The organism is Mycolicibacterium sp. Y3, assembly GCF_051188035.1.
In the GTDB taxonomy this organism is placed as follows: Bacteria; Actinomycetota; Actinomycetes; order Mycobacteriales; family Mycobacteriaceae; genus Mycobacterium; species Mycobacterium fluoranthenivorans.
This window is the reverse complement of record NZ_JAVQLT010000001.1, coordinates 2,405,269-2,462,939: the sequence shown is the minus strand read 5'-3', so window position 1 is coordinate 2,462,939 and position 57,671 is coordinate 2,405,269. Positions and strand designations below refer to the sequence as shown.

Below are 57,671 nucleotides of genomic sequence, written 5' to 3'. Positions count from 1 at the left end.
GCGGCGAACACTTCCTGGTCGGGGACGTCGCTGGCCAGCAGCTGGTCTTTGAGCGCAAGCTTCACGTGCGCCATCAAGGTGGCCAATTCCGGTGAGGTCAAACCCAATCCGAGGTCCGCGCGACGGTGGATCTCCTTCTCCGACGGCAGCGCCTCCAGCTCACGGTTGAGGTCGTGCTCGTCGACCAGCTCCTTGATCTGGCGGGCATGAACCGACAGCAGGCTGGGCGCATTGGCCCGGCTGGTGCCCATCAGGTCGTTCTGATCCTTGTTGTCGGCCAGCACCAGCTCGCCGACCTCGTCGGTCATCGACATCAGCAACTCGGTGCGCTCGCCGGCGCTCACCTTGCCCGTGGTGACCAAGGAGTCGACCAGGATCTTGATGTTCACCTCGTGGTCGGAGCAGTCAACGCCGGCCGAGTTGTCCATGGCGTCGGTGTTGACATGCCCACCCGTGAGGGCGAATTCGATCCGGCCGCGCTGGGTCACGCCCAGGTTGCCACCCTCGCCGATCACCTTGACCCGCAACTGATTTCCGTTCACGCGGACGGGGTCGTTGGCACGATCGCCGACCGCTGCATCGGATTCGGTCTCGGCCTTGATGTAGGTACCGATACCGCCGTTCCAGAACAGGTCGACGGGCGCCAGCAGGACCGCCTTCATCAGGGCCGGCGGGGTCATCTCGGTGACGTCGTCGGCCAGGCCGAGCGCGGTGCGCACCTGGGAGCTGATCGGGATGGACTTCTGTTCCCGGCTGTAGATACCGCCGCCCTCGCTGATCAGCGATCGGTCGTAGTCATCCCAGCTGGACCGTGGCAGCGCGAACATCCGCTCCCGTTCCACCCATGAGGTGGCCGCGTCCGGGTCGGGGTCCAGGAAGATGTGCCGGTGGTCGAACGCCGCCACCAGCCGAATGTGCTTGGACAGCAACATCCCGTTGCCGAACACGTCACCGCTCATATCGCCGACACCGACCACCGTGAAATCCTGGGTCTGGGTGTCGACACCCATTTCGCGGAAGTGCCGCTTCACCGATTCCCAGGCGCCCTTGGCGGTGATGCCCATCGCCTTGTGGTCATAACCCACCGAGCCACCGGAGGCGAACGCGTCGCCGAGCCAGAACCCGTACGACTGCGCGACATCGTTGGCGATATCGGAGAATGTCGCGGTGCCTTTGTCGGCCGCGACCACCAGGTAGGCGTCATCACCGTCGCGGCGTACCACCCCCGGCGGGGTGATCACGTTTCCGCTGCCCTTCTCGACATTGTCGGTGAGATCGAGCAGCCCCGAGATGAACAGCCGGTAGCAGGCCACCCCCTCGGCGCGCTGGGCGTCGCGGTCGGTCGCGGCGTCGCCGGTGGGCAGCGGAGGTTGCTTGACGACGAACCCACCCTTGGCGCCGACCGGCACGATGACGGCGTTCTTCACCGCCTGCGCCTTGACCAGTCCCAGGATCTCGGTGCGGAAGTCCTCGCGGCGATCCGACCATCGCAGGCCACCACGGGCCACGAAACCGAAGCGCAGGTGCACGCCTTCCACTCGCGGCGAGTAGACGAAGATCTCGAATCGCGGCCGGGGCAAGGGCAGCTCGCTGATCAGACCGGGGTTGAGCTTGAACGACACCACGTTCTGGGCGCGCGCGGAATCCGGGCTGGTGACGAAGTAGTTGGTGCGTAGGGTGGCCTGCACCAGACCGGCGAAGGCCCGCAGCACCCGGTCGGTATCCAGGCTCACCAGGGCATCGATATCGGCGGCGACCGCTGCGGCGGCGGCCTGGGCGTCGCGCGGCGGTTCGGTCGCGGTCGGGTCGAAGAGCGCCTCGAACAGTTCCACCAGTGACCGCGCTGTGCCCGCGTTGTCGTTGAGCACCGTCTCGATATGGGACTGGCTGTACGGGAATCCGGCCTGGCGCAGGTATTTCGCGTAACCACGCAGGATGGTGACCTGTTGCCAGGTCAGCCCCGCACGCAGCACCAGTTCGTTGAACCGGTCGATCTCGGCCCGGCCCTGCCAGATCGCGGTGACCGCGTCGGCGAACAGGGTGGCCGTGGTGTCGGGATCCGCGTCTGCCGGGATGGACTGGTGCGGAGACACTTTGAACTGGTAGATCCACACCGGCAGGCCGTCGGCGCGGATCACCGTGAACGGCCGCTCCTCCAGCACCACCACACCCATGCACTGCAGCATGGGCAGCAGCTCCGACAGCGAGGCCGAGCGGCCGCCCAGGTACCAGGTGAGCTTGGCCACCCGGTCGTCGCCGGTGCCCTCGGCGAACACCAACTTGACCGTGTTGTCCTGCAGCTCTTCGATGATCGCGATGTCACCGATGGCTTCGGCCGGGGTGAACGCCTGCTTGTAGACCTCGGGGAACGCCGCCGCGTAATGCTCGGCCAGGGTTTGGCCGATGGCGCCGGACTTGACCGACCCGATCAGCCGGTCGGCCCAGGTGCGGGAGGCCTCGGTGAGCAGCTGCTGGATCCGGTTCCCGTTCTCCGACGAGGTGTCGATATCCGCGCGGCGCACTCCTTCGGGCATCTTGATGGTGAAATGCACGACAGCCCAGGGTGATTCACTGACCCGGGCGGCGTACTCGATGCTGACACCGCCGAGCTCGCGAACCAGGATGTCCTGGATGGCCAGCCGCACCGCGGTGGTGTAGCGGTCCCGGGGCAGATACACCAGCGCCGAGACGAAGTGGCCGAGCTGATCGGCACGCAGGAACAGCAGGGCCCGTCGCAGCGAGCCGAGGTCGACCACCGCGCGTGCGGTGTCCAAGAGCTGCACACTGCTCAGCGCGAACAACTCGGAGCGCGGGATGGTCTGGATGATGTCGAGCATCAGTTGGCTGGGATGGCTGGGATCGCCGTGCGTCCGCGCCAGCACCTCGTCGACGCGACGGGCGATCAGCGGGATCTCCAGCACGTTGGCGTTCATCGCCGCCACCGTGAACACCCCGACGAAGCGGTGCTCGACGCCCTGGGTGGATGCCGGTCCACCCGGGTTCTCCCGGATCACCACCATGTACGGGTAGGCGCCGTACCGCAGGAAGCTGGGCATGGTCGCCTGGGCCAGTATCAGCAGATCGCCGGGGGTGGTCAGTTCCGGGAAGACATCGGTGCGCGACCGCAACACACCCAGCCGGCTGGCCGGGTCCACCGTGGCCGTGCCGCCGGCCACCGCGCAGCGCTGATAGCCCAACAGCACGAAATGCCCGTCGGCCAGCCAGCGCAGCAGCGAGGCGACGTCGCGGCGGTCCGGCCCGGCGAAATGGCCGGCGTGGTCGGCGTCCAGCGCGTTCGCCAGCCCGACCAGCGTGGCGTTGAGCGCCGAGGAGTCGGTGGCGACCTGCCGGGCGTCGGCGAGCACATGGGGCAGCATGGTGGCGGCCTCGTCCACCGCGGCCGGGTCGGCCGTCGGGGCGAGCCGCACGTGGATCCAGGTCTCGTCGATACCGCGGGCCGGGGCATCGGGTCCCACCGCCGGGGCGACATCGAGCAGTTCCCCGCCCGGCCCGCGCTGCACCCGCAGGATCGGGTTCATGATCGACACGTAATTCACACCCAGCCGGTGCAGCATGACGGTGACCGAATCCATCAGCATCGGGCTGTGATCGGTGACCACCTGCAGCGCCGGACCGAAGCCGCGGGCTGTTTCCCCCGTCGCTTCGCTCGCCCCCGGGACATCCGCCGGGTACACCGCGACCAGGGTCTGTCCGGGCGCCCGGACCTCACCCAGCCGGGTGTGGGCGGCCAGGAGTTCCGGGGACATGACCTGGGCGGTGACGGCCCGGTCCACCGGCACGGTGACGGCGACGTCGGTGGAGGGGGCGTCGCCGTGCGGTCCGTGGTGGGTTGCCAGGTACGCCGTCGCGAGCCGCCCCACGGCATCCTCGCTCAGGCGCAACTTCTGGGGGGCTGCTGGATTCACCGTCATGGTGAAGGCTCCTCACTTACACCTGCGCGCCGCCGTCGTCGGCTGCACGCACGAGCGAGACTAGTCGCCCCGCCTGGCGCCGTGTCCCTGCCCCGCCGGATCAGTCGCGGGTGAGCCTGCGGTGGGTGACCCGGTGCGGCCGGGCCGCGTCGGCGCCGAGACGCGCGATCTTGTTCTCCTCGTAGGCACCGAAGTTGCCCTCGAACCAGAACCACTTCGCCTCGTTGTCCTCGTCGCCCTCCCACGCCAGGATGTGCGTGCAGGTGCGGTCCAGGAACCAGCGATCGTGGGAGATCACCACCGCGCAACCGGGGAACTGCTCCAGGGCGTTCTCCAGCGAGCTCAGCGTCTCCACGTCGAGGTCGTTGGTCGGCTCGTCGAGCAGGATCAGGTTGCCGCCCTCTTTGAGGGTCAGCGCCAGGTTCAGACGGTTGCGCTCACCACCGGAGAGCACCCCCGCGGGCTTCTGCTGATCGGGGCCCTTGAACCCGAATGCGGACACATAGGCCCGCGACGGGATCTCGTTCTGGCCGACCTCGATGTAGTCGAGGCCGTCGGAGACGACTTCCCAGACGTTCTTCTTCGGGTCGATACCCGCGCGGCTCTGGTCGACGTAACTGAGCTTGACCGTCTCGCCGACCTTGACCTCACCGCTGTCGGGCTGCTCGAGACCGACGATGGTCTTGAACAGGGTCGTCTTGCCGACGCCGTTGGGGCCGATCACGCCGACGATGCCGTTACGCGGCAAGGTGAAGGACAGGTCCTTGATGAGGACGCGGCCGTCGAAACCCTTGTCCAGATGGCTGACCTCGACCACGAGGTTGCCCAGCCGCGGCGGTGCCGGGATCTGGATCTCCTCGAAGTCGAGCTTGCGGGTCTTCTCCGCCTCGGCCGCCATCTCTTCGTAGCGTCCCAGCCGGGCCTTGCTCTTGGCTTGACGCGCCTTGGCACCCGAGCGCACCCAGGCGAGCTCTTCCTTCAGCCGCCGCTGCAGCTTCTGGTCCTTCTTGCCCTGGACCTCCAGGCGTTCGGCCTTCTTCTCCAGGTAGGTGGAGTAGTTGCCCTCGTACGGGTAGGCGCGGCCGCGGTCGAGCTCGAGGATCCACTCGGCGACGTTGTCCAGGAAGTAACGGTCGTGGGTGACGGCCAGGATCGCGCCCTTGTAGGCGGCGAGGTGCTGTTCCAGCCACAGCACGCTCTCGGCGTCGAGGTGGTTGGTGGGCTCGTCGAGCAGCAGCAGGTCCGGCTTGGACAGCAGCAGCTTGCACAGGGCGACGCGGCGCTTCTCGCCACCGGACAGGTGGGTGACCGGCTCGTCGGGCGGGGGGCAGCGCAGCGCGTCCATGGCCTGCTCGAGCTGGGAGTCGATATCCCAGGCGTCGGCGGCGTCCAGCTCCTCCTGCAGCTGGCCCATCTCGTCCATGAGCTCATCGGTGTAGTCGGTGGCCATCAGTTCGGCGACCTCGTTGTACCGGTTGAGCTTGGCCTTGACGGCGACGCCCGCCTCGACGTTCTCGCGAACGGTCTTGGTCTCGTCGAGCTGCGGCTCCTGCATGAGGATGCCGACAGACGCGCCGGGAGCCAGGAAGGCGTCGCCGTTGTTGGGCTGGTCGATACCGGCCATGATCTTCAGGACACTCGACTTACCAGCCCCGTTGGGGCCGACGACGCCGATCTTCGCACCGGGAAGGAAGTTCAGGGTGACGTCGTCAAGGATGACCTTGTCGCCGTGCGCCTTGCGGACCTTCCGCATTGTGTAGATGAATTCGGCCATTGCCGTCGTCTTGCCTTTCGTTCGCCAAAGTCTCGCGACACCATCCTAGGCAAGGACGAATACCGCGCTACGCGGAGATCGGCAGCTCCCCCGAGTTGCGGGTGTGCTCATCGGCCTCCTCCGGGCCCTCATCGGCGCCGGACTCGGGGCCAGACTCGGGGGCCGCCGCTGGTTCCGGGACCCGCCTGGACGGGTCGATCTTGATCCGGCACCGGGACAGGTCCGGTCCGACCGAGGTGGCGCGCACCTCGACGGAGGATCGGCGATTGCCTTCCTTGTCGTCGTATTCGTTGGTGTAGATGTGCCCGACGACCACCACCGGGTCCCCCTTGAACAGCGCGCCGGTGACCCCCTCGGCAACCCGGCCCCAGCAGTTCACGGTGAGGTAGAGCGAGTTGCCCGGTTCCCAGGAGCCCTCCGCGGTGCGCCTGCGCGAGTTGCTGGCCAACCGGAACCGGGTGAAGTCCTGGTCGCCGACGCGACGCGGCACGGGATCGGTGATGACGGTGCCGACCACGGAAAACGGTGTCTCGAACATGGCATTGCCTTTCGGTCATTTCATTCCGCGCCGGCAGTGATGTGCTCGCCGCCGGCCTGTGCATTCATTGACCCGCCGGGCACCGACAGACCGTCACCCGACGCCGCGATCGGGACCACCGCCTGTGGATCAATCCGGCACTGTGGATAACCGGGCCCTAGGGTTTGGCGCATGACTGTGTGGATCAGCCGACGCCCGGATGCCGATATCGACGCCGATCTGGCCGCCAGCCGCGCGGCCGGCGGTGCGCTCGCCGGGGTGCGGTTGGCCGTGAAGGACAACGTCGACGCCGCGGGCCTGCCCACCACCGCGGCCTGCCCGCAATTCGCATATGAGCCCGAGTCCGACGCACCGGCGGTGGCCGCCCTGCGCGCGGCCGGCGCGGTGGTCGTCGGCAAGACCAACCTCGATCAGTTCGCCACCGGCCTGGTCGGCACGCGCTCCCCCTACGGCGCGGTATCCGACACACGCCGGCCCGCCTACATCAGCGGCGGCTCCAGTTCGGGTTCGGCGGCGGCGGTCGCCTCCGGGCAGGCCGATATCGCGATCGGCACCGACACCGCCGGGTCGGGCCGGGTCCCGGCCGGGTTGCAGGGCATCGTCGGCATCAAGCCGACGCTGGGCGTGATCAGCACCGAGGGCGTCGTGCCCGCGTGCGAGTCCTATGACTGCGTGACGATCTTCGCCCGCGACCTGAACCAGGCCAACACGGCGATGGCGGCGATGGCGGCCGCCGGGGACCGCGCCTGGCCGGCTGACGTTCGCGTGGCGGCGCCACCGAATCCCGTCGTCGCCGTGCCCTCGACGCTGCCCGCTCTCGACGAGACCTGGCAGGCCGCCTTCGCCGCCGCGGTGCAGACCTTGGAGAAGGCAGGCGCGCAGATCGTCACCGTCGACATCGAACCGTTCCTGGCCGCCGCCCGGCTGCTCTACGACGGTGCACTGGTGTCCGAAAGATACGCCGCGGTGGGCGAATTCATCGACGGCAACCCCGACGCCGAGCTGGATCCGACGGTGGCGCGCATCGTCACCGGAGCCCGTGACATCCCGGCGCACCGGCTGATCGCCGACCGCCGCGAGGTGGCCCGGTTACGCGCCGTGGCGATGGCCTCCCTGCAGGGAGCAGACGCGTTGCTGGTGCCCACCGCGCCGCTGCACCCGACCCTGGACGAGGTGGCCGCCGACCCGGTCGGGGTGAATTCGACCATGGGCACCTACACCAACTTCTGCAATCTGTTCGATCTGTGCGGTGTCTCCGTGCCCACGGGCACCGCCGGCGACGCGCAGTTCGGTGTGACCGTGCTGGCGCGCGCCTTCGACGATGCCGTCGCCCTGGACATCGCTGCCCTCGCGGCAGATGTGGAAGCGCCGCAACAGGTGTGGCCGCTGGCGGTGGCAGACCACACCGAGCTGGTGGTGTTCGGCGCGCATCTGCGCGGCGGACCGCTGGTGTGGCAGCTGACCGATCTGGGCGCCCGCTGGGCCGGCGAGCTGACGACGGCGCCGCGGTACCGGATGACGGTGCTGCCGACCACCCCGCCCAAGCCGGCCATCACCCGGGTTCCTGAGGGCAGCGACGGTGCGGCCCTGCTGGGTCATCGGTGGCTGCTCTCCCCCGCTGCACTCGGCCGTTTCCTGGCCGCGCTGCCGGCACCCATGCAGCTGGGCAAGGTCGAATTCGGCGACGGCAGCTGGCGTACCGCCTTCGCCGCGGATGCCTCGGCCGCGACCGGGCCGGATATCAGCGAGTACGGCAGCTGGCCGGCGGCCACCGCGGCCGGAGCGGTCTAGACGAAGCCACCGCGGCCGGAGCGGTCTAGACGAAGCCACCGCGGCCGGGGCGGTCTGACAGCGCGGCTCAGAACCAGTCGGGCCGAGCGTCGACGGTGACGCGGTCCAGCGCAGCCAGCAGATCGAATTGCGGACCCACCTTGGGTAGCTCGTAGGTGAAGAAGTACTGCGCCGCAGCACGTTTCCCGTCGTAGAAGCTGCCCTGGTTGTCGCTGGCGGCAAGGAGCAGTTCCAACCACAGCCAGGCCATCACGACATGGCCCGTGGCCTCCAGGTACACCGTCGAGTTCGCCAGGGTGGTGGCAAGGTCGTCCGCCGACCAGAGGATCGCGGTGACCTCCTGCAGACGCTGCACGGCACGCCGTAGGTCAGCCGCCTGCGCGGCGGCGTAGTCGGTGCACTCGGCCTTGGCGATGGTCTCGTTGATCCGTTCGACCAACAGCGCCAGGCCGGCCCCGTCCTGCATGACGACCTTGCGGCCGAGCAGGTCCAGCCCGTGGATGCCGTGGGTGCCTTCGTGAATGGCGTTCAGGCGGTTGTCCCGGTAGTACTGCTCGACATCGAATTCGGTGGTGTAGCCGTATCCGCCATGTATCTGGATCGCCAGGCTGTTGGCCTCCAGGCACCATTGGGAAGGCCAGCTCTTGGCGATGGGAGTCAGGACTTCGAGCAGCAGGTTCGCCCGCTCGCGGTCGCCGTCGGCTCCGGTGCGCGCCTCGTCCACCAGGTTCGAGCAGTACAGGCCCAGCGCCAATCCGCCCTCGACATAGGACTTCTGCGCCAGCAACATTCGCTTGACGTCTGCGTGTTCGATGAGCGCCACGGGTCGCACCGCCGCATCCTTGTTGCCGACCGGCCGACCCTGGGTGCGCTGCTTGGCGTACTCCAGCGATGCCAGATAGCCGGCGTAGCCGGTGGCGGTCGCCTGCAGGCCCACTGCCATCCGGGCCTCGTTCATCATGTGGAACATGTACGCCAGACCCCGGTGCTCCTCGCCGACCAGATAGCCGACGGCACCCTCGCCGTCACCGACCGGGTGGGAACCGTCGCCGAAGTTGAGCAGCGCGTTCGTCGTGGCGTGGTTGCCCATCTTGTGGTTCAGGCTCACCAGCGCCACATCGTTGCGCGTACCGTCCGTCAAGAACTTCGGGACGATGAACAAGGAGATGCCTTTCACGCCCGGACCTCCCCCGGGCGCTTTGGCAAGCACCAGATGGACGATGTTCTCGGTCAACTCGTGATCGCCACCGGTGATCCACATCTTGGTGCCCGTCACCCGGTAGGTGCCGTCGGCCATGGGAAGCGCTTTGGTGGTGATGTCCGCCAACGAGGACCCGGCCTCGGGTTCCGATAGACACATCGTGCCGAAGAAGCGGCCCTCCAGCATCGGGCGTACCCACGTGTCGATCTGCTCCGGGGAGCCGTACTCGGCCAGCAGATTGGCATTACCCATGGTCAAGAAGGCGTAGGCCGTCGTACTGGGATTGGCCGCCCGCTGGAATGCCAGCGCCGCCTGAGAGACGACCGTCGGCAATTGCATCCCGCCGATCGCCTCGTCGAACGGGCCCGCCATCAACCCCGCGGCGCTGAAGGCGTCCAGGGCGGTCTTGATCTCGTCGATCAGCACGACCTTGCCGTCGGCCCCCACGACGGGCTGCGTCTGGTCGCCCTTCTTGTTATGCGGGGCAAAGCATTTCGATGCGATATCGGCCGACAGGTCCAGCACGGCGTCGAAGGTGTCCCTGGAGTGCTCGGCGAAATGGTCACGCTTGGTCAACGCGGTGACATCCAGCCATTCGTGCAGCAGGAAGTCGACGTCGCGCCGCGAGAGGAAGTCGGCCATGGGCAGCCTTTCGGATCGACCAGAAATTAGCGATCGCTCATTAAATGAGCGCTCGCTAATATTGCGTCGTCATCGCCCTCGGTGTCAATTGTGTGTAAGATCACCCACCGTCATGGCCATCGACCGACCTGCGGATTCAGCTGCGGCAGAACGCATGCGACGGGCCGCGATCGAGGCGTTCGCAGAGTCGGGATACGGCGGTAGCTCCACCCGGCAGATCGCCAAACGCCTGAACATGAGCGCCACGGCCATGTACCCCCACTACCGATCGAAAGAAGAGCTGCTCTTCGCCATCGCCCTGGAGGGCCACAGCAGCCTGCTGGCCGCCCTCAAACACGCAGATCCGTCCACGCCGAACTTCACCGAGCGGCTCCGGGCGGTCGTCGCTGCGTTCGCGCGCTGGCACGCGGAGAACCACAAGCAGGCCCGCGTGGTGCAGTACGAATTGCATGGACTCACCGCGGCCCACTACCGCAAGATCGCACCCCTGCGACATGAGGCGACCGCCGTCTTGACCGACATCATCGCCGGCGGCATCCGCGCGGGCGAATTCGATGTCGACAGTGTCGAGGAGATCGTCATGGCGATCTCCTCGCTGTGCGTCGACGTCTGCCGATGGTTCCCCTCCAGGAAGCACTCCGACGCGAACAAGCTCGGCGAGCTGTACGCGGGCATCGCAGAGCGACTCGTGCGCTGACCCGCGGCGGCGGATTGCATCATGCACGGCATTGAATTGCCTCCACAACGCTTCGATATCCAGGAAACTCACAGGCCGGGGCGAAGTTTCGGCTATCAGTTAGATAAGCTTCGTGATATAGATACGGTGTGAAGCAACAGCCGGCCGGCGATCTTGCGCGCGAAAGCGTGGGTGAGCTGGCCGATCTGGCCACCGACCTGACGGCCCGATTCCTCTCCGACCGCGTCGACCTCAGCGTGTCGGCCGCGTTCGCGATCAACCGGCTCTCCCGGGAGGGACCGCTGCGGCTGACCAGCCTCGCGGCCAAAGAGGGCGTCAGCCAGCCGTCCATGACACAGCTGATGCAACGACTGGAACGCGCCGACCTCGTCACCCGGGTTCCCGACCCTGAGGACGGCAGAGCCTGCCTGATCGGGATCACCAATCAGGGCCGGGCAATGCTCGACGATCGCAGACGGCTGCGCCGGGAGCGACTGGCCGGGCTTCTGGAGACATTGTCGACCGAGGAGTGCAGCGCACTGTTGCTGGCCGCCAACGTCGCCGTTCCGATCCTGGCCAGGCTGGTGGCAGCCGCGGATACGCCATCGGAACCGAACGACGCTGCGCGCCACTGACACAGGACTTCGCGGCAGCGGCGCCGCAATCAATTGACGGGGTGAAAGGTGTTGGGGTGAAATCAGTTCCAGTCGGCAACTGGCTGAAGAAGATCTGGATTCCGGTGGTCCTCATCGTGGTGTTGGCCATCTCCGGGCTGGTGGTCTCGCGACTGCACAAGATGTTCGGATCAGAGGACCTGAACGCCAACGCCGGAGCCGGTATCGAGATCGTCCAGTTCAACCCGAAGGTCGTGTTGTACGAGGTCTACGGGCCCCCCGGTAGCTCCGCCGAGATCAGCTATTTCGACCCGGACGCCAACGTGCACTCGGTGAGTGCTCCGCTGCCCTGGTCGGTCACCTTGTCCACCACGTTGCCGACCGTCAGCGCGAACCTGATGGCCCGCAGCGACAGTGAGAGCAGCAGCGACCACATCGGTTGCCGCGTCACCGTCAACGGCACCGTCCGTGAGGAGCAATCAGCCGATGGCGTCAACGCCCAGACCTACTGCCTGGTGAAATCCGCATGACCACTGCCACCCCCGCCGCACCCACCGGCACGCCGAAGCGGCCCGTCGTCCCGCACCTGATCCGCATCCTCGCGTGGCCGATCATCCTGTTCTGGATCGCGATCGCCGTCCTGGTGAACGTCATCGCGCCGCAGCTCGAGGTGGTCGGCGAGCTGCACGCCGCACCGATGGCGCCCGAGGACGCCCCCTCGATGCAGGCGATGAAGTTGATGGGCTCCAACTTCAAGGAGTTCAACTCCAACAGCACCGTCATGGTCGTCGTCGAGGGCCAGCAGCCGCTCGGTCCGGACGCGCACAAGTACTACGACGAGATCATCCACAAGCTGGAGCAGGACCCCGAGCACATCCAGCACATCCAAGACTTCTGGGGTGACACGCTGACCGCGGCCGGAGCGCAGAGTGCCGACGGCAAGGCCTCGTACGTGATGATCAACCTGGCCGGCGAGCAGGGCATGACGCTGGCCAACGAGGGCGTCGATGCGGTCCGCAAGGCCATCGAGGACACCCAGGCCCCGCCCGGGGTGCAGGCCTATGTCGCGGGTCCCGCCGCGCTGACCGACGACATGCACGTCATCGGCAACGCGAGCCTGGCCGAGATCACGTTGATCACCCTCGTCGCGATCGCGGGCATGCTGTTGGTGGTCTACCGCTCGATCAGGACCACGCTGATCCAGTTGTTCCTGACCTTCCTCGGTCTGCTCACCGCGCGCGGCGTGGTGTCGGTACTGGCCACCCACAATGTGTTCGGGCTGACCACGTTCGCCGGCAACATCCTGACCATGCTGGCGATCGCCGCGGCCACCGACTACGGCATCTTCATCTTCGGCCGCTACCGGGAGGATCGCGGCCTGGGCCTGGACAAGGACGACTCCTACTACGCCACCTTCAAGTCGGTCGCACCGGTGATCGTCGGTTCCGGACTGACGATCGCGGGCGCGACATACTGCCTGAGCTTCTGCCGGCTGCCCTACTTCGCCACGATGGGCGCACCGGTTGCGATCGGCATGATCGTGGTGGTCCTGATCGCGGTGACACTCGGGCCAGCAGTGCTCTACCTCGGCAGCCGCGTCGGGCTCTACGAGTCCAAGCGGCCCCCGCAGAGCAAGTTCTGGCGGAAGGTCGGCACCGCGGTCGTGCGCTGGCCCGCACCGATTTTCGTGGCCAGCTTGTTCGTCGTGCTGATCGGCATCGTGGCCATCCCCGGCTACAAGCCGGCCTACAACGACCGTTACTACCTACCCAAGGACGCCCCGGTCAATGTCGGCTTCGCCGCCGCCGACCGGCATTTCAGCCAGGCCCGGATGAACCCCGACATCCTCATGGTCGAATCCGACCATGACATGCGCAATCCCGCCGATATGCTTGTGCTGAACAAGATTTCGAGCAATGTGATGCACGCCGAGGGCATCGCGATGGTGCAGAACATCACCCGGCCGCTGGGAATCCCCATCCAGCACAGCTCGATTCCATTCCAGACCAGTATCTCGGGTCAGACCAGCAACATGAATCTGCCGTTCCAGCGCAAACAACTGGAGGATCAGTTGCGGATGATCGACGCGACCAATGTCTCGATCGACATCTTGAAGAAGCAGTACGCACTGTCGGTCGAGCAGACCCAACTCACCCAGGCTTCAGCTGCCAAGTCCCAGGAACTGCTCAAGGTCACCGAGCAGGTGCGCGACAACATCGCGAACTTCGACGACCAGTTCCGGCCGCTGCGCAACTATTTCTACTGGGAACCGCACTGCTTCGACATCCCGATGTGTGCCGCCACCCGCTCGGTGTTCGACGCCCTCGACGGGATCGACGAACTGACCGACAAGACGGGAGAGGTTCAGGTCAACACCGACAAACTGGCCGACCTCGCGCCGAAGCTGACCGCGCTGTTGCCGCAGACGATCGCGTCGATGGAGTCCAGCAGAGATCTGTCACTGGCGTCGTACAACTCGCAGAAGGCACTGATCGATCAGATGCAGGCGATGAACGACACCGCCTTGTCGATGGGCGCCGCCTTCGACACCGCCAAGAACGACGATCTGTTCTACCTGCCTCCGGAGGCCTTCCAGAACCCGGACTTCGAGCGCGGGTTGAAGATGTTCCTGTCGCCGGACGGTAAGTCCGCCCGCATGTTCATCACCCATCAGACCGACCCGGCGACCGTGGACGGCATCGCCCGGGTCGATTCGGAACGCAAGGCGGCGCAGGAAGCGCTGAAGATGTCCTCGCTGTCGGACGCCAAGATCTACCTCGGTGGTGTCGCGGCGACCTACAAGGACATGTCCGACGGCGCCCGCTACGACCTGATGATCGCGGTGGTGTCGGCGCTGACGCTGATCTTCATGATCATGCTCATCCTGACGCGCAGCGCGGTGGCCGCACTGACCATCGTCCTGACCGCGGGCAGTTCGATCGCCGCGTCCTTCGGCATCTCGGTGCTGCTGTGGCAGGACCTGTTCGGGATGCCGGTGCACTGGCTGGTGATGCTGATGTCGGTCATCATCCTGTTGGCGGTCGGGTCGGACTACAACCTGCTGCTGGTCTCCCGGTTCAAGGACGAGATCCACGCGGGCCTCAAAACCGGCATCATCCGGTCCATGGCGGGCACCGGCGGGGTGGTCACCTCGGCCGGGCTGGTGTTCGCCGCCACCATGGCCGGCATGATGGCGAGCAAGCTGATCGTGTTGGCCCAGATGGGGTCGACGATCGCCATCGGCCTGCTGATCGACACCTTCATCGTGCGGTCGCTGCTGATGCCGTCCATCGCCACGATGCTGGGCCGGTGGTTCTGGTGGCCCCAGGTGGTCTACCCGCGCGGGGACTACCAGTTCCTGCCGTACGTCCCCAAGCGGCGGTCCAGCGACGCCGATACCGAGGCGCTGCCCGCCCAGGGCTGACGAGTTCGCGCGGCGGGTCCGGTTGTCCCCTCGGCTAAGAAGGCTCGGCTAAGAAGGGGTGTCGGACCCGCCGTTTGCGTATTGAGAGAAGATCAATGGTGTGGGATCTAAGGGCACTGCCGTGAGCGGGATGACGCGATGACCGTGCCGCAGCAGTTCACCGACCGCTACGAGCTGGGCGAGATCCTGGGCTTCGGTGGCATGTCGGAGGTGCACCGGGCCCGGGATATCCGCCTGCACCGCGACGTCGCGATCAAGATCCTGCGCGCCGACCTGGTCCGCGACCCAAGCTTCTACCAGCGGTTCCGTCGGGAGGCCAAGCACACCGCGGCGCTCAACCACCCCTCGATCGTGGCGATTCTGGACACCGGTGAGGCGCAGACGCCGAACGGGACGCTGCCGTTCCTGGTGATGGAATTCGTCGAGGGGCTCACCGTCGGCAAACTGATCGCGCGCCACGGTGCGATGGCACCGCAACGCGCGATCTCGATCATCGGCGAGGTGTGCACGGCGCTGGAGTTCAGCCACCGCCGTGGCATCGTGCACCGCGACATCAAACCGGCCAACATCATGATCACCCCGACCGGCGCGGTGAAGGTGATGGACTTCGGCATCGCGCACGCCATGAACGCCACCACCGGGGACCGGCTGACCGCGACCTCGGCGGTGGTGGGCACCGCGCAGTACTTCTCCCCCGAGCAGGCCCGCGGCCACGAGGTCGACGCCCGCACCGACGTGTACTCCTTGGGCTGCGTGCTCTACGAAATGCTGACCGGACAGGCACTCTTCAGCGGTGACACCCCGCTGGCAGTGGCCTATCAGCACGTCCGGGAGCGGCCGATCCCGCCGTCCCAGCGGCACCCGGGTATCTCCGCCGAAATCGATGCCGTGGTGCTCAAGGCGCTGGCCAAGAAACCGGAGAACCGGTATCAGAGCGCGGCCGCCTTCCATGCCGACCTGATGCGGGTCAGCCGCGGCAACGCTCCGGAGGCGCCGGCGACGTTGCCGGTGGACGACACCGACCGATCCCCGGTGGATATCTACCCGCAGCCGCATACCTTGCAAATGCCCGTCCAGGAACGCCGTAGTGGGTCGCGGCGCTGGTTGATCGCCGGTGCAGTCGCGGCCGTGACCCTGCTGGTGATCGCCGGCGTCTTCGTCGTGGGCACCATGAACCGCGTCTCGGTGCCCGACGTGCACGGGCTGACCCGCCAGGATGCCCTCACCCAGCTACAGGACCGCGGCCTGACCCCGCACGTGGACACCAAGCCGGACGGGTCGGTCGAGGCGGGTCGGGTGATCGGCACCGACCCGGCGGCCGGCGGCTCCGTCTCGTCGGGCAGCGATATCACCGTGAACGTCTCGACCGGACCGGAGCAGCGCCGCATCCCGGACGTCGCCACCCTGACCTATGACGATGCGGTGCAGAAACTGCACGATGCCGGATTCGACAGCGTGCGGCGAATGACGCAGGCGTCCAAAGCCTCCGAGTTGGACAAGGTCGTCGGGACCATACCGGCCGCTCAGCAGGATTCGGCGACCAGCAACGAGATCGTCATCCTCGTCGGTTCCGGGCCGGCGAGCCAGCAGGTGCCCGATGTGGCGACACAGACCGAGGATCAGGCCAAGCAGATTCTCGGCGCCGCCGGGTTCACGACGATCCTGTCGATACCGACCGATGGCGTCCCACCCCAGGGTCAGGTCATCGGCACCGATCCACCCGCGGGTACGTCGGCCGCTTCTGACGCGCCGATCACCCTCAAGGTGTCGCGAGGCAATCAGTTCGAGATGCCCGACGTGCGCGGGTACTTCTACGGCGACCTACTCCAGTACCTTGCGAGCCTCGGCTTCACCGGACGACTGGACAAGGGACCCGATGTGGACGCCGGCAGCGATAAGCGCGGCAAGGTGGTGCAGCAGGACCCGGCCCCAAAGACCGGGGTGAACCGGGACGGCACCATCACGGTGAACTACGGGTCCTGAGCGCGGCACGCCCGCGATACGGGCGGGTCTGCACCCGCCGCGCGGCCCGGCGACCTAACCCTGGTGCTGCTCGCGTTCGGCCAGCTTGGACAGCATCGCGTTATAGGCGGCCAGATCGGCGTCGTCATCGCGGTCGGCGGCGCGGTCCAGCCGTTTGGCGGTGCGGTTGTCGCTGCGCCGCCACTGGATCAGCAGCGCGAGCATCACCAGCACCAGCGGCACCTCACCCGCCGACCAGGCGATACCGCCGCCCAGACGCTGATCGCCCAGGAGATCGGTGTGCCAGTAGAGCTGCAGTGACTTGTAGAACCCCTCGGCCATCACCGTCTGCGTGCCCATCAACACCACGCCGAAGAACGCGTGCAGCGGCAGCGACCCGAACACCATGCCGAGCTTGGCCAGCGACGGGATGGGCCGTGGTGTCGGGTCGATCCCGATAACCACCCAGTAGAAGAGATAGCCCGACAGCAGGAAGTGCAGGTTCATCGCGACGTGCGCGGCGTGGATACCGGCGACGGCATCGAAGATCCCGCCGAAGTACAGCCCGTAGAAGCCCCCGACGAACAGCGCCGTGGCGATGAACGGGTTGGTCAGCAGCTGCGACACCCGGCTGTGCAACGCGGCCAACAGCCACTCGCGCATGCCCGGCGGGGCATCGCGCCCGGCGGTCGGCAGCGCGCGCAGCGCCAAGGTCACCGGCGCCCCCAACACCAGCAGCACCGGCGAGAGCATCGACAGGAGCATGTGGGCGCCCATGTGCATGCTGAACATGGCCGGCATGTAGCGGCCCAGCCCCGACGACGTCGCGAACAGCAGCACCGCGCACCCGCACAACCAGGCGGCGGTCCGTCCCACCGGCCATGCATCGCCCCGCCGCCGCAGCCGGATGACACCCGCCACGTACACCGCGGCGAACAGGATCGCGGCGGTCCCGAAGATGAGGTCGAAGCGCCAGTCGAACAGGATCCGCGCCACCGTCGGCGGCCCAGCCAGGTCGTAACCGATCTCCACCGCGGTGACCGACGGGTTGAACACCGGCGGCGGCGGTGGCGGGGTACGGCCCAGCGCGACGGCGATACCGAAGGTGAGACCGAACACCAGCGACTCGATCAGCGCCAGCTGGATCAGCGGGCGCCGGTTCTCCGGATCGGCGGCCAGCGCACCGACCGCGCGGCGGCGCTGCAGAAATCCGAGCACCCCGAGCACGAGCAGTGCCACCACTTTGCCGACGATCAGCCAGCCGTAGCTGCTGTGCAGCAGGTCAGCCGGCCGGACCCGGACGAAGGCATTGATGACGCCCGAGAATCCCATGGCCACGAAGCACCACAGGGCGATCGCCGAGAACCTCCGTGCGGTCAGATCGGTGTGTGCCCCGCCGCGGAACGCGAGCGCCCACAGCGCCAGCAACCCGCCTGCCCACACCACGCCTGCCACCAGGTGGATGAACAGGCTGTTGGTGGCCAGGTCGTGCGAACCACCGGCCGACGAGTGCCCCGACAGCGCCAGCGGCACCAGGGTGAAGACCGACCCGGCGCACAGCAACGGGGTCCACGACCAGCGCAGTACCGGGATGCTCACGACGGTGACGATCGCGGCGAACAGGGCCGTCCAACGCCAGGTCCCCGCGGTCTCCACCAGGCTGGCCACCGACCAGACATCGGCCACGCTGAGTCTGCTGGCCAGCGGCTGACCGGTGATATCGGACACCGTCAGCGGCACCAGCAGCACGGCGGACACCGTCCAGATCCCGGAGGCCACGGTGCCGGTGCGCAGCGCGCGATATCCCGCCACGTCCAGCACGCCACTGGACTGCGGCGGCACCAGGAACGCGGCCAGCAGGAACGATCCGACGGCGACGGCCGCAGCGATCTCCCCCGCCGCGCGGACGAAGGGCAGCCCGTAGGTGGTGACCGGTCCCGGATCCGGGAGGCCGGTCGCGGTCAGCGCGTCAGCCAGCGACAGCCCGCCCAGCCCGGCGGCCACGGCGCCGGCCAGCACCGCGACGCCGAACAGAACGGGCCATACGGTGCCCGTGTGCACCCGTGGCGCCGTGGTCGTCATCGGTCAAGCGTATGGGGTCGCCTTCAGGCGTTCGCTGCCTGTCGGGCTGCTCGCTCACGCTCGACGAACTGGGCAACGGATCCGGCCTCGACGGTGTCCATATCGGTGAGGATGTCCCGCAGTTCGGCGAGGAAGGCACTGCGGCGTTGGGACAGGTCCGGCGCGCGACCGAGCAGCCTCTGGTCGGCCACCACCTGCCGGGCGGTCGCGAACAGCAGTGCCGACACCGACTCGTTGCTGCGGACCCTGCCCTGGGCCACCTGCTGCGCGCCGACTCCGAGGGCCAGTTTGGTCAGTTCTTTCTCGGAGATCTCGGCGGGTGCGTCGCGCAGCACGTCCGCGACGATCTCGTAGGCCTCGACGAACGGGCGCAACATGGCCGAGCCGAGCAGCGGTCGCTTGGCCCGCAGCAGCGCCTCGATGCCTGCACGGCCCGAGACGATCTGCTCCTCCCAGTCCTGCGTCCACGACATCTCCTTGGTCAGGTTGTCGCGGAAGGTGGCCGAGTCGGCGAAGTAGAAGTCGAACTTCAGCAGATCGCGCAGGCGCGCCGTCTGTGCCCAGAACACGTCCAAGTGGTCGGACTCGGCACGGGCCGCGTGCGCCAGCGCCAGTTCGATGATCGAGGTTTCCAGAAACGACGCGATCAGGGTGTTGCGGTAGAACGCCGCCTCATGCTCGTTCTCCGGCGCGATCCGCCACACCGGCTCCCGGCCCCCGTCGATCCGGGTGACCGGATGCCCCCCGGACAACGCGTCGACGGCGGCCCGCGCCCCGTCCACGGTGCGCAACCGAAGGGTGCTGTTGGTCATCGGAATTCCCTTGCGCTCCAGGTAATCAAGTGAGTCCTGGAACGTCCGGTGCAACTGGCCCAGCGTCAGTGCCACCCCGCGCGAGGTCAGCAGCAGCGCCGATACCAAGCCGGTGGCGTTGACCGGGGTGACCTGCTGGATACGCCAGGCCACCTCGAAGGCCATCTTCTGCATGGCCAACCGTTTGGCATTCGGGTCGGAACCGATCGGCCCGCCCGGCTCGCCGAGGTACTGGCGCATCGACACCGCCTCGGGGAAGCGGACGTAGATCTTGCCGTAATTGCGTTCGCCCTGGGCCTTGACGAAGTTGTAGAGCCAGCTCACCCCTTCGGGGGTCTTCTCGCCGCCGCGTGCGTAGGCCGCGTACTCCTGTGTCTCGTGCAACTGGTCGAAGCTGATGGACACCGGCTGCAGCAGGATGTCCTCGCTGCGGCCGTCGAGATAGGCGTCGGCGACGTAGGACAGCAGACCAAGCTTGGGCGGCAACATCTTTCCGGTGCGCGACCGGGTGCCCTCGATGGACCAGTTGAGATTGAAGCGTTTCTCGACGATGTACCCGACGAACTGGCGCAGCACGTACTTGTACAGCGGATCGTCGAGCTTGCGGCGCAGGAAGATGACACCGGAATGCCGGAAGATCGGGCCCATGAATCCGAAGGACAGGTTGATGCCCGCGAAGGTGTGCACCGGCGGTAACCGGTTCTCCTGCATGGCGACCGGCACGATCACCCCGTCCAGATAGGAGCGGTGTGAGAACAGCAGCACGGCCGGATGGATCTCCAGCGATCCCCGCATCGCCTCGATCTCTTCGCGGTCGTAGTCGATGTTGGGGTCGAACCCGCGGCTGAAGATGGCCCGACCCAAGGTCGGGATGAGATCGACGGAGAACCGACTCCACCCCGTGGACAGCTCATCCAACATGGCGCCGGCGTCTTCGATCGTGGCACCGGGAATCTTGTCCAGTCCCTCGCGAAAGCGGGCCGAGGCCAGCATCTCCGGCTTCACCAGCCGCGGCGACTTGTACTCCGGGCCCAAGAGCCGCAGCTCGACCCGCTCGATGGCCAGGATGGCCCGGCGGATGACGAAACGGGCGAATTCGCGGGGGTTCTCGGCGGTGGTGTGGTCGTTCCAATGCTGATGCAGCTCGGACACCTTCGCCGGTTCACCGGCCACCACCCGAGCGCGGGACGGGTCCTTGCGCAGGATGCGCCGCTGCAGCAGTTCGGGCGGGCGGTAGGTGTCGCGGCCGGAGATCAGCGAGACCACCTTGGACCGGGTGGGCAGGCCGCCGGGGATCCAGAACACCCGCACCGGAACCACCGACCGGTCCGGGTCGGCCGACAGCTTCTCGACCAGCTGGGCCAGCACCGTCGGGGGCGGATCGTCGGAGTCGGGCAGGTGCAGCACCTCGACGCGGGCGTCCGGGCGGTCCCGGCGCTGCTGCAGCAACCAGTCCTTGAGCAGCTCCTGCTCGGCCGGCGAGCCGACGGAGGCGAGCACCAGGGTGTCGTCGGTCGGCTTGAAACTGTCGATATCGCCCGAGAGCCTGGTCATGGGCGATCCTCCGGGGCGAGCGAAGCGACGGGAGAATCGTCCGGGGCGAGCGAAGCGACGGGAGAATCATCCTGGGCGGGCTTCGGCGTATCGGCACTTCGCTTGTACAGCGGAACCTCCGGGAGCTGGTCGCGTGGCCAGGCCGCCAGCGTGTCGAGGTAGAGCCGGCGGACCTCGGCGATCCGCTCGGACAGATTGTCGTGGGTCCAGTCGTCGGTCGAGATCGGCGGGAACACCGCGATATCGACGGTGCCGGCGTTGAAGGTGCTCGAATCGCGGGCCGCGATCACCTCGGCGTTGCGGATCACGATCGGCACGATCGGGATACCGGCGGCCATCGCGATCCGGAACGGCCCTTTCTTGAAGGGCCCCACCTCGGTGGTGTCCAGCCGGGTGCCCTCCGGCGCGATCAGGATCGAAAGACCTTTCTTGGCAAGCTCTTCCACCTTGTGCAGCCCCTCCACCGCGGCCTGGGTGTCATCACGGTCGATGAATGCCGCGTCCATCACCTTGCCCAGCGGCCCCATCAACGGGTTGCGCTCCAGCTCCTTCTTGCCGACACCGGTGAAGTCCACCCCGACCAGCCGGCCCGCGATCATCGGGTCGGCCTGGTTGCGGTGATTGAAGATGAACACCGCGGGCCGCTGCGCGGTCAGGTTCTCCTCGCCCAACACATTGAGCTCGATGCCGGTGGTGGCCATGAGCAGCTTGCTCCAGTTTGACGTGAAGAAGTTGACGCCCACCCGCTTGTTGCGGGTGAGCAATCCCAGTCCGATGGCACCCGCCGCCACCGTCGGAATGGTGGCCAGGCTGGCCAGGGTGCGCAGTTGCGCGACCGGGTTGCTACCGCTGCGGCTGCTGAACTTCAGGACGGGCCAGCCGCGCTTTCGGGCGACCGCGGCCAGCTTGCCCGCGGGGTTGGTCGGGCGCGGGTTACCGACCACGTACATCAGCGCGACATCCTCGTCGCCGTCGGCGTAGAAGTAGCTCTGCGCCAGGTCGACCCCGTTCTCCGCGGAGAACCGCTGCACCGCATGGGCTTTCCCGGAGCCCCAGATGATGGGCTGGGTCACCTCACCGGTGATCAGCCCCTCGTCGTCCACCTCGAACTTGTTGCACAGCACGTTGTCGATGCCCAGAAACCGGGCCACCGGCTCGACCTGCACGGTCAGCGCCGAGGAGCTCAGCACCACGGTGTGTCCGCGGTCCATGTGGGCCCGCACCATCGCCCGCATCTCGGGATACATCCGGTCGCGGACGTGCTGGACGAACAGCCGCTCCCCCAATTCGTCCAGATCTGACAACGAGTTCCCGTGCAGCATCCGGGCGCCCTTGCCGATCAGGTCCTCGAACTCCGAGCGCCCCAGTTGGTGGTTGAGCCCCGCCTGCACCATGCCGATGAACTCGCCGACACTCATCTGGCCGCGGCGCAGCCGGTCCTGCGTCATCAGCACACCGGTGAACCCGGCCACCAGCGTGCCGTCCAGATCGAAGAACGCGCCGACCTCGGGCCCGGGCGGGCTGGCCTGGATCTCGGCGACCGTACCCGGCAGGCGCGCGTCGTTCGCCGAACTCATTGCGCGGCACCTCCATGTGATGAGGCGGATTCTTGGGCAGTGAACGACGCCGCCACAGCGCGGCCGTCCCCGCCGAGGGCCAGAATCTCGTCGAAGCCCCGGAGCAGGCAGTCGGCCCACAAGGCGTCGTCGACGACGGCAGCCCGGTCGTAACGGGTGGTCACGGTGACGAAGCCGCCCCGCGACACCAGCACCGTCATCATCGCGACTCCCGGCAGTGGGCCGAGTCCGTAGTGCCGCAACACCTTTGCTCCGGCAATGAAGGTATCGCCGGGGTACACCGGCACATTGCTGGCCTGCACATCGGAGTTCACCACCGAGCCGGCCGCCGATTCGAGCACGGCATCGGGCAGAAAGCTCACGAACGGCGCCAAGGTGCCGACCATGTCCATGGCACGTTCCTCGCGCTTGGTGGTCATCTGTGAGCGGATCGCCGCGATCCGCTGCTCGGGATCGGTGATACCGATAGGGGCCGCGAGACTGATTCCAGCGAACCGGTTTCCGCCGGCGGGGTCGTCGTCGGCGCGCAGGTTCACCGGGACCGCCATCGGCAGACTGTCGATCGGGATGCCCTTGGCCTCGTGGTAATGCCGCAGGGCACCGCACAACCCGGCCAGGTACGCGTCGTTGATGGACCCGCCCGCAGCCTTGGCCGCCCGATGGAAGTCGGAGAAGACCATGTCGATGGCCTCGCTGCGCGTTGCCAGGCTGCGGCGTCGCAACAGCGGCGAATGATCGGCCACCGGCCGGGATACCCGGGCGGTCGACAACGCATAGTCCACGACGCCGCTGACCGTGGCGGCGGGATCGCGTACGACGTTGGTCACCGCGTGCACCGCACCGCCGAGGATACCGAGCACACTGTTGGTGATCTTGAGGGGCAACCGATTGATGCCCATCTTCATCAGTTCGTTGGCGGAGAGATCCTGTGGAATCGGCAGGGGCGCAAGCTCGCCGATCGGGGTGTCGCGTTCCAGGTTGTAGATGTTGGCGAACATCTCGACGGTGCCGACCCCGTCGGCGACGGCGTGGCTCAGGTGCAGGATGGTGGCGGCTCGGCCGTCGGCCAAGCCTTCGACAAGGGTCGCGGTCCACAACGGACGGGTGATGTCCATCGGTGTCTGCAGCGCGACCTCGGCCAGGTCGAGAACCTGCCGCAGGGTGCCGGGTTCGGGGGCGCGCACCCGGCGCACATGGAAGTCCAAGTTGAAGTCGGGATCGACCACCCAGCGCGGGGACGCCGTCGGCAGCGTCGGCATGACCACTTTTTGACGCAGCCGCAGAACCTTGCGCGACGCCTGCTCGAACACGGCGCGGAATTGCTCCCAATCAGGGGTGACGTCAAGCAGTTCGACGCCCATGATGCCCGACCGGGTACGTGGATTCGCCTCCCCGCGGTGCAGCAGTGTGTCGACGCCGTTCAATTTCTGGGGCAGCCCCGCCGCATCCAACGGCACGTTGCTCATCGCGCAAACTCCTCCTGCATGGCACTCTCCTGGGCGGGTGCCGTGCAGCGTCCACGCTAGTCCGCGGCGCGGTGGCGCGACGGGGCTTTCGTAGCTGTAGCCGGCCCGGCGTCGAAGCTCACACAGACGTCACGCCGAGGCGCGATTCTCATCGAGCAGCGGGATCCGTATGTCGGGCAGCTCGCGAAATGCCGAGGCCTCGAGGATTCGCTTCTTCTGACCGTTCTTGGCCGGGATGATCCGGAGAGCGACGGACACACTGTGATCGGACGGCCGGACGTAGTAGCACTCATCGGTCTCCGGGCAGTAGATGCAGATCACGTCTACGGCGTCTTTGTCCATCGGTGAACGGTGCACACCATGTCGATCGGACCACGTCGAGGTCAACTTGACTACGACTACGCCCGCTATCATGGACCTGTACTTCACCTGGACGCGGTGAAAGATCCCTGCCGCGTATGCGACGAGGTCGAACGGCGCATGCTCGGTGGCGGGAAACAGGACGTCGAACCCCTTCCCGACGAGGTCGGCATACGCCTTCGCAACGCCGAGATCGCCCTTGTCTTTGGTGTGATGTCGAGCCATCGACCGCCTATCCGTCGGTTTCCACGGGTCCCCGCATCGCGGGTGCCGGTTGTGAGCGAAGGCGCCGATGACGTGTAAATTACGACTGTCCGTGTATGCCCCCGTGGCGCAATGGATAGCGCATCCGGTTTCTACCCGGTCGGTTGCAGGTTCGAGTCCTGTCGGGGGTACCAATCTCGTTCAATATCTGTGCCTTCACGCGTGACTGCACGGTAGCTCAGGAGTCCGACAAACCCGTTTCGACGCTCGACGCACGCCGATATGCCACGCTGACCAGGTGACCGTCCGCGCATCGCTCGCTCGCCTGGCTGCCGTCGCCGCCCTTCCTGTCGCCATGCTCGCGGGAAGCCCGACCGCCGCCGCGGACGACTGCCCCAATGTGGAACTCGTCTTCGCGCGCGGCACCGCCGAACCACCCGGGATGGGACGGGTGGGCGATGCGCTGTTCGGTGCTCTGCAGCCCCTGCTCGGCGGGCGCAGCCTGGGTGCGTACGCGGTGAATTATCCTGCCAGCTACAACTTTCTGACCACCGGCGCCGGTGCCGACGACGCACGCGGGCACATCGCGTGGATGGCCGACCAGTGCCCGAACACCCGGATCGTGCTCGGCGGCTTCTCCCAGGGCGCGTCCGCGGTGTCGATGCTCGCCGGCGTCCAACCCGTCGGCGACCGGATCGGCAGCCTCGGGTCGGCCCCTCCGCTCGATCCCGCCCTGGCCGGCAACGTCGCGGCGGTCGCCGTGTTCGGCAATCCGGGTGCCCGCTTCGGCACCCCGCTGTCCAGCAACGGGCAGTTCGCCGGCCGCGCGATCGACCTGTGCAGCGGCGGGGACCCGATCTGCTCGACCGGGTCGTTCGACCGAGCCGCGCACAACAATTACGAGGCGCCGCCGTACCCGGGCCAAGCTGCCAGTTTCATCGCCGGCCGGGTGTAGCACCGCTGATTTGCCGGGGCTTCGCGCCACCTGGCACCCTTTCACGGTGACCGCGATCGATCCGGAGAAGCTCAGCACCTGTCTCCAGGTGCTCTCCGAGGTCGAATCGTTGCCGCCCGAGCACCCCGACGCAGTGGCCGTGCGGCGTGCCACCGCCGGCATCTGGAAGTCGGTACGCAAAGCCCGCCGGCACGCCAAACGCGACGCGGTGGCAGAAGCCGACAAGGCCGTCATCGCCGCCACGGCCACCGGAGCGCCAGGCCGCATCGACGACGAGACCGCCGGCCTGCCGTTGGTGTCGACGGCCTCCGGCGCCACCGCAGGCACCCTGCTGCGGTCCCGGGCCTGCTACATCTGCAAGAAGCACCACACCGTCGTCGACGCCTTCTACCACCAGCTTTGTCCGGAGTGTGCGGCGTTCAGCCATGCCAAGCGCGATGCCCGCACCGATCTCACCGGCCGCACCGCGCTGCTGACCGGCGGGCGCGCCAAGATCGGCATGTACATCGCGTTGCGTCTGCTGCGCGACGGCGCGCACACCACCATCACCACCCGCTTCCCCAACGACGCCGTGCGGCGCTTCGCCGCCATGGAAGACAGCGCCGACTGGCTGCACCGGCTGCGGATCATCGGTATCGACCTGCGTGACCCCGCGCAGGTGGTGGCGCTGGCCGACACGGTGGCCGCCCACGGTCCGCTGGACATCCTGATCAACAACGCGGCCCAGACGGTGCGCCGGGCCCCCGGCTCGTACGCCGCCCTCGTCGAAGCCGAGCGCACCCCGCCGCCCGAGCTCGCGCAGGTCGATGTGGTCAGCTTCGACCGGGTCAGTGACGCGCACCCGGCCGCGCTCGCGGGGAGCCTCGCCGAGCACCAGACCCCGCATGCACTCGCAGAGCTTGCCTTGACGGCCCGCAGCGCCTCACCGGAGCGGATCGCCGCCGGGACCGCCATCGACGCCGGTGGGCTGCTACCGGATACGGCCTCGATCAACAGCTGGACCCAACGGGTGCACGAGGTCGACGCCATGGAGCTGCTTGAGGTGCAGCTGTGCAACCAGACCGCACCGTTCATCCTGGTGAGCCGGCTGCGCCCGGCGATGGCCGCCTCCCCCGCGCGCCGCAAGTACGTCGTCAACGTGTCGGCCATGGAGGGCCAGTTCGGCCGCCGCTACAAGGGGCCGGGCCATCCGCACACCAATATGGCCAAGGCCGCGCTGAACATGCTGACCCGGACCAGCTCCGCGGAGATGCTGGAACAGGACGGCATCCTGATGACCGCCGTGGACACCGGCTGGATCACCGACGAGCGTCCACATCCGACCAAACTGCGCCTGGCCGAGGAAGGCTTCCACGCGCCGCTGGATCTGGTCGACGGCGCCGCCCGCGTCTACGACCCGATCGTGCGCGGGGAGGCCGGCGAAGATGTGCACGGCTGCTTCTTGAAGGACTACCGGCCCAGCGACTGGTGAATTCACCGAATTCGGTTACCCACCAACGAAATAGCGTTCAGAACTCAACTCTTGGCCGGCGCCAGTTCCTGGAGGGCGACATCCAGCGTCGGGCGGATCGTCAGGACCTCCGCCAGTCCCACCAGCTCCAGAGGACGACGCGTCGTGGGTCCGTCGGCGACCACCACCAGCGGCACCTCCGGCGGCAGTTGGGCCTGCGTGTCCACCAGCGTCGACATACCGCAGGAGGCGAAGAAGGTGGTCTCCGTCAGATCGATGATGACCGCACTGGGCTGTTTGTCCAGCGCCGTGGCGACGAGTTGGTTGAGATCGGGCACGGTGAGCATGTCCACGACACCGGAGCAGGTGATCACCACAGTCGTGTCACGCCACGTGTGAGCGCACATCAGTGTCGATGGGCTGGACTCGAAATGGTCGGGCATCGAAAACCTCGCGAAAGCGTCGATTCGGGGCGCCATGTCTCGCGGGCTGCGGTCTGAACCAGAGAAGCTAGAACGCCGACTCCTACCGAGCCTAACCCACGGAGCCATGTCGGTGTGCTCGCAGACGTACCCGCCTGGCACTCTCGAGGGGGAGCTCGACACCACGACCTGGGGGTTTCTCATTTCGCGTCCCACCGGCGATGACCACGCAGCGCACCTTCTACCCGTCGGCACACCGGTCGACCTGGACAACTGCGCACGCGAGCCGATCCACATCCCGGGCAGCGTCCAGCCGCGCGGGGTGCTCGCCGTCGTGCGCGAACCGGGTTTCGAGATCCGCCAGGTCAGCGCGAATGTCACCGATCTGCTGGGCCGCTCGGTCGACGACGTTCTGGGCCGCCACCTGGCCACCCTGATCGGCGCCGAACAGGCCGCCCAGATCGAGCAGGCGGCGGCCGTGTTCGGTGACCTGCGCCAGCGCAACCCGCTCGAGTTGGAGATCCAGGTCGCCGGCCGGTCGCAGGTGTTCGACGCCCTCCTGCACCGCGAGCCGGGCGGGGTGCTGCTGGTGGAACTCGAAATCGCTTACGGTGAGCGGCCATTCTCGTTTCCGAACACGTATCAGGCGGTGCGAAATTCGGTCGAGCAACTCAACCGCGCCGAATCGACGACCGAGTTGTACGACACCACCGCACGCGCGATTCGCGATCTCCTCGGATTCGACCGCGTCATGGTGTACCGCTACGACCAGGACTACAACGGCGAGGTCGTCGCCGAATGCAAGCGCGATGACCTCAACTCCTTCCTCGGGCTGCACTATCCGGCCAGCGACATCCCGGCGCAGGCCCGCGCGATGTACGAGAAGAACTGGCTGCGGCTGATCTCCGACGTCGACTACACGCCCGCCCCGCTGGTACCTGCCGTCGATCCGGACAGCGGCACACCGCTGGACCTGACCCATGCCACGCTGCGCAGCGTCTCGCCCATCCACATCGAATACCTGCAGAACATGGGTGTGCGCGCGTCCATGTCGATCTCGCTGCTGCGCCATGGCCGGTTGTGGGGACTGATCGCCTGCCATCACTACACCGGCCCGCACCTGCCGCCCTACGGCGCGCGGGCGGCGGCCGAATTCCTCGGCTCCACCCTCTCGCTTCGGCTCGTCGACCGCTTCGATGACGATCAGCTGCGAGAGCGGCTGGCCGCGCAATCGACATTGGCCGCGCTGACCAACGCCACCCGCAACGACAGCGAGCCGGTGGCGGCCGCGCTGCTGCAGGCACCCGGCCTGCTCGATCTGCTGCCGGCCACCGGTGTCGCCGTGCGCGTCGGCGGCAAATACCGCGTGCTGGGCAGGGTCCCACCGGCCGAGGCCGTGACCGCCGTGGCGGACTGGGCGCGCGACGCCGACGGCGAGGTCGTCGCGACGGACTGCTTGTCCGGTGCATTGCCCGCGCAGGATCTGGATCCGAGCATCGCCGCCGGTGCGCTGGCGCTGAACCTGCCCGACGGGCAGTACGTGATCTGGTTCCGGGAGGAGGCGCTGCGCTCGGTGGATTGGGGCGGCGATCCACACAACAAGGCCATCGCCGTGCAGGAAGGGGACGGGGTTCGGCTCAGCCCGCGCAAATCCTTCGAGCGCTGGCGCGAGGTGGTCGACGGCTGCAGTCAAACGTGGACTCCCATCCACGTCGAGTCCGCGGAATCGTTGCGACGACACCTGGTCGAAGAGCTGTACCGGCGCACCCGAAGTGCGTTGCAGGTGGCCGAGATGCTGCAGCGCAGCCTGCTGCCGTCGTCCATTCCGACCATCCCGGACTGGGAGCTGTCCGCCCACTACCAGCCCGCTGCGGGTGGCCGGGTGGGAGGCGATTGGTACGACGCGTTCGTGCTGCCGGACGGCCGGCTCATCATGCTCGTCGGTGACGTCGCGGGCCATGGCCTGGCCGCTGCCGGCGCCATGGCGCAGTTGCGTAATGCCTTGCGCTCCCAGCTGTTTACCGGCGCCGCGCCTGGAGAAGCACTGACCAGGCTCAATGAGTTCAGCGTGCACCTGATGCCGCGTGCCTTCGCCACCGTGGTCGCGGCCCGGATCGCACTCGACACCGGACATGTCGAGGCGGCATCGGCGGGCCATCTGATGCCGTTCCGCATCGGCGCGGACGTCGCTGCGGCGCCGATCCGGCTGGCCCCGCCGATCGGTGTCCGGGGCGCGCGCTACCCGGCCAGCAGCTTCACCGTCGCCCGCGGTGACGGGCTGGTGATGTTCTCCGATGGCTTGGTGGAACGCCGTGGCTCGACCCTCGACGAGGGCCTGGGGCTGCTGGCCGCGACATTGCGTCGCGGCGGGGAGGTGGCGGCGTCCCGGATCTCGGCCGCGTTGGCGCCCAGCGACACCGAGGACGATGTCACCGTCCTCACCCTGCGCCGCCTCTGAGGCATCGACAACGGGGGCCGACGGTATGTTGTGGTTCATGTCGGTCACCGTGATCCTCGAATTGAAGTTCAAGCCCGAGTCTGTGGCGACGGCGCGGGAGGTCTTCGGCCGCGCGCTGAAAGACACCAGGGCATTCCCCGGCAACATCCGCACCGACGTGCTGGTCGACGAGACCGACGAAGGCCATTGGCTGATCTACGAACTGTGGGAGTCCGTCGAGGCCGACGAGGCGTACCGCGCGTTCCGCGCCGGCGAGGGCAAGCTGACCGAGGTGCCGTCACTGGTGGCCGCTCCCCCGGTCAAGAGCCGGTACATCACCAGCGACGTCTGACGCGCCGGCCACCCGGGCGCAGACCGGGTGGATAGCCCGCTTCGCTCGCCCGGACGTTGAACCCGCGGCGCCCGCGCACCGTGTCCCCTACATCACCGTGCGACACACAGGGGGCCACCACCATGCAGCGAACCATCAGCCTGCGCACCGATATCGCCGCCACCGGGTTGGCGGCCCTCACCGCAGCGGCGGTGGTGATCGCACCGATCACCCCGGCCACGGCGCAGGCGTCCCTGCCGGCGGTCGTCCATGACGTGCGGCTGGCTGCCGCATCGGTGCCGCCGGGCGGCCTGATCACCAGCTTCCTGCACAACCAGACCGTGTACTGCTCGATCATCTGTTCCCTGCTCGCACAGACCGGGGTGACGGCCGTCTCCACCGCATTGCGGGCGCCGGAGACTTTCCTGGCCGCCCTGTCCGCGGGCGACGTGTTGAAGGCCATCGGTGCCGCGGCCGCGTCGGTGACCGGGCCGACCGAAGCCGCCGCGCAGAAGGCCATCGACGCGGACGCCGCGATTCCCGCCCAACGGGCGCTCAACGCCTTCGAGGTCGGCGTCGTCGGCCTGCTCAACGTGCTGCCGGCCGTGCAGGATGGGCTGCCCGGGATCGCGACAGCCCTGCAGAAAGCCCGGCAGGACACCTTCGATGCGCTCAATCTGCCGTTCGTGCCGAACCCGACCCCGACGGTGCAGCCGCACGGTGTCTTCCAGGTCGCGGTGGTGGGCGGCATCAATGTGGTTGCCGCCGTGATCTTCCCGGCCTTCAACGACGTCCTCGCCGGCATCTTCGAGGTGCCCGACGCGATGGCTCAGGAACTCGCGAAAACCGGCAATCCGGTGCGGGCACTCGCGGCCGGAATCAGGGCCGCCGCCGGCGTGGTGGCCGCGGCGGGCAAGGTCATCACCCAGGCGGTCGTCACGGCGGTCCATGACGTGCGGGACGCTGCCGGCGCGCAGTCGGCCGGCACCAGCCGGGTGACGCCGACCACCGCTGCCGCGATCACCACCCGCACGACGACACCGACGACACCGACGACCAAAGCCCTCAAGACCACGGCGGCGCCCAAGACCACCGCTGCACTGCACGAAGACAGCGGGCCGTCGGTCACCTCCGTCCCCAAGACGACCACGCACGCGCAGCCGAATCCGGTGCGCGACGCCGCGTCGAATCTGCGGCGCGCCGTGCACAATCTGGTCGAGAAGGTCACCCCCAAGCCGTCCGGCAAACCCGGCAAGACCACCGACAAGGGCACGACCCACAAGGCCGGCGCACACGGCAAGTAAGGCGGCTCAGGAGGCGGCGGCCTCTTCGGCAGTCTCGGATTCGATGACCGTCTGGGCCGGGGCATTGCGCTCCCACAGCACCGCGCCCACGCACGCGGTCAGCACCCATCCGGTGCCGATCACCCCGCACCAGGTCAGCAGCGCCATGGCGATACCGATCGGGCCGAACTCATCCCAGCCGTCGAGCAAGCGGGGGAAGAACATCCGCGCCGCGAGCGGCACCACGGTGCCGTCGATGACCACCCCGGCCAGTCCCGCCAGGACGAGGTACCGGCGCCCGCGGAATCCGTCTCGCACCAGCAATGCGGGCGTGGCGGTCCAGAAGATCCACACCGGTATCAGTGAGGCGACGAACCGCAGCGTGCGCAGACCCATGTGATGGTGGCCGCCGAACGCGATCCGTTCGCGGACGATCATGATCACCAGATACAGCGCGAACCACAGAACTCCGCGTCCCAGCTTGGCCACCCAGTCCAACTGTTCACGGCGCCAAGCCTTTGCAAAGATCCCGGCGATGGTCATCGACATCGGGATACCCCAGACCAGGAACCCCGCGACACCGAGGAACGTCCAGCTCGAACGCAGTCCCGACGCACGGCCGAACACGGCGCGGACATGCTCGGTCATCGGCGACACCAGCCCCAGCTGCCGGCTGACCGCGGTGCCCGGGCTCGCATTGTCGGCGAACCCGGTCAGGTAGCTGAACCCCAGGATCATCAGCGGGATGACGGTGGTGAACAACTGCACCGACACCACCGCACCCAAGGTGCCACCGTCGATCTCAGTGAACCGGGCGACGACCGCGGCGACGAGGCGCAGCTGGCGCATCTCGGCCAGCCTGCGGTAGCGGTCCTCGAGCCGACGGCGCACGGCCAACGGATCGCTGTGCGCACTCATCCCCAGCAGGCTAGCCGTCCTCCCCACGGCGATACCCGGTCCACAGCATCCTCACACCAGGTCCGCAGCTGCCCGGCCTGGCCGAATCAGCCTCAGGTGTAAGCGCCCGCCGACACGGGTACAGGCCCTTATATCCCCTGTGCCGACGTCCACGCCGGAGCCGGCCCGTCAGAAAGCGATGGATATGCGACTGCTTGCGGCCGTGCTCGCCGCCGTGGTCGTGTTCGCTTCCACGGCGTGTGCACCGGGCCGGCGCGTCGACCTGGGCCAGGACTCCGGCAACCTCATCGCCGCGATCTCCGGTGAACCCGACCAGCTGGACCCCCACAAGACCAGCGCGTACTTCTCGTTCGAGGTGTTGGAGAACGTCTTCGACACCCTCGTCGAACCCGGCGCCGACCTCATCATGCGTCCGGCGCTGGCGCAATCCTGGGAGACGTCGGCGGACCAGTTGGTGTGGACGTTCCATCTGCGCCCCGGAGTCACCTTTCACGACGGCAGTCCGCTGCGGGCGGCCGACGTCGTCTACTCCTATCGCCGCATCATCGACGGCAAGCTGGCCAACGCCGACAAGTTCAGTGCCGTCACCGATGTCAGTGCTCCCGATGAGCGCACGGTGCGCATCTCGGTGGCACATCCGACACCGAACCTGCTGACCAATCTCGGCGGGTTCAAAGGGATGGCGATCGTGCAGCAGCGCAATGTCGAGGACGGCCAGATCGCCACCCACCCGATCGGCACCGGGCCGTTCTCCTTCGTCAGCCAGAAGAGCGGCGACTCCATCGTCCTGCGCGCCAACCCGCGGTACTGGGGCGGGGCCCCGCGGATTCCCGGGGTGACGTTCCGTTTCATCAGCGAGGCGTCGACCGCGTTGTCCGCACTGCAGGCCGGTGAAATCGACTGGACCGACGCGGTTCCCGCGCAGCGCGTCAGCCAATTGCGCAACGACGACTCCGTTCGCCTTGCCGTGGAACCCAGCAACGACTACTGGTATCTGGCGCTGAATGCGGCCCGCCCAGGTTGGAACGACGTGCGGGTACGCCAGGCCGTCGCGTATGCCCTGGACCGGCCGTCGATCGTGCAGGCCACCAGTTACGGCACGGCACAGGCGAATCAGCTGGCAATACCGCAGGGCAATCCGTGGTTCGCGCCCTACGACCGGTACGGCCAAAACCTGGACAAGGCCCGGCAGTTGCTGCAGCAGGCCGGCGCGGCACCGGCGACGATGGACCTGCTGGTCACCAGCGAGTACCCGCAGACCGTCACCGCCGCCCAGGTGATCGCCGCCAACCTCGCACCCCTGGGTATCGGCGTGACCATCCGCACCGTCGACTTCGCCACCTGGCTCGACGAGCAGAACAACGGGCACTTCGACATGCTGATGATGGGCTGGCTGGGCAATATCGACCCCGACGACTTCTACTATGCACAGCACCACACCGGCGGCACCAGCAACGCGCAGAAGTTCTCCGACCCACGCGTGGACGCGCTGCTCGATGCGGGCCGGACCGAGACGGATCAGCAAGCGCGCAAGGACGATTACACCCGAGCCGCCACCCTGATCGCCGACGAGGTGAGCTATATCTACCTGTACAACCCGGCCGTCCTGCAGGCGTGGTCGCCGAACCTCACCGGCTATGAGGCCCGCCGCGACAAGGCGATCCGATTCCGCAGCGCCGTCCTGCACGCCGGTGGTGACCGCCCGTGACGATTCTGAAGTTCCTGGCCCGCCGGCTGGCCTATTCGCTGGTGGTGCTGGTCGGTGTGGTCATCGTGGTGTTCGCGCTGGTGCATCTGGTCCCCGGCGATCCGGTGCGCATCGCACTCGGAACCCGTTACACCCCAGAGGCTTACGATGCTCTGCGGCGGGCCAGTGGGCTGGACCAGCCGTTGGTCGGTCAATTCTTCGGCTATCTGGGGCACGCCGCCACCGGCGATCTGGGCGTGAGCTTCCGCAACGGCGACCCGGTGACGCTGGTGCTGCTGGAACGGTTACCGGCCACGGTGTCGCTCGCTGCCGTCGGGATCGTGCTGGCCCTGGTGATCGCGTTGCCCGCCGGCATCTACGCGGCCTTGCGGGAAGGCAGGATCAGTGACGCGATCGTCCGCGTGACAAGTCAATTCGGGGTGTCGGTGCCGGATTTCTGGTTGGGCATCCTGCTGATCTCGCTGTTCTCCACGGTGCTGGGCTGGCTGCCCACCTCGGGTTACCGACCGCTGTTCGACGATCCCGGCGGCTGGCTGCGGCATGTGATCCTGCCGGGGTTGACAGTCGGCCTGGTGGCCGCGGCGATCATGACCCGCTACGTCCGCTCGGCCGTACTGGAGGTGACCGCCATGGGCTATGTCCGTACGGCCCGCTCGAAAGGCCTTGCGCCACGGGTGGTGACGATGCGCCATACCGTGCGCAACGCACTGGTCCCGATCCTCACGATCACCGGTATCCAGTTGGCAACCATCCTCGGCGGGGTCATCGTCGTGGAGGTGGTGTTCGCCTGGCCGGGGCTGGGCCGGTTGGTGTACAACTCGGTGGCCGCGCGGGACTATCCGGTGATCCAGGGCGCGGTGCTGCTGATCGCGGTGCTGTTCCTGGCGGTCAACCTGCTCGTCGACCTGCTGTACGCCGTCGCCGATCCGAGGATCCGGCTGTCATGACCGACCCGATGCTCGACGATCGCGTCAAGACGTGGCGGCTGCTGGCCGGCAATCCCGTCACGGTGATCAGCGCGGGAATCATGCTCGCCGTCCTCGTGATCGCGCTGACCGCATCCTGGATCGCGCCGTACGGGGTCAACGATGTGGACGTCCCGGTGGCGCTGCGCCCACCCAGTGGCGCGCACTGGTTCGGCACCGACGAATTGGGGCGCGACGTATTGTCCCGGGTGCTGGTCGCGGTGCAGGCGTCCATGAAAGTGGCCGTGATCAGCGTGGCATTCGCGGCGGTCGTCGGTGTCGCTGTCGGGGTGCTCGCCGGGTATCGCGGTGGCTGGCTGGACACCGTGGTCATGCGTGTCGTCGATGTGATGTTCGCGTTCCCGGTGCTGTTGCTCGCCCTGGCGATCGTCGCCGTCCTCGGGCCTGGGCTCACCACAACGATATTGGCGATCGGCGTCGTCTACACGCCGATCTTCGCCCGGGTGGCGCGGGCGAGCACCCTCGCCGTGCGGGTGGAGCCGTATGTGGCGGTCTCGCGCACCATGGGCACCGGTTCGGGCTTCATCCTGGCTCGGCACATCCTGCCCAACATCACCGGTCCGCTGATCGTCCAGACATCGCTGTCCCTGGCGTTCGCCATCCTGTCCGAGGCAGCGCTGTCGTTCCTGGGCCTGGGTCTGCAGCCACCGCAGCCGTCCCTGGGCCGGATGATCTTCGACTCCCAGGGCTTCGTCACGCTGGCGTGGTGGATGGCGGTGTTCCCGGGTGCCGTCATCTTCGTCACCGTGCTGGCCTTCAACCTGCTCGGCGACGGCTTGCGCGATGTGCTGGATCCCAAGCAGCGCACCATGATCGAGGCCCGGAGACGCTCATGACCGAACCGGTGTTGTCCGTGCGCGATCTGGCCGTGCGCATCGGCCGCAAGGAGATCGTCCGCCGGGTGTCGATGACCGTCGAGCGGGAACAGACCCTCGGGATCGTCGGTGAATCCGGATCGGGTAAGTCGATGACGGTGCTGGCCGCCACGGGCCTGCTCGACGCACCGGGCGCGACCGTCTCCGGGTCCAGTGTCCTTGCCGGAGAACGTGAACTCGTCGGCGCCTCGGCACGGGCCCTGCGGCAGGTGCACGGCGCGCGGATCGGCTTCGTCTTCCAGGATCCCGGGACATCCCTTAACCCCCTGCTGACGGTCGAACGGCAGATCACCGAATCGCTGCAGACACACCGACATCAGACGCACAGACAGGCCCGCGTCCGGGCGCTGGAACTGCTGGAGGCGGTGGGCCTGCCCGAGCCGCAGAACCGGCTGCACAGCTACCCACACCAGCTCTCCGGCGGGCAGCGGCAACGGGTGATGATCGCCATCGCGCTGGCCTGCGATCCGGAACTGCTGATCGCCGACGAACCGACCACCGCCCTGGATGTCACGACGCAGGCACAGATCATCACACTGGTCCGGGATCTGCAGCGCGACTTCGGTACCGCCGTGGTGTGGATCAGCCACGATCTCGGCGTCATCGGCGAGGTGGCCGACACGGTCACCGTGCTGCGCAGCGGCGAGGTGACCGAGCAAGCGCCCGTCGATGAGGTCTTCACCGAACCTCGCGCCGCCTATACCCGCGAATTGCTCAGTGCCCGTCCGGTATTGGGCGGCGACGGACCACCAGCCGCGGCGGCCGATTCGGGCACTCTCTTGGACATCGCCGGTCTCGACGTCCGGTTCCCGGTGACCACCCCGACAGGCCGGTCGATGGTCCACGCGGTCAAGGATCTGTCGTTCCGGATCCGCCGCGGCCGCACCCTGGGCCTGGTCGGTGAATCCGGGTCGGGAAAGTCCACCGTCGCCGCAGCGCTCACCGGGCTGGTGCGCCCCGACGCGGGTTGTGCGCTGCTGGACGGTACCGATGTGTTCCAGGTGCGGGGCTCCCAGCAGAAGTCGGTCCGGCGCCGTATCAGTGTCGTGATGCAGGATCCGTTCGCCTCGCTGAACCCGCGCATGCCGGTGGAGGGTTCGATCGCCGAACCGCTTGTCGTGCACCGGCTGGTCACCGACCGCAGGAAACGCCAGGCCAGGGTCGGTGAGTTGCTCGGTGCCGTCGGCCTGGCGGCGTCGTTCGCCTCCCGCTACCCGCACGAGCTCTCCGGCGGGCAACGGCAGCGGGTGAACATCGCCCGGGCGCTGGCCGTGCAGCCCGAATTGCTGATCCTCGACGAGGCCACCGCATCGCTGGACGTGTCGGTGCAGGCCAAGGTGCTCGACCTGCTGCTCGAACTCCAGCGGGACCTGGGTCTGACCTACTTGTTCATCGGGCACGACCTGGCGGTCATCGAGCGGCTGAGCCATGATGTGCTCGTGTTGCGAGGCGGCGAGGCGGTCGAATACCGACCCGCCGCAGATCTTTTCGCCGCACCCGAACATGAGTACACCCGCGCGCTGCTGGCCGCGGTTCCACCGGATCGGTTGGCTCGTGCCTGATCACCCCTACTGGAATCACAACTCCGCGTACCACAAGTGGCTGGTCCGGATCGCCGCCGAGCACGCCGGGGGTGTGCTCGACGTCGGCTGCGGCGAGGGCCTGCTGGCCCAGCGGCTGGCGCCCGTGGCTCGTAGCGTGACCGCCATCGACCCCGACCCCGCCGCGATCGAGCGCGCCCGGGCTCGCCTTGACTCGCTGCCGAACGTGACCGTGTCCGAAACCTCGTTCGAGGCCTTCGATCCCGGCCCGCAACGGTTCGGTGTCATCACCTTCGTGGCCACCTTGCACCACATGGACCTGCGCGCGTCGCTGACCAAGGCCCGCGACCTGCTGGCACCACACGGCACCCTCGCCGTCGTCGGTCTGGCCCCCAACCACACTCTCGGTGACTGGATCGCTGCCGGGCTGCGGTTGCCCTTGGTCCGGGCGGCCGGCGTACTGCACCGCGAGACCCGTGACATCGGCGTGGCGGTCGCCGAACCTCGCGAGACACTGAGCGAGATCCGGCGTACCGCCTCGCAGATCCTGCCGGGCGTATCCCTCCGCCGCGGCCTGTACTACCGCTATCTGCTGCGCTGGTCCAACGTCTGAGCCGAGCTCACCAGCGATCGTGCCGGATGATCCCGGCCGCGTCGGGCATGAGGCTCATCCCGGTGTTGCCCGTGGTGCCCGGCATCGATGCCGACCAGCCGACACCCTCACAGACCAGATCGGTCGGCATGGAGACCTGGGTGGGCACGGGCACCCCGAGGCCGCTGAGGTGCGGCATCGTGAGCTGCGGTGTCGGCAGCATCCCGGTCAGGCCGCCGGTCCCGGTCGGCGCAGCCAGCGACGGCTGCGGGACCAGATCGGCCATGAGGCCCGCGGCACCGGCCATCGGCGCCATCAGCAGACCGGGGATCGCCCCCGCGATCGCACCGGGTACCGCGCCGGCCACCGCACCGGGCACTGCGCCCGCGATGGCGCCGGGCACCGCACCTGCGATCATGGCGCCCGGTAGGGCTGCCAATGCACCGGCTGCGGGAGCCCCGCCCACCGCAGCACCGCCGCCGCCGGCGTTGACGGCGGGAGCCGTCACCGTCTGCGCGATACCCAACGCACCCGTGCTGGCCATCAGCGGTCCCACCGCACCGGTGGTCAGACCACCCGATGCCGTCGCACCACCACCGCCCGCACCAGCAGCTCCTGCGGCTCCGCCGCCACCAGCGCCTGCGCCACCTCCGCCGCCACCGGCCGCAGCTCCGCCACCACCAGCGCCACCCGCACCGCCGGCTCCGGCACCACCAGCGCCTGCGCCACCCGCGCCGCCACCACCGGCACCACCGGCCGCACCGCCGCCACCGCCACCTGCGCCGGCACCACCGCCGCCACCGGCACCGCCCGCAGCTCCGCCGCCACCGGCGCCACCACCTGCAGCTCCCCCGCCCCCGCCGGCTCCTTCGCCACCGATCACGGCCGCGGCAGGCACCGCCGCGTCACCGCCACCGACGGCAGCCGCAGGGGCGCCCCCGACGCCCGCAGCCGGCACCACCGCAGCGGCATCCGGCACCGGTGCCGCTGCTCCGCCCGGCGGCACCACCGCAGCCGCCGGTTCGACGACACCCGCCGGCGGGCCACCGATCGCAGGTGCTCCGGCACCGGCGCCGGGCGCACCGACCGCGGCCTCGGGCACCGCCGCAGAGTTGAGTCCTGTCGTCGCCATCAGCGGGCCGAAGGAACCGGAGTCCAGCAGCACCGGGGCACCAGCATCCGCCGGAGCGGCAGCCCCGGCCGGCATCTCACCCGTGATCGGTGCACCGGCACCGGCCGGCACACCAGCCGCGGTCGCAACGGGGGCGCCACCTGCGGCTCCGCCGCCCGCTCCTTCACCACCGCCACCGGCGCCACCGGCCCCGGCACCACCACCGCCGCCGGCTCCACCACCGCCGCCCGCACCTCCTGCGCCGCCGGCTGCACCGGCACCACCCGCCCCGGCACCTCCACCAGCTCCGGCACCTTCTCCACCAGCTCCTGCGCCACCGGCACCACCACCGGCTCCGCCTGCGCCGCCAGCGGCAGCACCTTCTCCACCAGCTCCAGCGCCGGCACCACCCGCTCCGCCACCGGCCGCGCCACCGCCACCGGTGCCACCGCCACCGCCGACCGCGGCACCCTCACCGCCGACGACACCGGCCGCCGGAACCATGGCCGCAGCCTCCACCGGAGCCCCGACCGCAGCCGACTCGCCGCCCACCGCAACCGCCGGAACCCCGGCACCCGCAGCACCAGCCGCCGCGGCCGCCAGGGGCGCCGCCGCGATCGCCGCACCCGTACCCGCGCCTGCAGCGCCACCGGCCGCCGCGCCGCCGGCAGCACCGACCGCGCCACCCGCCACGCCTCCCGCAATGGCTCCGGGCACCGCCGCAGCGACCGCTGCCGGGACGGCCGCAGCCGCAGCACCGGGTGCGCCGCCGCCGACCGCAACACCCGGCGCCGACACCTCGACCGGGGGCGCCGACACCTCGACCGGAGGCACGGCGACCTCTACGGGTGGGGCCGCCACCGCGACCTCCGCCGGAACCGAGACGGCACCACCGGTGCCACCGCCTGCTCCGCCGCCACCCGCGACACCGCCGCCACCACCACCGCCGCCACCTTCGACGACAGCGGCCGCAGGCACCGCGGCGCCCTCAACAGCGCCGCCACCGGCGCCACCGCCTCCGGCTCCACCGCCCGCACCAGCGCCGCCCGCACCGGCACCACCGGCGCCACCGGCGCCACCGGCACCGCCCGCAGCTCCGCCGCCGCCCGCACCGCCACCGGCCGCACCGCCAGCGCCCGCGCCTTCGCCTCCACCGACCGCCGCCACAGGCGCAGCCGCACCGCCACCACCTGCTCCGGCTCCTTCACCGCCGACGACTGCCGCTGCCGGGGCCACTGCTTCACCGCCCACCGCCGCCGGGACCATCGCTTCGGCGACGGGCGCGCCGGCCGCACCGGCGGCAGGCGCCACCGCCGCGGCATCGGCGATCGGGGCACCGGCAGGACCGGCCGCACCGGCCGCGTCCGCGATAGGTGCACCGGCGGTGGCGGCAGCTTGCAGTACCTCACCGTTGAGGGCACCGGCAGCACCGCCACCCACACCTTCGGCGCCGCCGAAGGGGGCCGCGCCCGCCGCCGGCGCGACCGCACCCGCGGGCACGCCGCCTGCATCGGCGATCGGAGCAGCCAGCGGAGCGCCACCAGCGGGCACACCCGCAGCCGGAACGATCGGGGCACCGGCGGGCAGCGGAAGTCCTTCGGCCAACGGGGCTCCGGCAGCGACGGGAGCGCCACCGGCAGCGGGGACACCGCCGGCAAGACCGACCGGCGCGCCCGCACCACCGGCACCACCGACCGGGGCACCGCCACCAGCCGCACCGGCCACCGGCGCACCGCCACCAGCCGCACCGGCCACCGGCGCACCGCCGCCCACTGCACCAGCGGCGGGAGCGCCACCACCGCCGGCGGCCGCGACCGGCGCGGTTCCGGCAACGCCGTTGGCAGCGCCAGCAGGTGGGATCACCACAGGCGGGGTTCCGGCCCCGGTGAACGGGGCCGCCAAACCAGTCATCGCCTGACCAGCGTCAGGAGGGGTGGCCGCGGCTTGCTGCACCATGCCGACGCATGGCACACCCGGACTTGTCTTCACCATCGGCTGCGCGTCCGCGGTCGCGCTGAGCGCGAGCGAGGGCGAGCACAACGCGACCGTCGCAACAATGCTGACGGTCAACCGATTCGACTTACTACGCATGTTCTCCCCAAGTCCGTATTTGACGCCGGAGTCAAGGTTGAAGGTAAGTCCCACCTGTGTAATTTCCATGTTCGACAGATTCGACGGTTACCGATCCGATACGAAGGCGAGCTGACGCTGTGACAGTGCTGCGAACGCCCTCCTACGCCGGCGCGAAAGGCCGCTGACGGCGCCCGGTCGACACGGTCGTAGCCTGAGCCCATGTCCGATCTCGTGCTTGTCGACATTGCCGATCGCGTCGCCACCATCACCGTCAACGACCCCGACCGGCGCAACGCGGTGACCGCCGACATCTCACGCGCCCTGCGCGCCGCCGTGTCGGCGGCCGAAGCCGATGCGGATGTGCATGCCGTGATCGTGACCGGCGCGGGCAAGGCGTTCTGTGCAGGCGCGGACCTGACCGCCCTCGGAGCAGCCGCCGAAGACGGCCTGCGGGTGATCTACGACGGGTTCCTCGCCGTCGCCAACTGCACACTGCCCACGATCGCCGCGGTCAACGGCGCGGCGGTCGGCGCCGGCCTCAACCTCGCGCTGGCCGCCGATGTGCGCATCGCCGGTCCCGCAGCACTGTTCGACCCTCGCTTCCAGAAGCTGGGCATCCACCCGGGCGGCGGCGCCACCTGGATGCTGCAGCGCGGTGTCGGCCCCCAGGTGGCTCGTGCCGCACTGCTTTTCGGCAAGCGTTTCGATGCCCAGGAGGCGGTGCGCTACGGTCTGGCGCTCGAGCTGGCCGACGATCCGGTGGCCGCCGCCCGCGAGCTCGCCGCCGGCCCGGCCGGTGCACCGCGCGAGGTGGTACTCGCCACCAAGAAGTCCATGCGGGCCACCACCAACCCGGGGTTCCTCGATACCGACCAGCACGCGCTGGCGGTGGATATCGAGATCACGCCGCAGGCACGCTCGATCGAGTCACCCGAATTTCAAAGCCGGCTGGCCGCCGCCAAGAACAGGTGACTACAGGTCGGCCAGCGCCAGTTCCGGCGTCTCGACCAACTGCATGAGCTCGCGGAGGAACTCCGCCACCTGCGCCCCGTCGGCGATTCGATGGTCGAACGCCACGGTCAGCGACATCGTCGGGCGCGCCACCACAGCGCCGTCGACCACCACCGCCCGCGGCTTCAGCGAACCCATCCCCAGGATGGCCGCCTCCGGATAGTTGATCACCGGCACACCTTCGTCCAAGCCCAGCGCACCGAAGTTCGACACCGTGAACGTCGATCCCGTCAGCTCGGCCGGGCGCAGGCTCCGGCCGCGGGCTCCCTCGATCAGCCGGGTCACCTCGGCGGCCAGTGACCGCGTGGTTCGGGTCTGCGCGTCGGTGACGACGGGCACCAGCAGGCCGCGCGTCGTGGCCACCCCGACACCGAGATGGACCGACTGATGCCGATGCAGGCGCGGACCGTCCGCGGTGTCCACCCAGGTCGAGTTCATCAGCGGGTGATTCCGCAACGCCACCGTCAGCAGACGCAGCGTCAGTACGAACGGGGTGACCTGCAATCGCTCGGCCACCCGCAGCAGCGCCGTCCCGTCGACCACGACGGTGGCATGCGCATCGGGAATCTTGGTGCGCGACAAGGTCATCCGCTTGGCCATCTCGACCTGCACACCATTGGGCGCCACGATCTCGGGGTGCGTCGTCACCGCCAGCACGTCTTGGCGGGTGACGACGCCGTTGCGGCCCGTCGGCGCGACAGAACTCAGGTCGACGCCCGACTCGCGGGCCAATTTCCGGGTGGACGGTTTGGCCCGGGCCCGCCGGGACCTGTCCAGTTGGTCGTCTGCGCCCGAACCCACCAGCACCGCGCCCGACGATTCCCCGGCGCTTCGCTCGCTCGCCGGTGGTGGCGGCGGCGGCCCGTCGCTTTGCTCGCCTGCCGGTCCCGATTCCCCGTCGCTTCGCTCGCCTGCCGGCCCGTCGAACCGCACCAGCAACGCACCGACATCGAGCGTGTCACCGACGTCGCCGCCCAGTTCGGTCACCCGTCCCGCGTAGGGACTGGGGATCTCCACCTCGGCCTTGGCGGTCTCCAGCGTGCACAGCACCTGGTTCAACTCGACCACCTCGTCGACCGACACGGACCACCCGGTGATCGTGGCGTCCTCCAGGCCCTCGCCGAGATCGGGTACCCGGAACTCGAGAACCTGCGCATTCGTCACTGTGTCATCGCCCTCTCGATGCAGTCGAGCAACCGGTCCACACCCGGCAGCCACAACTTCTCCAGCCGGGCCGGTGGGTAGGGGGTGTCGAATCCGGTGGCCCGCAACACCGGTGCCTCCAGGTCATAGAACAGTTCCTCGGACAACCGGGCGGCCAGTTCGGCGCCGAAGCCCAAGGTGCGGGGACCCTCGTGCATCACCACGCAGCGCCCGGTCCTGCGCACCGATTCGGCGATGGTGTCGAAATCAAGGGGATTCAGCGTGCGCAGATCGACCACCTCCACGCTGCAGCCCTGGTCGGCGGCGATCTCGGCGGCGTTGCACGCGACATCCACCAGTCCGCCGTAGGTGACCACCGTGATGTCCTCGCCCGGCCGGCGGATGGCCGCCCGCCCGAACGGCAGGGGCGGCACCTCGGTGTCCACCGAGCCGCGCGTCCAGTACCGGCGCTTGGGCTCCAGATAGATCACCGGGTCCCGGGAGCTGATCGATTGGCGCAGCAGCCAATACGCATCCGACGGCGTGGACGGCACCGCCACCTTCAGGCCGGCGGTGTGCAGCCACCAACTCTCGGTGGATTCCGAATGATGTTCCACCGCACCGATTCCCCCGAACGACGGGATGCGCAGGGTGACGGCCATCTGCACGTCACCGTGGGTACGCATTCGGTACTTGGCCAGCTGGCTGACGATCTGATCGAAGGCGGGCGCCGAGAATCCGTCGAACTGGAGTTCGGGCACCGGCACGAACCCACGTAGCGCCATCCCGATCGAGATGCCGATGATCGCGGATTCGGCCAGCGGAGTATCGAAACACCGTTGCTGACCGAAGGTTTCGGCCAGTCCTTCGGTGACCCGGAACACCCCGCCCAAGCGCGCGACATCTTCACCGAAGACGAGCACCCGGTCATCGGCGGCCATCGCGTCATGCAGCCCGAGATTGATCGCCTGCGCCATGGACAGGGTCAGCAGGGACGGCCGGGGTTCGGGGGTGTCGTCACCGTGCGTCGGCGGTCGCTCGATGATCTGTGTCATTTCGCTCCTTCCGTGCGCGGCGTCATCTAGGACTCCTTTCCGAGCTCGACGAGTAACTCGTCGCGCTGCCGGGCCAGTTCCGGCGTGATGTCGTGGTAGACGGTGTCGAACACCTCCGCGATATCAGGGTCTGGGGTGCCGATCACCGCGTCACGCAGATCCGTACGCATCCGCGCCGCCCTGCCCGCGACCCGTTCGGAGAGCCGGTCGGTCAGCACACCGGCCGACCGCAGGTAAGTGGCATACCGGGCGATCGGGTCCCGCCCCGCCCACTCCTCGACGTCGGAGTCGGCGCGGTACCGGGTGGGATCGTCGGAGGTGGTGTGCGGCCCCATCCGGTAGGTGATCGCTTCGATGAACGTCGGGCCACCACCCTCGCGGGCCCGCTGCGCGGCCTCGGACATCACCGCAAAGCACGCCAGGACATCGTTGCCGTCCACCCGCACCGCGGGCACACCGTAGCCCGCGGCCCGGTGCGCGAGCGATGTCGCACCATGCTGGTGGCTGACCGGGGTGGAGATGGCGATCTGGTTGTTCTGGATGAAGAACACGACGGGCACCCGGTATACCGACGCGAAATTCAGCGCCTCGTGCGCGTCGCCTTCGGAGGTGGCACCGTCCCCCATGAACAACGCGGTCACCGAGTCCTCACCGAGGCGCTGGGCGGCCATCGCCGCGCCGACCGCGTGCGGGGCGTGGGCACCCATCTGGATGGAGATCGGTGCACAGTTCTTGTCGGTGAAGGAGGTGCCGCCGTGCCACGATCCGCGCCACACCGAGCCCACTTGAGCGGGCGTGATCCCTCTCGCGAGAAAAACGCCGAGCTCGCGGTATTGCGGAAACAACCAATCCGTCTTGCGCAGGCACGCTGCCGCACCCACCTGGGCGGCCTCCTGGCCGCGGCAGGACGCGTACAGCGCCAGCTCACCCTGACGTTGCAGATTGATGAGCTCGATATCGATCTCGCGGGTCAGCACCATCAGCTCGTAGAGCCAGCTCAGTGTTTCCGCTGGCAGGTCACGCCGGTACCGCTCCTCGGACGTGGCGGAGCCGTCGGCGGCAACCAACCGCACGGGCTCGAAATCATCCGCCATACCGCCTCCTTCAGGTGACTGCATGTTAGGCCGTCAGCCCACGGGGTGCTCAGTACTGTGACGGTCGGCCAGACCCACGGGATGACAGGGTACCGGCGAACTCCAGCCGGGAGGTGCTGTTGACCCGACGTTCCGTTCTGTCCATCGCAGTACTGGGCTAGCTACCAGTATGCGCCGGAATCAGCGTCGGCCCCCGGGACCGCCGGTCACGCATTCCAAGCGTGTCGGAACGTTCGGGGTTGCCCGGCCAATAGTCAGAGCGGCGGCGCCAGCGCGACGATCCGCTCGGCACGCCGCAGTACCGGCGCGTCGACCATCGTGCCGTCGAAGGCGAAGGCGCCCCGCTGGTCGGCCGCGGCGGCCAATACCTGTCGCGCCCAGCCGACCTGCTCGGCCGACGGGGCGTAACCGTCCCGGATCACCGGTACCTGGTTCGGATGCAGCGCCACCTTGATGTCGAAGCCGACGGCCACCGCGTCATCGGTCTCCCGGCGCAAGCCGTCGAGATCCTTGATGTCGATGTACACCGAATCCAGCGCCAGCTTGCCGAATGCCTTGGCCGCCAGCAGTGACTGCGACCGGACATGGTCGGCCACCCCGCGGTAGGTGCCGTCCGGGAAACGGTTGGCCGTCCCGCCCAACGACCCGAAGAGGTCCTCCGCACCCCACATCACGCCGACGGTGTTGGACACGGCAGCGGTCTCGGTGACCTTCAGCGCACCGAGCGGGGTCTCGATGATCAGCACCACGTCCAGCGGCGCCAGCGCGCTCACCTGCTCGGCGGCCTCACATTTGGGCAGCATGACGGTGGTGTAGCCGGTGCGCTTGAGCGCTTCCAGGTCCAGCCGCTGATCCTCGCTGCCGTGCGGGTTGATCCGGACGACGGTGCGCGCGGGATCCAACGGAGTGTTCACCACCGCCTCGCGGGCCGTGGGCTTGTCGCCGGCGCCGTCTTCCAGATCGAGGATGACGATATCGGCGGACGCCGCGGCCTTCGCGAAACGTTCCGGACGATCGGCCGGGCAGAAGATCCACGCCGGTCCGACGTTGTCGAGCACTAGGCCTCCTGAGGCTTCTTGCGGACCATGGTCTTACGCGAAGCGGTGGCGACGACATCGCCGTGTTGGTTGCGCCCGGTGTGAGCGAACGTGACGATACCTTCGCCCGGGCGGCTCTTGGACTCGCGCTTCTCGACGACCTCGGATTCCGCATACAGCGTGTCACCGTGGAACAGCGGTTTCGGGAAGGCGATCTCGGAGAAACCGAGGTTACCGACGATGGTGCCCTGGGTGAGCTGCGTGACCGACAACCCGACCAGGGTGGACAGGGTGAACATCGAGTTCACCAACCGCTGATGGAACGGGGGCAGCGCATCCGAGAACGCCGCATCCAGATGCAGTGCCTGGGTGTTCATGGTCAACGTGGTGAACAGGACGTTGTCGGCTTCGGTGATGGTGCGACCGGGCCGGTGCAGGTACAGCACGCCGGTCTCGAACTCCTCGTACCAGAGGCCGCGCTGCTCGACGACTTTCCTGGGGCCGGTCTCTCCCGTCACAGGCCGAGCTCCCGCCCGATCAGCATGAGCTGCACTTCGGTTGTCCCTTCGCCGATCTCGAGGATCTTGGAGTCCCGGTAGTGCCGAGCGACGGAGTATTCGTTCATGAAGCCGTAGCCGCCGAAGATCTGGGTGGCATCGCGGGAGTTGTCCATCGCGGCCTCGCTGGCGACCATCTTGGCCACCGACGCGGCCTTCTTGAACGGCTTGCCGGACAGCATCAGTGCGGCCGCGTCGTAGTAGGCGGTGCGGGCGACGTGTGCACGGGCCTCCATCCGGGCGATCTTGAAGGCGATGGCCTGGTAGGTGCCGATCTTGGCGCCGAACGCCTCCCGCTCGTGCGCGTACTTCACGCATTCGTCCACGCAACCCTGCGCCGCGCCGACCGACAGCGCGGCGATGGCGATCCGGCCCTCGTCGAGGATGCGCAGGAAATTGGCGTAGCCGCGGCCCCGCTCACCGAGCAGATTCTCGGCCGGCACCCGGACGTCGTCGAAGCTGAGCGGGTGGGTGTCCGACGCATTCCAGCCGACCTTGTTGTAGGCGGGCTCTGCGGTGAAACCCTCGGTGGGCACCGGCACCAGGATGGACGAGATCTCCTTCCTACCGCCGGCGGCTTCGCCCGTGACCGCCGTGACCGTCACCAGCTTGGTGATATCGGTCCCCGAGTTGGTGATGAACTGCTTGGAGCCGTTGATCACCCAGTCGCCGCCGTCGAGCTTCGCGGTGGTCTTGGTGGCGCCGGCGTCACTGCCGCCACCGGCTTCGGTCAACCCGAACGCGCCCAGCGCCTTACCGCTGGCCAGCAGCGGCAGCCATTCCTGCTTCTGGGCTTCGTTGCCGAAGCGGTAGACCGGCATCGCACCGAGGGACACGCCGGCCTCCAGAGTGATCGCCACGCTCTGGTCGACCTTGCCGAGTTCCTCCAACGCCAGGCACAGCGCGAAGTAGTCGCCGCCCATGCCGCCGTACTCCTCGGGGAACGGCAGCCCGAACAGGCCCATCTCCGCCATCCCGGCCACCACCTCGTACGGGAACGAGTGCTCCTCGTCGTGTTTGGCGGCCACCGGGGCGACGACACTCTGGGCGAAGTCGCGGACGGTCTTGGCCAGTTGCGCGTACTCGTCCGGCAGGCCCCCGGTGGACAGAAAATCCGTCATTGCTCGGTCTCCTTGATTGCAGCGATGATTCGGGCCAGTGGCTGGCCCACCTTGACCTGGTCGCCGACGGCGACGAGAAGTTCGACGACACCGTCCACCGGTGCGGACAACGCGTGTTCCATCTTCATGGCCTCGACGGTCACCACGACGGCGCCGGTGGCCACCGTCGCCCCGTCCTGGACACCCAACGCGACCACCGCACCTGGCATGGGGCTGAGCAGTTCGGCGTCGCCGGAGTGTTCGTCCTCGGGCCGCACCGGCGCTTCGCGCACCTCGTCCACCATCACGGTGCCGGCCGGCCCGGCCAGCCAGATCTGGGTGCCGTCGGCGGCCACGACGTATTCGGTGCGCAGCCCGTCGATAGTGACGGTCAGCTCACGTCCGGCCAAACCGGCTGTCAGCGAATAGGTTCCACCGTCCTCGACGACCGCAGTACAGCTTTTGGGAGTTCCGGTGATCCGCACGTGATCGACCCGCTCGCCCGCACGCAGCCGGAACACACTCGGCGCCCGCTCCCCCGTGCGCCAGCCCGACGGCACCGACCAGAGGTTGTCGTCGGCGGCCGCCCAATGCCGCAACCACTGGTAGGCAGCCACGGCGATCAGCTCGCCGTCGCCGGCGGGCGCAGGCGCGTAATCCGGCAGCCGGCGGTCCAACAGGCCGGTATCCAACTGTCCGGCAACCACATCCGCATCGGCCAGCAGGAAGCGCAGGAAGTCGATATTCGTGGTGACACCCAGCACGGCGGTCCGGGCCAGCGCCTGGTCCAGGCCGCGCAGCGCACCAGCCCGATCATCTGCGTGGGCGATGATCTTGGCGAGCATCGGGTCGTAGTCGCTGCCGACGACGGTGCCCGCGTAGATCCCCGAGTCGACTCGCACTGTGCTAATCCCCCGGTCGCTGCGCTCCAGCCCGCCGGTACCGGGCTCCACCACATCGAGCACCGTGCCGCCGGTGGGCAGGAAGCCGTTGGCCGGATCCTCGGAGTACACCCGGGCCTCGATGGCGTGCCCCGTCAGCGTGACCTCATCCTGGCTCAACGGCAGCTTCTCCCCCGCGGCGATCCGCACCTGCAGTTCGACCAGGTCGACACCGGTGACCAGTTCGGTGACCGGGTGTTCCACCTGCAGCCGGGTGTTCATCTCCATGAAGAAGAACTCGTCGGGCCGGTCGGCCGACACGATGAACTCGACCGTGCCTGCGCCGGTGTAGTCGACGCTGCGGGCGGTGTTGCACGCCGCCTCGCCGATCCGGGCCCGGGTGGCCGCGTCCAGCAGCGGAGAAGGCGCCTCCTCGATAACCTTCTGGTGCCGCCGTTGCAGACTGCACTCCCGTTCACCGAGATGGATGATGTTGCCGTGCCCGTCGGCGAGCACCTGGACCTCGATATGGCGGGGCCGCAACACGAATCGCTCCAGGAACAGCGTGTCGTCACCGAAGGCCGAGGCGGCTTCGCGGCGGGCACTGACCAACGCGGCAGGAAGTTCATCTGCGGAGTGCACCACCCGCATACCCTTGCCGCCGCCACCGGCGGACGGCTTGACCAGGACGGGGAATCCCACGTCGGGGGCGCCGGAGATCAGGTCGTCATCGGTGAGACCGGGCCGCGAGATGCCCGGAACCACCGGCACCCCGAACGCCGAGACCGCCGCCTTGGCCGCGATCTTGTCACCCATGGTACCGATCGCCCCGACCGGCGGCCCGATGAACACGACGCCCGCCGCGTGCAGGGCCGCGGCGAAATCGGCGTTCTCGGCGAGGAATCCGTACCCGGGGTGCACCGCCTGGGCGCCGGTGCGGACGGCGGCGCCGACGATGGCGTCGATGTCGAGGTAGCTCTGCCGGGCGGCGGCCGGGCCGATGCGCAAGGCGACATCGGCCTCGGCGACGTGGCGGGCGCCGGCGTCGGGGTCGCTGTAGACCGCGACCGAGCGGATCCCCATGGCGCGCAGCGTGCGGATGACGCGGACCGCGATCTCACCGCGGTTAGCAACGAGGACTGTGCTGAACATGTGCCTCACATCCTGAACACGCCGTAGGACACCGGCTCCAGCGGAGCCTGTGCGACAACTGACAGGGCAAGTCCGACAACGGTTCTGGTATCGGCCGGGTCGATGACCCCGTCATCCCAGAGCCGGGCGGTCGAATAGTACGGGTTGCCCTGGTGCTCGTACTGGTCACGGATCGGCGCCTTGAACGCCTCCTCCTGCTCGGGGGTCATGTCCCCACGCACGGTGGCCAGCACCGACGCGGCCTGCTCGCCGCCCATCACCGAGATCCGGGCATTGGGCCACATCCACAGGAAGCGCGGCGAATACGCCCGCCCGCACATGGAGTAGTTGCCCGCACCGTAGGAGCCGCCGATCACCACGGTCAGCTTCGGCACCCGCGCACAGGCCACGGCGGTCACCATCTTGGCGCCGTGTTTGGCGATACCGCCGGCCTCGTAGTCGCGGCCCACCATGAAGCCCGCGATGTTCTGCAGGAACAACAACGGGGTGTTGCGCTTATCGCAGAGTTCGATGAAATGCGCACCCTTGACCGCGGATTCGCCGAAGAGCACCCCGTTGTTGGCGATGATCCCGACGGGGTGGCCGTGGATGCGGGCGAAGCCGGTGACCAGCGTGGTGCCGTATTCGGCCTTGAACTCCGCGAATTCGCCGCCGTCGACGATGCGGGTGACGACCTCGTGCACGTCGTAGGGCACCTTGGAATCCACCGGGACGACGTCGTAGAGCTCGGTCTGGTCGGCCACCGCGTCGACCACCGGGCGCACCTGCCACGGCGGATCCAGCCGCGGCCCGAATGTGGATATGATCCGGCGCACGATGCGCAGCGCGTCGCGGTCGTCATGCGCCAAATGGTCGGTGACACCGGAGGTCTTGGAATGCAGGTCGCCACCGCCGAGTTCCTCTGCGGTGACGATCTCGCCGGTGGCGGCCTTCACCAGCGGCGGCCCGCCCAGGAAGATGGTGCCCTGGTTGCGCACGATGACGGCTTCGTCGCTCATCGCCGGCACATAGGCGCCGCCGGCGGTGCACGAGCCGAGCACCGCGGCGATCTGCGGGATACCCGCCGCGCTCATCGTGGCCTGGTTGAAGAAGATCCGGCCGAAATGTTCGCGATCGGGGAACACCTCGTCCTGACGCGGCAGGAAAGCGCCACCGGAATCCACCAGATAGATGCACGGCAGCCGGTTCTGGGCGGCGATCTCTTGTGCGCGAAGGTGTTTCTTGACCGTGATCGGGTAGTAGGTGCCACCCTTCACGGTGGCGTCATTGGCCACGATCATGCATTCGCGCCCCGACACCCGCCCGATGCCCGCGATCATCCCCGCCCCCGGGCAGTCGCCGTCATACATACCGTCGGCGGCCAGCGGAGCGATGTCGAGGAAGGGGCTCCCGGTGTCGAGCAGACCGTCGACCCGGTCCCGGGGAAGCAGTTTGCCGCGGCTGACATGCCGCTCACGCGCCTTCTCGGAGCCGCCCAACGCGGCCGCGGCCAGCTTTGTGCGCAACTCACCCACCAGGGCGAGGTGCGCGTCGCGATGTGCCATCGCTGAACCCATTTCAGTTGAGTTAATGACGACTAACTCGTAGTATGTTAATCACGATTAACCCAAATGTCTACCGTCGGATCGAGGTGCGCATGACCAGCGAGACCCCGCGCAGCAGAGCCAAGTCCGACCGCCGTGATCAATTGATCGCCGCCGCGGAACGACTGATCGCCGAGCACGGCTACCTCGCGGTGCGCCTGGAGGACATCGGCGCGGCGGCCGGGGTCAGCGGTCCCGCCATCTACCGGCACTTCCCGAACAAGGAGGCGTTGCTGGTGGAACTCCTGGTCGGGATCAGCACCCGGCTACTGAACGGGGCCACCGACGTCGTCACCGCCAACCCGCTGCCCCAGGACGCACTGAACGGGTTGATCGACTTCCACCTCGACTTCGCCCTCGGCGAATCCGACCTCATCCGCATCCAGGACCGCGACCTGTCGCACCTGCCGGCCCAAGCCAAACGTCAGGTCCGCAAGGCCCAGCGACAGTACGTGGAGATCTGGGTCGACGTGCTGCGCCGGCTCGACGGCTCCCTCGACGAAGCCGACGCCAGGCTGATGGCCCAGGCGGTGTTCGGGCTGCTCAACTCGACCCCGCACAGCGTCAAGACACCCAGCCTCACCCATAGCTCCCGAGCGGTGCTGCGGGCGATGACGGTAGCCGCGCTCGGGTCGTCGCGATAGTTGCTGTGACCAACGCGGTGGGACCGCGAGGCGGCGCACCGCCAGACCGCGCGGGTACCCTGCAGCCATGAGGTGGGCATGACCAATTCACCACGCGGCGATGAGCCGACCCAGAGCTTTTCTGGCCGGCTAGACGGCCGGCCTGGCGACGCTTACTCCGGCTACCCCGGACACTCCGGCTACCCCGATCCCGCTTACGCCGGGCCGACCCCCTACGGCCCGCGTCCCACCGAACCGATCCCCGCATACCCGGCGTACGACCCGGCCTACGCGACCAACCAGTACTACGGCGCACCGCCCCCACCGCCCGGCGGTCCGACGCCGCCCGAGGGACCGCGGACCCCGCGATGGCTGTGGGTCGTCGCGGCGATCGCCATCATCGTCGTCCTCGGGCTGGTCATCGCGCTGGTGATCGTCAACAGCTCCCAGCAGGACACGGTCGTGGCGCCGGTGCCCTCGCTGTCCGAGCCGGCCGCCACGCCCACCCCGTCGACCACCCGCCGGCCCAGCACCACCAGCACCACCGCGCCATCGCTGGCGCCCTTGCCGTCGACCAGTGCGCCCACCACCTCGGGGACCGAGCCCGGTGTCACCGAGACCGTCGTCTACAACGTCAGCGGCACGGGCCGGGCGATCAACATCACCTACGTCGACACCGGCGGCGTACTGCAGACCGAGTTCAACGTGATGCTGCCGTGGAGCAAGCAGGTGGATTTGGCCAAACCCGCCAAGGGTTCGGCGAGCGTCAGCATCATCAACGTCGGCCGCGAGGTGAGCTGCTCGATCAGCATCGACGGCGCCCAGGTGCAGCAGCGCAGCGGGTCAGGGCTGACGATCTGCAGCCCGATCGGCTAGATCCGTCGGGCGGTGCGCGGGGGTACGCACGCCCAGCATCAGCACCAGACCGAGAACCAGCACCACACACAGCCCGCCCATACCCGCGCGGTCGCTGTCGAACACATCGATGAACAGGGCGAACAACGCCGGCGCCAGGAAGGTCGCCGCCCGGCCGGTCATGGTGTAGAGGCCGAACGCCACACCCTCCTTGCCCTCATTCGAGATCCGCAGCATCTGGGTGCGCGCCGCCGAGAGCGTCGGCCCGACGAACAGGCACAGCAGGAGCCCGCACACCCAGAACGCCAGCGGGCCCGAGAGCGTCAAAAGCGTCACCGCGACGACGATCATGAGGCTCAGTGCCCCGACGATCACCGGTTTGGCGCCGATGCGGTCATCGAGCCAACCGCCGGCCACAGCCCCTGCGGCGGCGACCAGGCAGGCGCACACGCCGAACAACAGCACCGTCGCCGACGAGATGCCGTACACATTGACCCCGAGCACCGCACCGAAGGTGAACACCCCCGTCAGCCCGTCCCGGAACACCGCACTGGCGATCAGGTAGTAGACGACGTTGCGATCGCGGTGCCACTCCCCTTTCACCTCCGCCCACAGCGTGCGGTAGGCGGTCACCACGCCGACCGGCCGGTGTGCATCGTCCGGGGGCGGCGCGGGCGCCCTGGTCAGCAGCGGCACCGCGAACGCCGCGAACCACACGGCCGTCAGCACCATCGCCGCCCTGACGTTCTGGCCATCGTCGTGGGGCAGGCCCAGCAGGCCGCCGTCCCCGGCGATGAAACCGACGTAGACGATCAGCAGCAGCGCGACACTGCCGCCGTAACCGACCGCCAGGCCCGCACCGGAGACGCGGCCGGCGTTCTTCGGTGTGGTCAGCTGGCTGAGCATCGCGTTGTACGGCACCGTCGCCAGGTCATTGCACGCCGCCGTCATGGCCAGCAGTGCCAGACCCGCCCACAGATAGTGATAGTCCGCGCGGATCATGCTCATCGACGCCACCAGGGCCACCACGACGGCAGTGAGCAGCACGAGCGCGCGGCGGCGGCGATGCGCCGCGTCGACCCAGATACCGGTCACCGGCGCCAGCAGCGCCACGATGATGCCGGCGATGGTCAGTGCCCGGCCCAGCCAGCTGGCCGGGGTGGTGTCCCCGGGCAGGTCCTTGCCGACCGCGCTGGTCAGGTAGACCGAAAAGACGAATGTCACGACGATCGCGTTGACGCCGGTGGCGCCGCAGTCGTACAAGACCCAGGACAACACGTGCGATCGCCGCGCCCCGCGAGGCTCCGAGACGGGGCTGCTCATGGTCGTCACCCTATAAGTCCTTACGATTTCGGCATGCCCGTACCCGCACCACATCCTGACGCCCGCGCGGTCGTCACCGGCGCCTCGCAGGGCATCGGTGAAGCCCTGGCCGCCGAATTGGCCGCCCGCGGCCACCACCTGATCATCACCGCCCGCCGCGGCGAGGTGCTGGCCGAAGTCGCCGACCGGCTGACTCAGCGCTACGGCGTCACCGTCGAGGTGCGCGCCGTTGACCTCGCCGACCCGGCCGCGCGCGACGTGCTGTGCCAGGAGCTGGCCGGCCGCAACATCTCGGTACTGTGCGCCAATGCCGGCACCGCCACCTTCGGCCCGGTGGCCAAGCTGGATCCGGCCGGTGAGAAGGCCCAGGTTCAGCTCAATGCCCTTGCCGTGCACGACCTTTGCCTTGCCGTGCTGCCGGGCATGCTGGAGCGCAAGGCCGGCGGCATCCTGATCTCCGGATCGGCTGCCGGCAACTCGCCGATCCCCAACAACGCCACCTATGCGGCGACCAAGGCGTTCGCGAACACCTTCAGCGAATCGTTGCGCGGCGAGCTCAAGGGCACCGGGGTGAATGTCACGCTGCTCGCCCCGGGGCCGGTGCGCACCGACCTGCCCGACGAGACCGAACGGTCCCTCGTCGAACGGTTGATTCCCGACTTCCTGTGGATCAACACCGAGTACACCGCCAAGCTGTCCCTTGATGGCTTGGAGCACAACAAGATGCGCATCGTGCCCGGCCTGACCTCCAAGGCCATGTCGGTGGCCAGCGGCTACGCCCCGCGCGCGATCGTCACCCCGATCGTCGGCGCGGTGTACAAGAAACTCGGCGGCGACTGAGCGATTTCGGCGCGCTCACGTTCGCTCAGCGAGCGCCAGCGCGCCGAAATCACCGCCTGCGGCGGCCCGTCCCGAAGATGCTGCGGGTGATCTCGCGGCCGATGACGGTGCCGGCCGAGCGCATCGCGCTCTTGAAGGCCGGGCTGGCCATCATCTTGTCGAACATGCCCGGCTCGGCGGCGTTGCGTGCGGTCGAGGTGCCCTCGGTTTCCGCCCCGCCGGTGTAGACGGGCGGGGGCAGCTGATCGGCGGGTGCCGGCGCGGGTGCCGGTGGAGGTGCCAGCCGTGCGTTGAGCCGCTCATACGCCGACTCCCGATCGATCGTCTGCCCGTAGGTGCCCTGCAGCGGGCTGGCCAGTGCCGCGGCCTTGATCGCGTCGGGGCCGATGGTGTCCATCAGCGACCGCGGCGCCCGCATCCGGGTCCACGCCACCGGGGTCGGCGCGCCGCGTTCGGAGAGCACGGTGACGATCGCCTCGCCGATACCCAGTGAGGTCAGCGCCTCCTCCAGGTCGTACACCGTGGTCTTCGGATAGGTCCGGACCGTCTTGGTGAGCGCCTTCTGGTCATCGGGGGTGAAGGCACGCAGCGCGTGCTGCACCCGGGCACCCAGCTGGGAGAGCACGTTGTTGGGCACATCGGTGGGCAACTGCGTGCAGAAGAACACCCCGACGCCCTTGGAGCGGATCAGTTTGACGGTCTGCTCGACCTGCTCCAGGAACGCCTTGGACGCGTCGGTGAACAGCAGGTGCGCCTCGTCGAAGAAGAACACCAGTTTCGGTTTGTCGACGTCACCGACCTCGGGCAGCGTGGTGAACAGGTCGGCGAGCACCCACATCAGGAAGGTGGAGAACATCACCGGGCGGGCGGCCTGCGCGCCCAGTTCCAGCAGCGAGATGATGCCGCGGCCCTGGGCGTCCAGCCGGATCAGGTCCTTGGGCTCCAGCTCGGGCTCGCCGAAGAACGTGTCCGCGCCCTCGGCCTCCAGGTTGACCAACGCCCGCAGGATCACGCCGGCCGTGGTCGGCGACACCGCGCCCAGCGCCTTCAGCTCGGGCTTGCCCTCGTCACTGGTCAGGAATTGGATGACGGCGCGCAGGTCCTTCAGGTCCAGCAGCGACAGCCCCTTCTGGTCGGCCCAGTGGAAGATCAGACCGAGGGTGGATTCCTGGGTTGCGTTGAGCCCCAAGACTTTCGACAGCAAGATCGGCCCGAAGCTGGTGATCGTCGCACGCACCGGCACCCCGATACCCTCGGTGCCCAGGGACAGGAACTCCACCGGGAACGCCGTCGGCGCCCAGTCGTCGCCGGTGTCCTTGGCGCGCTGGGCGGTCTTGTCACTGACCTCCCCCGGTCGCGAGAGCCCCGACAGGTCGCCCTTCACGTCGGCCATCAGCACCGGCACCCCGGCCGCGGACAGCTGCTCGGCCATCACCTGCAACGACTTCGTCTTGCCGGTTCCGGTCGCACCGGCGATCAGGCCGTGCCGGTTGACCGTGGCCAGCGGGATGCGCACCAGCGCGCTCGGATCGACGACACCGTCGACGACCACGGTCCCGAGCTCGAGTGCTTGTCCCTCAACGGCGTAACCTGCGGCGATCTGCTGTGCGGGGGTTGCGGTCGAATCTGAGGTCATGGGCAGACACTACTGAACCAGGCCCCAAACGGGTGGGTGCGGGCAGCTGATGGGCGCCGGTACGCATACTGTGGATCGCTGTGCGTGAAGAACTGGTCTGGATCGACTGTGAGATGACGGGGCTGGACCTCAAGTCCGACCGCCTCATCGAGATAGCGGCACTGGTCACCGATGCCGACCTGAACATCCTCGGCGAGGGCATCGACGTGGTCATCCACGCCGACGAGGACGCCCTCTCAGGCATGGTCGACGTGGTAGCCAAGATGCACTCCTCCTCGGGACTCGACAAAGAGGTGCTGGCCTCGACGATCGACATCCCGACCGCGGAGAAGCTGGTGCTGGACTACATCCGCGACCACGTCAAGCAGGCCAAGACCGCGCCGCTGTGCGGCAACTCGATCGCCACCGACCGCGGCTTCATCGCCCGGGACATGCCCGCGCTCGACGAGTATCTGCACTACCGGATGATCGACGTGAGCTCCATCAAGGA

General features: G+C 68.2%; 46 protein-coding genes and 1 tRNA gene (2 of these 47 only partly in view). 22 read left to right on the top strand and 25 right to left on the bottom strand.

All coding sequences use genetic code 11. The annotated features are described in order from the left end of the window. The 3 genes from QN239_RS12000 to QN239_RS11990 all read right to left on the bottom strand — a co-directional run. Positions 1-3,932: the 5' portion of an NAD-glutamate dehydrogenase gene (locus tag QN239_RS12000; RefSeq protein ID WP_499010540.1), read on the bottom strand. Its footprint begins 946 nt before the window's first position; 3,932 of the gene's 4,878 nt are visible here — the first part of the coding sequence; the start codon lies at positions 3,930-3,932; the stop codon falls past the left edge of the window. A gap of 100 nt (positions 3,933-4,032) precedes the next feature. Next, the gene (gene ettA, locus QN239_RS11995) at positions 4,033-5,706 is read right to left on the bottom strand and encodes an energy-dependent translational throttle protein EttA (protein ID WP_499010538.1); all 1,674 of its coding nucleotides are present in this window, start codon (positions 5,704-5,706) and stop codon (positions 4,033-4,035) included. A gap of 67 nt (positions 5,707-5,773) precedes the next feature. Beyond that, on the bottom strand, positions 5,774-6,244 hold the full coding sequence (locus QN239_RS11990; RefSeq protein WP_499010537.1) for a single-stranded DNA-binding protein: 471 nt from the start codon (positions 6,242-6,244) through the stop codon (positions 5,774-5,776). Positions 6,245-6,415: 171 nt separating this feature from the next. Between QN239_RS11990 and atzF the strand changes: the two genes are divergently transcribed. After that, positions 6,416-8,035 (top strand): allophanate hydrolase, encoded by a 1,620-nt coding sequence (gene atzF, locus QN239_RS11985; RefSeq protein ID WP_499010536.1) that lies wholly within the window; start codon positions 6,416-6,418, stop codon positions 8,033-8,035. A 67-nt stretch (positions 8,036-8,102) separates the two neighbouring features. On the opposite strand, the gene QN239_RS11980 is transcribed toward atzF, so the two are convergent. Next, positions 8,103-9,878 (bottom strand): acyl-CoA dehydrogenase, encoded by a 1,776-nt coding sequence (locus QN239_RS11980; RefSeq protein WP_499010534.1) that lies wholly within the window; start codon positions 9,876-9,878, stop codon positions 8,103-8,105. Between the two features lie 112 nt (positions 9,879-9,990). Between QN239_RS11980 and QN239_RS11975 the strand changes: the two genes are divergently transcribed. The 5 genes from QN239_RS11975 to pknB all read left to right on the top strand — a co-directional run bounded on the left by QN239_RS11975 (position 9,991) and on the right by pknB (position 16,575). After that, on the top strand, positions 9,991-10,575 hold the full coding sequence (locus tag QN239_RS11975) for a TetR-type transcription factor C-terminal domain-containing protein (RefSeq protein WP_499010533.1): 585 nt from the start codon (positions 9,991-9,993) through the stop codon (positions 10,573-10,575). Between the two features lie 128 nt (positions 10,576-10,703). Beyond that, the gene (locus QN239_RS11970) at positions 10,704-11,189 is read left to right on the top strand and encodes a MarR family winged helix-turn-helix transcriptional regulator (RefSeq protein ID WP_499010531.1); all 486 of its coding nucleotides are present in this window, start codon (positions 10,704-10,706) and stop codon (positions 11,187-11,189) included. 56 nt (positions 11,190-11,245) lie between these two features. Continuing rightward, positions 11,246-11,698, top strand: a complete 453-nt coding sequence (locus QN239_RS11965; protein WP_499010529.1) for an MmpS family transport accessory protein — start codon at positions 11,246-11,248, stop codon at positions 11,696-11,698. Next, the gene (locus QN239_RS11960; protein WP_499010528.1) at positions 11,695-14,592 is read left to right on the top strand and encodes an MMPL/RND family transporter; all 2,898 of its coding nucleotides are present in this window, start codon (positions 11,695-11,697) and stop codon (positions 14,590-14,592) included. The genes QN239_RS11965 and QN239_RS11960 overlap by 4 nt, the downstream gene beginning before the upstream one ends. 138 nt (positions 14,593-14,730) lie before the next feature. Beyond that, entirely contained in the window at positions 14,731-16,575 is a 1,845-nt protein-coding gene (gene pknB, locus QN239_RS11955; protein WP_499010526.1) for a Stk1 family PASTA domain-containing Ser/Thr kinase, read from the top strand. A 54-nt stretch (positions 16,576-16,629) separates the two neighbouring features. Here the strand turns inward: pknB and QN239_RS11950 are convergent, their stop codons facing one another. The 5 genes from QN239_RS11950 to QN239_RS11930 form a co-directional block, all read right to left on the bottom strand. Then, the gene (locus QN239_RS11950; protein WP_499010525.1) at positions 16,630-18,636 is read right to left on the bottom strand and encodes a bifunctional copper resistance protein CopD/cytochrome c oxidase assembly protein; all 2,007 of its coding nucleotides are present in this window, start codon (positions 18,634-18,636) and stop codon (positions 16,630-16,632) included. Positions 18,637-18,659: 23 nt separating this feature from the next. Continuing rightward, complete coding sequence (locus QN239_RS11945; protein WP_499010523.1) at positions 18,660-21,002, bottom strand: glycerol-3-phosphate 1-O-acyltransferase; 2,343 nt, start codon at positions 21,000-21,002, stop codon at positions 18,660-18,662. Continuing rightward, positions 20,999-22,579, bottom strand: coding sequence for an HAD-IB family hydrolase (locus QN239_RS11940; protein WP_499010521.1), 1,581 nt, complete (start codon positions 22,577-22,579; stop codon positions 20,999-21,001). Before QN239_RS11940 ends, QN239_RS11945 begins: the two co-directional genes overlap by 4 nt. Continuing rightward, the gene (locus tag QN239_RS11935) at positions 22,576-24,045 is read right to left on the bottom strand and encodes a wax ester/triacylglycerol synthase family O-acyltransferase (RefSeq protein WP_499010520.1); all 1,470 of its coding nucleotides are present in this window, start codon (positions 24,043-24,045) and stop codon (positions 22,576-22,578) included. The genes QN239_RS11940 and QN239_RS11935 overlap by 4 nt, the downstream gene beginning before the upstream one ends. A gap of 129 nt (positions 24,046-24,174) precedes the next feature. Continuing rightward, the gene (locus tag QN239_RS11930; RefSeq protein ID WP_499010519.1) at positions 24,175-24,630 is read right to left on the bottom strand and encodes a group I intron-associated PD-(D/E)XK endonuclease; all 456 of its coding nucleotides are present in this window, start codon (positions 24,628-24,630) and stop codon (positions 24,175-24,177) included. 97 nt (positions 24,631-24,727) lie between these two features. On the opposite strand from QN239_RS11930, the gene QN239_RS11925 reads away from it, so the two are divergent. From QN239_RS11925 to QN239_RS11915, 3 genes are all read left to right on the top strand, one after another. Continuing rightward, positions 24,728-24,803, top strand: a tRNA-Arg gene (locus tag QN239_RS11925). A gap of 161 nt (positions 24,804-24,964) precedes the next feature. Beyond that, positions 24,965-25,564 carry a cutinase family protein gene (locus tag QN239_RS11920; RefSeq protein ID WP_167162867.1) on the top strand — a complete coding sequence of 200 codons (600 nt, stop codon included), beginning with the start codon at positions 24,965-24,967 and terminating at the stop codon, positions 25,562-25,564. Positions 25,565-25,610: 46 nt separating this feature from the next. Further along, positions 25,611-27,035, top strand: a complete 1,425-nt coding sequence (locus QN239_RS11915; RefSeq protein WP_499010517.1) for an SDR family NAD(P)-dependent oxidoreductase — start codon at positions 25,611-25,613, stop codon at positions 27,033-27,035. Positions 27,036-27,079: 44 nt separating this feature from the next. Here QN239_RS11915 and QN239_RS11910 read toward each other — a convergent pair whose 3' ends face one another. Further along, positions 27,080-27,457 carry an STAS domain-containing protein gene (locus tag QN239_RS11910; protein ID WP_499010516.1) on the bottom strand — a complete coding sequence of 126 codons (378 nt, stop codon included), beginning with the start codon at positions 27,455-27,457 and terminating at the stop codon, positions 27,080-27,082. A gap of 181 nt (positions 27,458-27,638) precedes the next feature. Between QN239_RS11910 and QN239_RS11905 the strand changes: the two genes are divergently transcribed. The 3 genes from QN239_RS11905 to QN239_RS11895 all read left to right on the top strand — a co-directional run bounded on the left by QN239_RS11905 (position 27,639) and on the right by QN239_RS11895 (position 31,508). Then, positions 27,639-29,894 (top strand): SpoIIE family protein phosphatase, encoded by a 2,256-nt coding sequence (locus tag QN239_RS11905; RefSeq protein WP_499016715.1) that lies wholly within the window; start codon positions 27,639-27,641, stop codon positions 29,892-29,894. A 37-nt stretch (positions 29,895-29,931) separates the two neighbouring features. After that, positions 29,932-30,225, top strand: a complete 294-nt coding sequence (locus QN239_RS11900; protein WP_499010514.1) for a putative quinol monooxygenase — start codon at positions 29,932-29,934, stop codon at positions 30,223-30,225. A 122-nt stretch (positions 30,226-30,347) separates the two neighbouring features. Next, positions 30,348-31,508 (top strand): hypothetical protein, encoded by a 1,161-nt coding sequence (locus tag QN239_RS11895; RefSeq protein ID WP_499010512.1) that lies wholly within the window; start codon positions 30,348-30,350, stop codon positions 31,506-31,508. A 6-nt stretch (positions 31,509-31,514) separates the two neighbouring features. Here QN239_RS11895 and QN239_RS11890 read toward each other — a convergent pair whose 3' ends face one another. After that, positions 31,515-32,405: a hypothetical protein gene (locus QN239_RS11890; protein ID WP_499010511.1), complete on the bottom strand. Its 891-nt coding sequence runs from the start codon at positions 32,403-32,405 to the stop codon at positions 31,515-31,517. Positions 32,406-32,589: 184 nt separating this feature from the next. On the opposite strand from QN239_RS11890, the gene QN239_RS11885 reads away from it, so the two are divergent. The 5 genes from QN239_RS11885 to QN239_RS11865 are packed head-to-tail and all read left to right on the top strand — an operon-like array spanning position 32,590 to position 38,128. Further along, a complete protein-coding gene (locus tag QN239_RS11885; RefSeq protein WP_499010510.1) occupies positions 32,590-34,113 on the top strand; it encodes an ABC transporter substrate-binding protein in 1,524 nt (507 codons plus the stop codon). After that, entirely contained in the window at positions 34,110-35,060 is a 951-nt protein-coding gene (locus tag QN239_RS11880; protein WP_499010508.1) for an ABC transporter permease, read from the top strand. The genes QN239_RS11885 and QN239_RS11880 overlap by 4 nt, the downstream gene beginning before the upstream one ends. Next, a complete protein-coding gene (locus tag QN239_RS11875; protein ID WP_499010507.1) occupies positions 35,057-35,935 on the top strand; it encodes an ABC transporter permease in 879 nt (292 codons plus the stop codon). Before QN239_RS11880 ends, QN239_RS11875 begins: the two co-directional genes overlap by 4 nt. After that, positions 35,932-37,536: a dipeptide ABC transporter ATP-binding protein gene (locus tag QN239_RS11870; protein ID WP_499010505.1), complete on the top strand. Its 1,605-nt coding sequence runs from the start codon at positions 35,932-35,934 to the stop codon at positions 37,534-37,536. The genes QN239_RS11875 and QN239_RS11870 overlap by 4 nt, the downstream gene beginning before the upstream one ends. Beyond that, the gene (locus tag QN239_RS11865) at positions 37,529-38,128 is read left to right on the top strand and encodes a class I SAM-dependent methyltransferase (RefSeq protein ID WP_499010504.1); all 600 of its coding nucleotides are present in this window, start codon (positions 37,529-37,531) and stop codon (positions 38,126-38,128) included. Before QN239_RS11870 ends, QN239_RS11865 begins: the two co-directional genes overlap by 8 nt. Positions 38,129-38,135: 7 nt before the next feature. Here QN239_RS11865 and QN239_RS11860 read toward each other — a convergent pair whose 3' ends face one another. From QN239_RS11860 to QN239_RS11845, 4 genes are all read right to left on the bottom strand, one after another. Further along, positions 38,136-38,651 carry a hypothetical protein gene (locus tag QN239_RS11860; RefSeq protein WP_167161628.1) on the bottom strand — a complete coding sequence of 172 codons (516 nt, stop codon included), beginning with the start codon at positions 38,649-38,651 and terminating at the stop codon, positions 38,136-38,138. A gap of 23 nt (positions 38,652-38,674) precedes the next feature. After that, positions 38,675-38,983, bottom strand: coding sequence for a hypothetical protein (locus QN239_RS11855; RefSeq protein ID WP_499010503.1), 309 nt, complete (start codon positions 38,981-38,983; stop codon positions 38,675-38,677). Between the two features lie 255 nt (positions 38,984-39,238). Next, positions 39,239-40,003 (bottom strand): hypothetical protein, encoded by a 765-nt coding sequence (locus QN239_RS11850; protein ID WP_499010501.1) that lies wholly within the window; start codon positions 40,001-40,003, stop codon positions 39,239-39,241. Between the two features lie 57 nt (positions 40,004-40,060). Beyond that, complete coding sequence (locus tag QN239_RS11845; protein ID WP_499010499.1) at positions 40,061-41,050, bottom strand: hypothetical protein; 990 nt, start codon at positions 41,048-41,050, stop codon at positions 40,061-40,063. Between the two features lie 460 nt (positions 41,051-41,510). Between QN239_RS11845 and QN239_RS11840 the strand changes: the two genes are divergently transcribed. Then, complete coding sequence (locus QN239_RS11840) at positions 41,511-42,263, top strand: enoyl-CoA hydratase (protein WP_499010497.1); 753 nt, start codon at positions 41,511-41,513, stop codon at positions 42,261-42,263. On the opposite strand, the gene QN239_RS11835 is transcribed toward QN239_RS11840, so the two are convergent. The 8 genes from QN239_RS11835 to QN239_RS11800 all read right to left on the bottom strand — a co-directional run bounded on the left by QN239_RS11835 (position 42,264) and on the right by QN239_RS11800 (position 51,865). Beyond that, the gene (locus QN239_RS11835) at positions 42,264-43,466 is read right to left on the bottom strand and encodes a dihydrolipoamide acetyltransferase family protein (protein ID WP_499010496.1); all 1,203 of its coding nucleotides are present in this window, start codon (positions 43,464-43,466) and stop codon (positions 42,264-42,266) included. Then, the gene (locus QN239_RS11830; protein WP_499010494.1) at positions 43,463-44,500 is read right to left on the bottom strand and encodes an alpha-ketoacid dehydrogenase subunit beta; all 1,038 of its coding nucleotides are present in this window, start codon (positions 44,498-44,500) and stop codon (positions 43,463-43,465) included. The genes QN239_RS11835 and QN239_RS11830 overlap by 4 nt, the downstream gene beginning before the upstream one ends. 26 nt (positions 44,501-44,526) lie before the next feature. Further along, on the bottom strand, positions 44,527-45,594 hold the full coding sequence (gene pdhA / locus QN239_RS11825) for a pyruvate dehydrogenase (acetyl-transferring) E1 component subunit alpha (protein WP_499010492.1): 1,068 nt from the start codon (positions 45,592-45,594) through the stop codon (positions 44,527-44,529). 254 nt (positions 45,595-45,848) lie between these two features. Next, entirely contained in the window at positions 45,849-46,652 is an 804-nt protein-coding gene (locus QN239_RS11820) for an HpcH/HpaI aldolase/citrate lyase family protein (RefSeq protein WP_499010491.1), read from the bottom strand. After that, positions 46,652-47,149: a MaoC family dehydratase gene (locus tag QN239_RS11815; RefSeq protein ID WP_499010489.1), complete on the bottom strand. Its 498-nt coding sequence runs from the start codon at positions 47,147-47,149 to the stop codon at positions 46,652-46,654. The genes QN239_RS11820 and QN239_RS11815 overlap by 1 nt, the downstream gene beginning before the upstream one ends. Beyond that, positions 47,146-48,309: an acyl-CoA dehydrogenase family protein gene (locus QN239_RS11810; RefSeq protein ID WP_499010488.1), complete on the bottom strand. Its 1,164-nt coding sequence runs from the start codon at positions 48,307-48,309 to the stop codon at positions 47,146-47,148. The genes QN239_RS11815 and QN239_RS11810 overlap by 4 nt, the downstream gene beginning before the upstream one ends. Beyond that, positions 48,306-50,321: an ATP-binding protein gene (locus QN239_RS11805; RefSeq protein WP_499010486.1), complete on the bottom strand. Its 2,016-nt coding sequence runs from the start codon at positions 50,319-50,321 to the stop codon at positions 48,306-48,308. Before QN239_RS11805 ends, QN239_RS11810 begins: the two co-directional genes overlap by 4 nt. Before the next feature lie 5 nt (positions 50,322-50,326). Next, positions 50,327-51,865: a carboxyl transferase domain-containing protein gene (locus tag QN239_RS11800; protein ID WP_499010483.1), complete on the bottom strand. Its 1,539-nt coding sequence runs from the start codon at positions 51,863-51,865 to the stop codon at positions 50,327-50,329. 92 nt (positions 51,866-51,957) lie between these two features. Here QN239_RS11800 and QN239_RS11795 point away from each other — a divergent pair, with 92 nt between their 5' ends. Both QN239_RS11795 and QN239_RS11790 read left to right on the top strand, forming a co-directional pair. Next, a complete protein-coding gene (locus tag QN239_RS11795; RefSeq protein ID WP_499010480.1) occupies positions 51,958-52,548 on the top strand; it encodes an SACE_7040 family transcriptional regulator in 591 nt (196 codons plus the stop codon). Positions 52,549-52,626: 78 nt separating this feature from the next. Further along, positions 52,627-53,403 carry an MmpS family transport accessory protein gene (locus tag QN239_RS11790; RefSeq protein WP_499010477.1) on the top strand — a complete coding sequence of 259 codons (777 nt, stop codon included), beginning with the start codon at positions 52,627-52,629 and terminating at the stop codon, positions 53,401-53,403. Here the strand turns inward: QN239_RS11790 and QN239_RS11785 are convergent. Beyond that, complete coding sequence (locus QN239_RS11785; RefSeq protein WP_499010476.1) at positions 53,371-54,705, bottom strand: MFS transporter; 1,335 nt, start codon at positions 54,703-54,705, stop codon at positions 53,371-53,373. The genes QN239_RS11790 and QN239_RS11785 overlap by 33 nt on opposite strands. A 33-nt stretch (positions 54,706-54,738) precedes the next feature. Between QN239_RS11785 and cmrA the strand changes: the two genes are divergently transcribed. Further along, complete coding sequence (cmrA, locus tag QN239_RS11780) at positions 54,739-55,545, top strand: mycolate reductase (RefSeq protein WP_499010474.1); 807 nt, start codon at positions 54,739-54,741, stop codon at positions 55,543-55,545. Between the two features lie 49 nt (positions 55,546-55,594). Here the strand turns inward: cmrA and QN239_RS11775 are convergent, their stop codons facing one another. Further along, positions 55,595-57,181 carry a helicase HerA-like domain-containing protein gene (locus QN239_RS11775; protein ID WP_499010471.1) on the bottom strand — a complete coding sequence of 529 codons (1,587 nt, stop codon included), beginning with the start codon at positions 57,179-57,181 and terminating at the stop codon, positions 55,595-55,597. Positions 57,182-57,261: 80 nt separating this feature from the next. Between QN239_RS11775 and orn the strand changes: the two genes are divergently transcribed. Next, positions 57,262-57,671: the 5' portion of an oligoribonuclease gene (gene orn / locus QN239_RS11770; protein WP_499010470.1), read on the top strand. Its footprint extends 238 nt past the window's final position; the window shows 410 of its 648 coding nt (coding positions 1-410); its start codon is at positions 57,262-57,264; its stop codon lies beyond the right edge, outside the window.

Bases quoted from the DNA above. Each gene is read 5' to 3' on its own strand.
- QN239_RS11980 (WP_499010534.1), bottom strand. From the start codon at position 9,878: ATGGCCGACTTCCTCTCGCGGCGCGACGTCGACTTCCTGCTGCACGAA.
- QN239_RS11895 (WP_499010512.1), top strand. From the start codon at position 30,348: ATGCAGCGAACCATCAGCCTGCGCACCGATATCGCCGCCACCGGGTTG.
- QN239_RS11830 (WP_499010494.1), bottom strand. From the start codon at position 44,500: ATGACACAGATCATCGAGCGACCGCCGACGCACGGTGACGACACCCCC.
- QN239_RS11860 (WP_167161628.1), bottom strand. From the start codon at position 38,651: ATGGCCAGCACGGGTGCGTTGGGTATCGCGCAGACGGTGACGGCTCCC.
- QN239_RS11890 (WP_499010511.1), bottom strand. From the start codon at position 32,405: ATGAGTGCGCACAGCGATCCGTTGGCCGTGCGCCGTCGGCTCGAGGAC.
- QN239_RS11800 (WP_499010483.1), bottom strand. From the start codon at position 51,865: ATGGCACATCGCGACGCGCACCTCGCCCTGGTGGGTGAGTTGCGCACA.
- QN239_RS11920 (WP_167162867.1), top strand. From the start codon at position 24,965: ATGCTCGCGGGAAGCCCGACCGCCGCCGCGGACGACTGCCCCAATGTG.
- QN239_RS11930 (WP_499010519.1), bottom strand. From the start codon at position 24,630: ATGGCTCGACATCACACCAAAGACAAGGGCGATCTCGGCGTTGCGAAG.
- QN239_RS11805 (WP_499010486.1), bottom strand. From the start codon at position 50,321: ATGTTCAGCACAGTCCTCGTTGCTAACCGCGGTGAGATCGCGGTCCGC.
- QN239_RS11935 (WP_499010520.1), bottom strand. From the start codon at position 24,045: ATGAGCAACGTGCCGTTGGATGCGGCGGGGCTGCCCCAGAAATTGAAC.
- pknB (WP_499010526.1), top strand. From the start codon at position 14,731: ATGACCGTGCCGCAGCAGTTCACCGACCGCTACGAGCTGGGCGAGATC.
- QN239_RS11790 (WP_499010477.1), top strand. From the start codon at position 52,627: ATGACCAATTCACCACGCGGCGATGAGCCGACCCAGAGCTTTTCTGGC.
- QN239_RS11940 (WP_499010521.1), bottom strand. From the start codon at position 22,579: ATGAGTTCGGCGAACGACGCGCGCCTGCCGGGTACGGTCGCCGAGATC.
- atzF (WP_499010536.1), top strand. From the start codon at position 6,416: ATGACTGTGTGGATCAGCCGACGCCCGGATGCCGATATCGACGCCGAT.
- QN239_RS11960 (WP_499010528.1), top strand. From the start codon at position 11,695: ATGACCACTGCCACCCCCGCCGCACCCACCGGCACGCCGAAGCGGCCC.
- QN239_RS11945 (WP_499010523.1), bottom strand. From the start codon at position 21,002: ATGACCAGGCTCTCGGGCGATATCGACAGTTTCAAGCCGACCGACGAC.
- QN239_RS11810 (WP_499010488.1), bottom strand. From the start codon at position 48,309: ATGACGGATTTTCTGTCCACCGGGGGCCTGCCGGACGAGTACGCGCAA.
- QN239_RS11950 (WP_499010525.1), bottom strand. From the start codon at position 18,636: ATGACGACCACGGCGCCACGGGTGCACACGGGCACCGTATGGCCCGTT.
- QN239_RS11870 (WP_499010505.1), top strand. From the start codon at position 35,932: ATGACCGAACCGGTGTTGTCCGTGCGCGATCTGGCCGTGCGCATCGGC.
- ettA (WP_499010538.1), bottom strand. From the start codon at position 5,706: ATGGCCGAATTCATCTACACAATGCGGAAGGTCCGCAAGGCGCACGGC.
- QN239_RS11840 (WP_499010497.1), top strand. From the start codon at position 41,511: ATGTCCGATCTCGTGCTTGTCGACATTGCCGATCGCGTCGCCACCATC.
- QN239_RS11990 (WP_499010537.1), bottom strand. From the start codon at position 6,244: ATGTTCGAGACACCGTTTTCCGTGGTCGGCACCGTCATCACCGATCCC.
- QN239_RS11875 (WP_499010507.1), top strand. From the start codon at position 35,057: ATGACCGACCCGATGCTCGACGATCGCGTCAAGACGTGGCGGCTGCTG.
- QN239_RS11910 (WP_499010516.1), bottom strand. From the start codon at position 27,457: ATGCCCGACCATTTCGAGTCCAGCCCATCGACACTGATGTGCGCTCAC.
- pdhA (WP_499010492.1), bottom strand. From the start codon at position 45,594: ATGGCGGATGATTTCGAGCCCGTGCGGTTGGTTGCCGCCGACGGCTCC.
- QN239_RS11795 (WP_499010480.1), top strand. From the start codon at position 51,958: ATGACCAGCGAGACCCCGCGCAGCAGAGCCAAGTCCGACCGCCGTGAT.
- QN239_RS11885 (WP_499010510.1), top strand. From the start codon at position 32,590: ATGCGACTGCTTGCGGCCGTGCTCGCCGCCGTGGTCGTGTTCGCTTCC.
- QN239_RS11775 (WP_499010471.1), bottom strand. From the start codon at position 57,181: ATGACCTCAGATTCGACCGCAACCCCCGCACAGCAGATCGCCGCAGGT.
- QN239_RS11900 (WP_499010514.1), top strand. From the start codon at position 29,932: ATGTCGGTCACCGTGATCCTCGAATTGAAGTTCAAGCCCGAGTCTGTG.
- cmrA (WP_499010474.1), top strand. From the start codon at position 54,739: ATGCCCGTACCCGCACCACATCCTGACGCCCGCGCGGTCGTCACCGGC.
- QN239_RS11785 (WP_499010476.1), bottom strand. From the start codon at position 54,705: ATGAGCAGCCCCGTCTCGGAGCCTCGCGGGGCGCGGCGATCGCACGTG.
- QN239_RS11975 (WP_499010533.1), top strand. From the start codon at position 9,991: ATGGCCATCGACCGACCTGCGGATTCAGCTGCGGCAGAACGCATGCGA.